General features: G+C 70.8%; 36 protein-coding genes. 12 read left to right on the forward strand and 24 right to left on the reverse strand.

Going from position 1 to position 57,056, the window contains the following annotated elements:
- The 4 genes from ACRWND_RS16090 to ACRWND_RS16105 form a co-directional block, all read right to left on the reverse strand.
- On the reverse strand, window positions 1-6,391 hold a 6,391-nt coding region (locus ACRWND_RS16090), incomplete at its 3' end, for a hypothetical protein (protein WP_431949787.1).
- 102 nt (window positions 6,392-6,493) lie between these two features.
- Window positions 6,494-10,555 carry a type VII secretion protein EccCa gene (eccCa, locus tag ACRWND_RS16095; RefSeq protein WP_431949789.1) on the reverse strand — a complete coding sequence of 1,354 codons (4,062 nt, stop codon included), beginning with the start codon at window positions 10,553-10,555 and terminating at the stop codon, window positions 6,494-6,496.
- A complete protein-coding gene (locus ACRWND_RS16100) occupies window positions 10,556-11,026 on the reverse strand; it encodes a hypothetical protein (protein WP_431949791.1) in 471 nt (156 codons plus the stop codon).
- A 1-nt stretch (window position 11,027) separates the two neighbouring features.
- Complete coding sequence (locus ACRWND_RS16105) at window positions 11,028-11,318, reverse strand: WXG100 family type VII secretion target (RefSeq protein WP_431949793.1); 291 nt, start codon at window positions 11,316-11,318, stop codon at window positions 11,028-11,030.
- A 341-nt stretch (window positions 11,319-11,659) separates the two neighbouring features.
- Here ACRWND_RS16105 and ACRWND_RS16110 point away from each other — a divergent pair, with 341 nt between their 5' ends.
- The gene (locus ACRWND_RS16110) at window positions 11,660-12,316 is read left to right on the forward strand and encodes a hypothetical protein (RefSeq protein WP_431949795.1); all 657 of its coding nucleotides are present in this window, start codon (window positions 11,660-11,662) and stop codon (window positions 12,314-12,316) included.
- Between the two features lie 38 nt (window positions 12,317-12,354).
- Here the strand turns inward: ACRWND_RS16110 and ACRWND_RS16115 are convergent, their stop codons facing one another.
- The 4 genes from ACRWND_RS16115 to ACRWND_RS16130 form a co-directional block, all read right to left on the reverse strand.
- Complete coding sequence (locus ACRWND_RS16115; RefSeq protein WP_431949797.1) at window positions 12,355-15,057, reverse strand: right-handed parallel beta-helix repeat-containing protein; 2,703 nt, start codon at window positions 15,055-15,057, stop codon at window positions 12,355-12,357.
- A gap of 19 nt (window positions 15,058-15,076) precedes the next feature.
- Window positions 15,077-16,426, reverse strand: a complete 1,350-nt coding sequence (gene eccD, locus ACRWND_RS16120; RefSeq protein ID WP_431949799.1) for a type VII secretion integral membrane protein EccD — start codon at window positions 16,424-16,426, stop codon at window positions 15,077-15,079.
- A gap of 66 nt (window positions 16,427-16,492) precedes the next feature.
- On the reverse strand, window positions 16,493-16,813 hold the full coding sequence (locus ACRWND_RS16125) for a WXG100 family type VII secretion target (protein WP_431949801.1): 321 nt from the start codon (window positions 16,811-16,813) through the stop codon (window positions 16,493-16,495).
- An 83-nt stretch (window positions 16,814-16,896) separates the two neighbouring features.
- The gene (locus ACRWND_RS16130) at window positions 16,897-17,319 is read right to left on the reverse strand and encodes a WXG100 family type VII secretion target (protein ID WP_431949803.1); all 423 of its coding nucleotides are present in this window, start codon (window positions 17,317-17,319) and stop codon (window positions 16,897-16,899) included.
- 1,850 nt (window positions 17,320-19,169) lie between these two features.
- Between ACRWND_RS16130 and ACRWND_RS16135 the strand changes: the two genes are divergently transcribed.
- From ACRWND_RS16135 to ACRWND_RS16145, 3 genes are all read left to right on the forward strand, one after another.
- Complete coding sequence (locus ACRWND_RS16135) at window positions 19,170-19,838, forward strand: ricin-type beta-trefoil lectin domain protein (RefSeq protein ID WP_431949805.1); 669 nt, start codon at window positions 19,170-19,172, stop codon at window positions 19,836-19,838.
- A gap of 278 nt (window positions 19,839-20,116) precedes the next feature.
- A complete protein-coding gene (locus tag ACRWND_RS16140; protein ID WP_431949807.1) occupies window positions 20,117-20,452 on the forward strand; it encodes a YbaB/EbfC family nucleoid-associated protein in 336 nt (111 codons plus the stop codon).
- Between the two features lie 265 nt (window positions 20,453-20,717).
- A complete protein-coding gene (locus ACRWND_RS16145; protein ID WP_431949809.1) occupies window positions 20,718-21,164 on the forward strand; it encodes a PAS domain S-box protein in 447 nt (148 codons plus the stop codon).
- A gap of 372 nt (window positions 21,165-21,536) precedes the next feature.
- On the opposite strand, the gene ACRWND_RS16150 is transcribed toward ACRWND_RS16145, so the two are convergent.
- The 3 genes from ACRWND_RS16150 to oxc form a co-directional block, all read right to left on the reverse strand.
- Window positions 21,537-25,250, reverse strand: coding sequence for a S8 family serine peptidase (locus ACRWND_RS16150; RefSeq protein ID WP_431949811.1), 3,714 nt, complete (start codon window positions 25,248-25,250; stop codon window positions 21,537-21,539).
- A gap of 770 nt (window positions 25,251-26,020) precedes the next feature.
- Window positions 26,021-27,277, reverse strand: coding sequence for a formyl-CoA transferase (frc, locus tag ACRWND_RS16155; RefSeq protein WP_431949813.1), 1,257 nt, complete (start codon window positions 27,275-27,277; stop codon window positions 26,021-26,023).
- 101 nt (window positions 27,278-27,378) lie between these two features.
- Complete coding sequence (gene oxc, locus ACRWND_RS16160) at window positions 27,379-29,130, reverse strand: oxalyl-CoA decarboxylase (RefSeq protein WP_431949815.1); 1,752 nt, start codon at window positions 29,128-29,130, stop codon at window positions 27,379-27,381.
- 258 nt (window positions 29,131-29,388) lie between these two features.
- On the opposite strand from oxc, the gene ACRWND_RS16165 reads away from it, so the two are divergent.
- Window positions 29,389-31,029, forward strand: coding sequence for a FadD7 family fatty acid--CoA ligase (locus ACRWND_RS16165; RefSeq protein ID WP_431949817.1), 1,641 nt, complete (start codon window positions 29,389-29,391; stop codon window positions 31,027-31,029).
- Here ACRWND_RS16165 and ACRWND_RS16170 read toward each other — a convergent pair.
- Complete coding sequence (locus ACRWND_RS16170; RefSeq protein ID WP_431949819.1) at window positions 31,022-31,954, reverse strand: LysR family transcriptional regulator; 933 nt, start codon at window positions 31,952-31,954, stop codon at window positions 31,022-31,024. The genes ACRWND_RS16165 and ACRWND_RS16170 overlap by 8 nt on opposite strands.
- Window positions 31,955-32,371: 417 nt before the next feature.
- Window positions 32,372-33,370, reverse strand: a complete 999-nt coding sequence (locus ACRWND_RS16175) for a 2-dehydropantoate 2-reductase (protein ID WP_431949821.1) — start codon at window positions 33,368-33,370, stop codon at window positions 32,372-32,374.
- Between the two features lie 429 nt (window positions 33,371-33,799).
- On the opposite strand from ACRWND_RS16175, the gene ACRWND_RS16180 reads away from it, so the two are divergent.
- The 3 genes from ACRWND_RS16180 to ACRWND_RS16190 all read left to right on the forward strand — a co-directional run bounded on the left by ACRWND_RS16180 (window position 33,800) and on the right by ACRWND_RS16190 (window position 37,718).
- A complete protein-coding gene (locus ACRWND_RS16180) occupies window positions 33,800-35,344 on the forward strand; it encodes a Re/Si-specific NAD(P)(+) transhydrogenase subunit alpha (protein ID WP_431949823.1) in 1,545 nt (514 codons plus the stop codon).
- 6 nt (window positions 35,345-35,350) lie between these two features.
- Window positions 35,351-36,823 (forward strand): Re/Si-specific NAD(P)(+) transhydrogenase subunit beta, encoded by a 1,473-nt coding sequence (gene pntB / locus ACRWND_RS16185; protein WP_431949825.1) that lies wholly within the window; start codon window positions 35,351-35,353, stop codon window positions 36,821-36,823.
- 199 nt (window positions 36,824-37,022) lie between these two features.
- On the forward strand, window positions 37,023-37,718 hold the full coding sequence (locus ACRWND_RS16190; protein ID WP_431949827.1) for a GntR family transcriptional regulator: 696 nt from the start codon (window positions 37,023-37,025) through the stop codon (window positions 37,716-37,718).
- Window positions 37,719-37,964: 246 nt separating this feature from the next.
- On the opposite strand, the gene ACRWND_RS16195 is transcribed toward ACRWND_RS16190, so the two are convergent.
- The 3 genes from ACRWND_RS16195 to ACRWND_RS16205 all read right to left on the reverse strand — a co-directional run bounded on the left by ACRWND_RS16195 (window position 37,965) and on the right by ACRWND_RS16205 (window position 42,826).
- A complete protein-coding gene (locus ACRWND_RS16195) occupies window positions 37,965-39,380 on the reverse strand; it encodes an OFA family MFS transporter (protein ID WP_431949829.1) in 1,416 nt (471 codons plus the stop codon).
- A gap of 1,491 nt (window positions 39,381-40,871) precedes the next feature.
- Window positions 40,872-42,536, reverse strand: coding sequence for a DEAD/DEAH box helicase (locus tag ACRWND_RS16200; RefSeq protein WP_431949831.1), 1,665 nt, complete (start codon window positions 42,534-42,536; stop codon window positions 40,872-40,874).
- Between the two features lie 86 nt (window positions 42,537-42,622).
- Entirely contained in the window at window positions 42,623-42,826 is a 204-nt protein-coding gene (locus ACRWND_RS16205) for a cold-shock protein (protein WP_319137404.1), read from the reverse strand.
- A gap of 134 nt (window positions 42,827-42,960) precedes the next feature.
- Between ACRWND_RS16205 and ACRWND_RS16210 the strand changes: the two genes are divergently transcribed.
- Entirely contained in the window at window positions 42,961-43,944 is a 984-nt protein-coding gene (locus ACRWND_RS16210) for a phytoene/squalene synthase family protein (protein ID WP_431949856.1), read from the forward strand.
- Window positions 43,941-44,957, forward strand: a complete 1,017-nt coding sequence (locus ACRWND_RS16215) for a DUF5914 domain-containing protein (RefSeq protein WP_431949834.1) — start codon at window positions 43,941-43,943, stop codon at window positions 44,955-44,957. Before ACRWND_RS16210 ends, ACRWND_RS16215 begins: the two co-directional genes overlap by 4 nt.
- Before the next feature lie 310 nt (window positions 44,958-45,267).
- On the opposite strand, the gene ACRWND_RS16220 is transcribed toward ACRWND_RS16215, so the two are convergent.
- Window positions 45,268-46,836: an FAD-dependent oxidoreductase gene (locus ACRWND_RS16220; protein ID WP_431949836.1), complete on the reverse strand. Its 1,569-nt coding sequence runs from the start codon at window positions 46,834-46,836 to the stop codon at window positions 45,268-45,270.
- Window positions 46,833-48,035, reverse strand: a complete 1,203-nt coding sequence (locus ACRWND_RS16225; RefSeq protein ID WP_431949838.1) for a lycopene cyclase family protein — start codon at window positions 48,033-48,035, stop codon at window positions 46,833-46,835. The genes ACRWND_RS16220 and ACRWND_RS16225 overlap by 4 nt, the downstream gene beginning before the upstream one ends.
- A 235-nt stretch (window positions 48,036-48,270) precedes the next feature.
- Between ACRWND_RS16225 and ACRWND_RS16230 the strand changes: the two genes are divergently transcribed.
- Window positions 48,271-48,594: a hypothetical protein gene (locus ACRWND_RS16230; RefSeq protein ID WP_431949840.1), complete on the forward strand. Its 324-nt coding sequence runs from the start codon at window positions 48,271-48,273 to the stop codon at window positions 48,592-48,594.
- 438 nt (window positions 48,595-49,032) lie between these two features.
- Here the strand turns inward: ACRWND_RS16230 and ACRWND_RS16235 are convergent, their stop codons facing one another.
- From ACRWND_RS16235 to ACRWND_RS16250, 4 genes are read right to left on the reverse strand one after another with little or no spacing between them, the layout of a single operon-like run.
- Window positions 49,033-49,245 carry a formate dehydrogenase subunit delta gene (locus tag ACRWND_RS16235; RefSeq protein WP_431949842.1) on the reverse strand — a complete coding sequence of 71 codons (213 nt, stop codon included), beginning with the start codon at window positions 49,243-49,245 and terminating at the stop codon, window positions 49,033-49,035.
- 1 nt (window position 49,246) lies between these two features.
- A complete protein-coding gene (fdhF, locus tag ACRWND_RS16240) occupies window positions 49,247-52,057 on the reverse strand; it encodes a formate dehydrogenase subunit alpha (RefSeq protein WP_431949844.1) in 2,811 nt (936 codons plus the stop codon).
- A complete protein-coding gene (locus tag ACRWND_RS16245; protein WP_431949846.1) occupies window positions 52,054-53,670 on the reverse strand; it encodes a formate dehydrogenase beta subunit in 1,617 nt (538 codons plus the stop codon). Before ACRWND_RS16245 ends, fdhF begins: the two co-directional genes overlap by 4 nt.
- The gene (locus ACRWND_RS16250) at window positions 53,664-54,122 is read right to left on the reverse strand and encodes a formate dehydrogenase subunit gamma (protein WP_431949848.1); all 459 of its coding nucleotides are present in this window, start codon (window positions 54,120-54,122) and stop codon (window positions 53,664-53,666) included. Before ACRWND_RS16250 ends, ACRWND_RS16245 begins: the two co-directional genes overlap by 7 nt.
- Window positions 54,123-54,478: 356 nt before the next feature.
- On the opposite strand from ACRWND_RS16250, the gene ACRWND_RS16255 reads away from it, so the two are divergent.
- Complete coding sequence (locus ACRWND_RS16255; protein ID WP_431949850.1) at window positions 54,479-55,168, forward strand: GntR family transcriptional regulator; 690 nt, start codon at window positions 54,479-54,481, stop codon at window positions 55,166-55,168.
- Here ACRWND_RS16255 and ACRWND_RS16260 read toward each other — a convergent pair.
- Both ACRWND_RS16260 and ACRWND_RS16265 read right to left on the reverse strand, forming a co-directional pair.
- Window positions 55,126-55,941, reverse strand: a complete 816-nt coding sequence (locus ACRWND_RS16260; RefSeq protein WP_431949852.1) for an acyl-CoA dehydrogenase family protein — start codon at window positions 55,939-55,941, stop codon at window positions 55,126-55,128. The two genes, ACRWND_RS16255 and ACRWND_RS16260, sit on opposite strands and share 43 nt — an antisense overlap.
- 240 nt (window positions 55,942-56,181) lie before the next feature.
- On the reverse strand, window positions 56,182-56,733 hold the full coding sequence (locus tag ACRWND_RS16265; RefSeq protein ID WP_431949854.1) for a beta-class carbonic anhydrase: 552 nt from the start codon (window positions 56,731-56,733) through the stop codon (window positions 56,182-56,184).
- Window positions 56,734-57,056 lie beyond the last annotated feature (323 nt).

The raw sequence follows: 57,056 nt of genomic DNA on the forward strand, positions 1-57,056 counted from the left end.
CGGCCTGCGCCCGAGGATCACTCCTGGTGTGCGCGGCCCCAAGTTCATCGGTGAGCTCCCGATCAGCCACGACCACAGCTTCCCGGGTCACCCAACCGTGCTCGACGCCCTCCCGCTCCAGCTCCCTGCTCACCCCGTCGAACAGAACGTCCTCACGAGAACGCACCCCACCCGGGGCCGGCGCGGCAGCCGGGTCGATCACGTCGCGACGCGCGTCGGCCTGCCCCATGAACTCGCTGAAGCCGTCATACATGGCGTCATCGGCACGGGTCGCTTCGATACTGAGGACCGTCTCGATCTCGGCACGGGTCAGACCGCGCAGCGCGCCCTCGGTTCCGCCTGCCTCGTCGACGGCATCGGTGAACGCCTGATCCCTCGCGAGACCCTCCTCGGGCATCAGGACTCGGCCCGAACTGGCCGAACCCTGGACGAACTCGGGGCGCTCCACGCTGCCCGTACGTTCCCGATCCTTGCCCTTGAGTGCCCTGTTGCTCTTCTTGTTCTCGATCAGCCGCCCGGCGCTCGATCCGGCCAGGGCCTCACCGTGCAGCGCATGCAGAGTGGGATCCACTCGGACGAGGAACTCGGCGATGCCCTGAACCTGCGAGTCCGGGTGCAGGTCACTGAAGTCGTCACCGAAGTGGTCCGTCAGGTCGGCTTCGGCCTCGATGACCTCCTGGTCCGTGAACTCCACCCCGGTCAACGGGCGCAGCATGTCGTTGACTTCGCGGGTCCGCTGCATCTGCTCCGTCACGCGCCGCGTGGCGGCGTCGACGCGCGTGCCGGCGGTGAGGTGCCGGTCTTCGTCGCCGAAGCGGCCCCTGAGGCCGTCAAGGAGGCCCTCCATCAGTTGTCGGCCCGAGGTACGGATTGCAAAGCGCCCGGTGTACTGGTCCCTGACCAGCCGTATCAGGGCGTTGCGACCTTCAGGGACGAAGAGCGTCGAGACAGTCGCCGACGTGTCCCCGGTCACCTGGGAGACCAGAGCGTTCAGGCTCTTTATGTCCTGGCTGAGGGCCTCGTCGACTCGCGCCCGCAAGGGCCTGGAGGCCTCGGGATCGACATGCACCGAAGTCGGCAGTTCGACCATCACCTGGACGTGGAGAGCCTTGCCGTCGCTGCCCGCGGCGCTGTCGATCAGGAAGGGGTGGTGGAGGAAGGGTCGTAGCGTCAGCTGCTCGAAGAGCTCCCACGAAACATGCCTGGTCCGACCACCGGAATGCGCCATGCTGTCGTGGACCTCGGGATCCCGGGCCCGCAATGCCTCACGCGCGGAATCACCCAGCGGTACCTCTCTCAGGAGCCCCAGATGCACACCCAACTGCTGCGCGAGTTCGTGACCCTCCGCATCCCGCCACCACGTGTACGTGCCCATCGGCACGTCGCCATCGCCCAAAGCCACCGTCAGATGGGCATCCCCACCCGTCTCGACCCGCTCCACCGTCACCTGCAACCAGTCCCGGTGGTAGCGCTTCCAGCCGTTCAACTCGCGAACGACACCCTCCCGAAGCGACTCCAACACGCCGTCGGCCTCCTCCGGCGACCTCGCACCGTCGAACGCCACCCGCACATGCAGCTCGGTCTTGGCAGCCCCGCCGACATCGAAACGCCGCACATCGAACCGCTCACCCGGCACGAACGCCGGACGTGAGTCGGCAACCACCGGCGCCACGACATGCTCCTGCGCAAGCACGCCCTCGGCAGGTTCCGGCTCCGGGGTACGGCTCGGAACGGTGCTCTCGTCGGCTGTATCGAACCGCTCACCCCGCACGAACGCCGGACGCGAGTCGGCAACCACCGGCGCCACGACATGCTCCTGCGCAAGCACGCCCTCGGCAGGTTCCGGCTCCGGGGTACGGCTCGGAACGGTGCTCTCGTCGGCTCTGACGACCGGGGGAAGATCCTTCGAGCCGGTCGACCCATGCTCGACCGGCCGGCCGGCTCCACCGGACTCGACCGCATCATCCACCACGGATTCGACATCCGCCACCCTCGACGGCACATCGGAGGGGGCGACCACGGGCGCCGGCTCCGTCTCCCGCACCGAACGCGTCCCACCGGACTCGACCGCATCGTCCAGCCCGAGGTCGGCACGCGTCGTCTTCGACGGCACCGGCTCGGTCAGGGCGAGGTCGGCCTTCCCGCCTGCGGGCTCGGCGGTTCGCCAGTCGCGGAAGGCCGGGTAGGGGTCGACGATGTCGGGATAGTAGCCGCCGTCGCGCAGATCGCCGAGGTGGGACTGGAAGGCGTCCTCGTGACGCGACTCGTGCGACAGCCAAGCGTCGCTCTTGTGCCCCGTGGGGGCGAACATCTCGTCGTACTTGACGACGCGGTCCGTGCGGAAGTCGTCGCCCAGCCTGCTGATGACGTCCTCGTGCAGTTGGAAGGACTCGGTGCTGAGCGGGTGGCCCAGGATCTCGTGGAACGCGTGCGCGGACTCACCGACCACGAACTGCAGGTCGCCCTCGTGACGGATCCGGTCGGGCAGCGTCGAACGCAGGTCGTCGCGTACATCGATCCACTGCGGAGCGGAGTCACCGGTCTTCGGGCTGTCGAACCAGCGGCGGGCCGTGGTGCGGACGGTGTCGAGGTACTCGCCGATGACGCGCTGCCGCCCGTTCTCGCCGAAGTGGGCGAGGAAGTGCTCGCCGAGGTCCGCGAAGCGGTCCTGGGCGTGCAGCGACTCCTTCGTCAGCTGGTCCCGGACGAAGCCCTCCCTCTCGAAGCGGCCGCCAATCCCGTCGATCGCACGGGCGACGATCTCGTTCCACTGCGCACGGGCCTTGTCGCCCTCGGGGAGCGTGTGAGCGTCGTTCGCCGCGTCGATGAGCAGTTGCTCGTCGGCGTCTTCGTGCCGGAAGACGACGTCGTACTGGGTGCGCAGATCTCGCTGGAAGTCCAGCCGCACCTGCTGCACGAAGTCGTCCTGCGGCTCCCCCCACATATCGGCGATGTCGTCGAACTTCTCCCCGGTCGCCACCCGGATGTCGTGCTCCCGGGTCGCGATCTTCCCGAGGTCGTCGAACACCCCGTCCAGGAGCCTTTCGATCTGCCGTCCCGTGTGCGCGGGCAGCCGGCCGCTTGTGTCGCCGTCGCGGGCGAACCCCCCGAGGATCTTGGTCAGCTGGTCGTGCTTGCCGATGTAGTACTGCTCGAGCACGTTGTAGTCATGCGTCTTGTCGCGGAAGTGGTCGCGAGGGCCGTCGTCGGATTTGTACTCGACGAATACGTCCTCCTCGGTACCGCCGACGTTCAACTTTTTCACGTCGGGACCCTGAGGAGTGTCGTCGATCCCGTAGGCCTTGGTGTCGTCCTTGACGTACGTCTGCAGGTCGTGGTCGAAGACGTACTTTGAGGTAAGACCGTCGAACTGCGGCAGATCGCCGCCCTCACCGAACCGGTTCGCCTTGTAGGCGCTCACCTGCTCCTTGAAGCGGGCGGTGAACCTCTCGATCTGGTCCGCCCGGACGAGGTACTTGTGCGCGTTGCTCTTGGCGCGGTCGACGATGCGCGTGAAGGCGTCGGAGGAAATGTGGCCCGTCCGTTCGACCTCCAACCGGAACTCACGAGTGATGTCCTTGCGCCACTGCGACTTGGCGATCCGCGCCTCGCGCCCGTCCGGCGACAAGGCCTCGCGCCGCCCGTCCGGTGACAGATGAGTACTGCCGAACAGGTTGTTCTCGACGAACGTGTCATAGCCCCTGTCCCAGGCCGTGTCGAGGTCCTGCCGGTGGAGCTCCAGGCGTGCCTCCGCATCGACGACCGCCTGGGTCTTCGCGTCGTGCTCCTGCTTGAAGGCGTTCCACTCCACAGCCCCGCCGGCGCCCTCTGGGGTAGGGGTATGTCCCGGCTGGTGGTCGGGGGTGCCGTTTCCGGCACTCGCAGCGTCGTCGCCGGCCAGGACGGCGTTGGCGTCATGACCGGGGCGGTCGCCGGGTCCGTGAGCGGTCTCGACGACTCCCGGCTGGTGGTCGGGGGTGCCGTTTCCGGCACTCGCAGCGTCGTCGCCGGCCAGGACGGCGTTGGCGTCGTGACCGGGGCGGTCGCCGGGTCCGTGAGCGGTCTCGACGGCGCGGCCGCCGTTGTGGGCGCCGGCGTCGGCACTGCTGCCGGAGCCGATGTCGTGCTGTTTGGTCACAGTCACCAGGGACGCATCCGAGGCGAGGGAGTGCGCGGCCAGGACTCCACCCCCGACCTCGTCGACGTGCACAGGCATCGCCATGTGCGCGGACGTGTCCGGCGGCCCGAGACGCGTCCCGGGACCCTCCACCGCGCCCGCGCGACTCGGGGAGGCCGACACGGTCCCCGTGTCCTGAGGCGCGTGCTGCCCTGAGGACTTACCGACACCTGTCGCCTCAACCGGGCGCCCCGCTCCCGGCAGCCGACCCCTGGGACGTTCCAGTAGATGCGCGGCGATCTCACGGGCCTGCGCCCGAGGATCACTCCGGGTGTGCGCGGGCCCAAAGGAATCGGTGAGCTGCCGATCAGCCATGACCACAGCTTCCCGGGTCACCGAACCACGCTCGACGCCCTGCTGCTGCAACTCCCTGACGACGTCATCGAACAGAGCGTCCTCACGAGAACGCGCGCCACCCGGGGCCTGCCCAGCAGCCGGGTCCGTCGCGTTGCGACGTGCGTCGGTGTGACCCATGGCTCGGGTCCCCTCGACCGGGTTGGCCGAGTCCTGGTGCGACACCTCGGGTTTCCGTCCCACCGCGCCGTTGCGCCCAGCGGTTACCGAGACCGAGCCGGCGTCATGGGCCGCTGCGCCCGGGCCACCGCCGGCAAGGTGCGCATTCGCGTTGACGTCGGCATGCAGCAGAGCGGAGCTCCCCACGCCGGGCGCGTCAAGGTGCGCCGGGAGGGCCAGGGGCTCCTCGACCAGTCCAGCCCAGCCCGACTCCCCTTCCTGTACCCAGTGTGTCCCGTTCTCGTCAATCCGGTGCTTCGTGCCCCCCGGCGTCATGTATTCCCGCGCACCACCGGTGTGCGGCGCCGTCGCCGGGGGCGCGACAACCCTTTCCCCCGGGGCGCCGTGCGGCACTGCGCTGGTCGGCGGGAGGACGTCCTGAACTCCTGGATCGGTCCTGACGATCTTGCCCCCGGCCGCCGGGGTCAGGTCCGGACCCAAGGGTTTCACCGTCACGCTGCCGGAACCGTCTCCGGCGCTGCGCGGCGGCCCGTCGAGGTTCGCGTGAGGTACCGTCACCGGGGCGGTACCGTCCTTGACGAGGTTCCGCGGCGGCCCCTCGCCCCCGACGGTGGGCTGCCTTACGCGTGCCTGGTTCGGGAGGCCGTCCGTGCCCCGCACATCACCGGGCGCCGTCCTCCCCGGCACCGCCCCGCCGGGCGCCTCGTTCGGGACACCTTCCGTGCCCCGCACACCACCGGGCGCCGTCCTCCCCGGCACCGCCCCGCCGGGCGTCTGGTTCGGGAGCCCCTGCGTGTCCCGCACACCACCGGGAGCCGGCACGTCGACGCTCCCCTTGCCGATGCTGGTCACCGGTGCGCCGGCCGTCTCGTTGATCCTGCCTGCGTTCAGCGGCGGCACGGCATTGTGCTCGATCACCGAGTTGACGGGGAACGGCGCGAGATGTGTGACGTCCGGGATCTCGACGCGGCCGGCACCGCCCAGGTTCAGGCTGGCGAGATCGGGTGTATTGACCTTCGGGGGCGTGAACACATACCTGTCCACGACACCCGCGATGGCGTTGTCGAGGGACTTACCGTTCATGAGGTGCGTCTCGACACCGCCCATCCAGCCTCCGGCCCAGACGCTGAGGCCCATGTTGAGGCCCTCGCTCTTCCAGTCCACGACGAAGGGCACTTTGGCGACGGCCGACGCCGCCGCCCCTGAAGCCACGTCGGTGCCGAGCGTCAATGCCGCATTGACCGCCGCGTCCCAGGCGAAGGCGCCTATCCGCCCGACCACGTTGGCCGCACGGGCGGCCACGCCGATCAAGGACGCAATGGCCTCGACGATCCGGCCGACAGTGGCAGTGATAGCGCCCAGGATCCCGCCGATGCCGAACGCCGCGATTCCCAGGACCGTACCGAAGATGACGGCGAGGGCTTCCACCAGGTGCGCCCTGTTGATCTGGTCGATCGTCTTCTGCAGTTCGTCCGCGTAGGCGAGGATCGCCTGCCCGAGCTGGTCGGCCACCCAGGCCGCCTCGAAGATCGAGTTGTAGACGTTGAACGGTGCCGAGGCGCCCGCGCCTTCCGAGTCCCAGACGACCTGCACGTTACGGCCGGTTTTGCCGGTCCAGGCCGTCGACAGGGACGAGACGCTGCCGTTCATCGAATCGAGGTACTCGTAGATCCTGCGGGAGTACTCGACCCACTGGTTGCCGAGGTCGCGGATGGGGCCAACGTCGAACTCTGCTGCCATGGCGGGTAGTCCTCACAGGCAGGCGGCCCCGGTGGGGGCCGCCCGGTCAACGGTTTCCGGTGGTGTTGTCTGACGGGGTGCGGGGTGGAGCCGGGTGAACGGTCAGGCTTCGGCCGTGTCGTACACCGTCTGGACGAGCGAGGGTGCGTGGCGGCGGGAGACGAGGATGCCGCGACCCGGGGGCAGGCGCCGCGCCCGCTGGTCCCCGAGGACGGTTCCCTCGCGGGGGTCGCCGGACATGATCAGGCCGCCCGACCCGAGGTCGCGTATCCGGCCGGTGACCGGGTCCGAGAGGGAACGGCCCGCTCCGCCGTTCCGTCGGGCGATCACCACGTGGAAGCCGATCTCGGCGGCCTGTGTGAGGTAGTCGCCGACCGCGGCCAGCGGTCCGCGGCCGGTCGTCCCGCCCGTCGCCACCAGGTCGTAGTCGTCCACGACCAGGTAGAGCTCGGGCCCCTCCCACCAGCCGCGTTCCTTCAGTTCCCGCGGGGTGATACCCGGGGGAGGCATGCGCTCCTTGAGCTTCTCCACCACTTGTCCGATGTACGCGGTGGCGGTGTCGGCGTCCCCGGCGCTAGCCCCGACATAGTCGTCGGGCACGGCCCCCATCAGTCCGCGCCGGTAGTCGACCACGATGAAGCGCACGTCCCAGGCCGAACGGCGCTTGGTCATGGCCCGCATCCACGAGCGGAGGAAGGAGGTCTTGCCCGAGCCCGACTCGCCGTACACGAGGAAGTGCGGCCCGTCCGCCTCCAGGTCGAGAAGCGCCGGCTGCAGGTCGAAGTCACGGATCCCGATCGGCACGGCACCCGCGGGCAGCGCCTCGGTACCGCCGGGCATGGCCTCGGTGGCCTGCTCGAGCTCCTCGGGTGCGATGACTTCGGACAGAACGCGCAACTGCGGAGCGGGAGCGCCCTTCCAGGCCGCGACCAGCTCGTCGACCACGGACTCCTGGGCCTTGGCCAGGTTGTCGGTGGACGCTGTTCCGTCCAGCCGGGGCAGTGCCGCGTGGAAGACGTGGCCGGGCTGCACCAGGCCGCGGCCGGGCATGAACGCGCGCATGCTCTTGGCCAGCGGACGTGAGATCTCGGACTCGGTGGGATCGGCGAGACGAAGTTCCATGCGGCCGGTGATGGTGTCGCGCAGATTGGCCCGCAACTCGGCCCAGCGGTTGGCGGAGAGCACCAGGTGGACGCCCACGCCCAGGCCGCGCACCGCGACATCGGGGACGATCTCGTCGGCCTCCTCCACGGCCGCGCGAAGGCCCGCCCAGTTGTCGATGACGAGCACGACGTCGGCGGCGTTGACGCCGTCGGGCAGGGCCTTCTCGTCACGGAGCCTGCGGAAGTCCACCGCGGAGTCGATCCGCAGCTCCTGGAACAGTTTCTCCCGCTCGTTCAGCAACTGCCGGACCACGGACAGGGCACGCCGGGTGCGCGGCTCGTCGTGGCGGGTCGTGATGCCGGACACATGGGGTGCCCGCTCCAACCCCATAAGGCTGCCGCCACCGAAGTCGATCCCGAGGAACTGCAGTTCGTCGGGGGTGTGGGTGAGCATCGCGCTCATCATGAGGGTACGCAGCAGCGTGCTCTTGCCGGACTGGGGCCCGCCGACCACGATCATGTTTCCCTGCTGCCCGGACAGGTCCAGCGTCATGGCGCGCTGCTCCTGGCGGCTGGGCAGGTCCACCACACCGACGGGGAAGGAGAGCCCGCCGCCCTGCGGCGCCAGCGCGGAGTGGAAGCCGCGCTCGTCGTTGCCGGCCACCGGCCCGAGCATCGAGTCGAGTTCGACCGCTGGCGGCAGTGGCGGCAGCCACACCTGGTGCACAGGATTGCCGTGCGCCTTCACCTGTGCCACGGCCACCTGCATATCGGTGCGCTGCCCCGGACGCGGCCGGGAAAGCGTCACCGACGGCTCGGTCTCGTCGGTCTCCTCGGTGACGGCGTCCTCCGCGGTGCGCAGGCCGAACGGCACGGGTTCGGGGGCGGGGCCGGCGACCGGTCTGCGCTCGTGCTCCTCTTCGTACGCGCCGCTGACATGGGCGACGCGGAAGCGCTCGTACACGGACTCGTCGACCTTCAGGTACGCGGAGCCGGGGATCGAGGGCAGCCGGTAGGCGTCCGGCGTCCCGATCACCGCGCGGCTCTCCTGGGCACTGAAGGTGCGCAAGCAGATCCGGTACGACAGGTGGGACTCCAGGCCACGCAGGCGCCCCTCGTCCAGCCGCTGGGTGGCCAGCAGCAGATGCATACCGAGGCTTCGGCCGACCCGGCCTATCTGGACGAAGAGCTCGGTGAAGTCAGGACGCTGTGCGAGAAGTTCGCCGAACTCGTCGACGACGATCATCAGGTACGGCATCGGCTCCAGGGGCCTGCCGTCCACGTCGGTGCCGCCACTCGCCTGCAGGATCTGGTACTCGCGGACCGAGTCCACGTTTCCGGCCCTGCGCAGCATCTGCTGCCGGCGCTGCTGCTCGCCCTGCAGTGCCGTGCGGACCCGGTCCACCAGCGCCAGGTCGTCCGCCAGGTTGGTGATCAGGCCCGCGACGTGGGGCAGCTCCGTGACGCCGGCGAAGGTGGCGCCGCCCTTGAAGTCGATCAGTACAAAGCTCAGGTGCTCCGGCGCATGGGTCATGGTCAGACCCGTCACGAGGGTGCGCAGCAGCTCGCTCTTGCCGGAACCGGTCGCGCCGACCACCAGCCCGTGCGGGCCTATGCCCCCCAGGGCGGACTCCTTGAGGTCCAGCACCAGCGGGGCTCCGTCGCCGGTGAAACCGATGGGCAGCCGCAGCAGCGCCTCGTCGTCGGGCTCCCGCCACAGCGCGGTGGGGTCGAACCTGCCGAGGTCGGTGACGCCGAGCATCTCGGGCAGGGCGACGGCGCGGGCGAGGACCTGCTCCTGCTCACCGGACAGCTTCAGCGGCGAGAGCGCCCTTGCCGTCTGCTCGGCGAGTTCCGGCGGGCACACGTCGGCGACCGCGTCCTCGACCGCCTGGACCAGGGCGGGGTAGCGGGTCTCCAGGGTGAGGTTGCCCTCTGCGTCCACCCGGGCGCGGGCGTCGACCCGACTGGGTTCCTCGCTCTCCTTGGTGACCACACAGACCACGTGCAGGCCGCTTTCCCCACCGGCTTCGGCCAGCAGGTCCGCCACCAGCGGCAGGCGTGCCCACTCCGCCCCCGGCCGGAAGCCGTCCAGCACCACCACGAGGTGGCGGGAGGCCCTGTTCTCGCGTCGCAGACCGAGGGCTCCGGCGCGTTCCGCCCTTTCCTCGCGGACCCGCTCCACATGCGACTGGAGCAGGTCGGCGAGGCCGTCCATGCTCTCCGCCACCATGGGGATACGGTCGGCCCGACCCGGCTGGCGGGTGTGCGGCAGCCATTTGACCCAGGACCAGGAGTGATCCCGGCCCTCGGTGAGTGCGGCGATCTGGACGTCGTCGGGCGCGTGCAGCACGGCGAGCTGCATCAGCAGGGATCCGGTGAGCTCGGCCGTGACCTCCTGCGGGCCGAGCAGGGTGAGGACGCCGGTATTGGCCAGGTCGACCCATGCCGGCTGGAGGCTGACGGCTGCGAAGTCTCCCGCCAGCCTCTCGGCCCGGCGGTGGGACTCGGGGTCGTGCTCGGTGGTGGGGTCGCCGTGCTTGCTCAGGGTGATGCGCAGGGCGGGTGCCCCGTTCCCCAGGCCGAGACGGACCTTCATGAAGTCCGGGTCGGTCGGGCGGCGTTCCCAGATCCGGCGCGGACCGGCGGTGGCGATCGCCCACAGCCGCCGGGGGCTGGGGTGGACGAAGGCGCTGACGGCGCGCTGCGTTGCCGCCGACTCGCGGGCCTGACGGCGGATGTCGGCGAGGTACTCGACGTACCGGTCGCGCTGACGGTACTGGGTGCGCCGGTTCGCGTTCCTGGACTGGGACCGGACCAGCACCATGACGCCGATGGACACGACGACGAAGCTGATGCCGAGGATGGTCATCCACGGTCTGCCGAAGGTGACCATGTACGCAGCCATGCTGACGCTGCTGAGCAGCGGCAGCAGCATGTACAACCAGGTCTGGGCCTGGTTCTGCTGGGCTTTCTGCGGCGGGGCCGCCAGTGAGATCTGCTGCTCCGGGACCGACGGGGGGAATGTCCTCGCCGGGCGGTGGAAATCCGTCCTGGTCATTTAGGCGTTCGACCTGTTCGGGTAGTCGGTGGTGATGGGGTAGTCGGGGCCGGTGTGGTCCCTTGGGAAGTTGGCGTCGTTGCTGCCGTCCATCCCGTCTCCGCCGCCACCGCCACCGCTCGCCATGCCGAGCTGGAAGTCGTTGAACGCCTGCCACAACGTATGTTCCACGTGGCTGAATCCGACGGCCGTTCCCATGACTCCCCCGGCGAGGGCGGGCAGCGCGCCCGGGGCGCCGTCCTTCTCCCCGAACATGTTCGTCATCACATTGGTCCAGCGGTTGGCGAAGTCCTGCGCCTCGTCGGCGCTCGGGGACACCCAGCCGAGCTTCAGACTGGCGACGGTGTTGTTGATCCGGCTGATCGAGTCGGCCATCTCCTTGGCAAGCGAAACCAGCGATCTGCCCTCTTCGCCGAGCGGCGCGGGATCGATCTTTATGGTACTGGCGTCGTAGTCAGCGCTGTCGGCCATGTCAGCCTCCCAAGTTATTGGTGTTGGCGCGCTCAGCGGCCACGTAGTTGTCGTATGCCGTCTGCAGACGCCCGACCATCTCGTTCAGCAGATCCTCCAGTGCACGGGAGGACGTCGTAAACCACGAGGCGGTGGTCTCGAACGTCGACGCCGCCGGGCTCTGCCAAAAGCTCTGTGCGGCGTCGAAATGACTCTGGATGCGGCCGATCAGACCGGAGACGGTCCCGCTTTCCGATCTGACGATTCCGATCGCAGCGTGCAAGTCCTGCAGTGCGACCTGGAACTCGCCCAATGACATCCGCCCCGGGCTTCCACCCCCTGCACTTTCGCGACCGCCGGCTCCACCGGACCCGGTTGTCGCATCCGCCGGGGGCGCATGGTCCGCGTCACGGCGCACCGACGGGGCATTCGCCAATCGCTCCAGTCCCTCTCGGAGCTCACCCGGCGACGTTTCCGGCATGGCCACGTTCCTTTCATGCCCGCGCCGCGGGCCAGAGATTTCCGCAGGTTTACCAGAGCCCGGAACGGGGCTGTCGGAACCGGACCCCGGTATGTCAAACTGGTATTAGTCGGCGACTGCCGGCTTGAATTTTCCACCGGCCTCGCTGCCGGGTTCCCGCACCGGAGAAGAGAATGCCCACCCCCGCCCCGAACAAGAGCCCTCTCCATTTGTCGGACGACGACGCGGACGACGACGGCATCGTCGACGATCCGGACGCCGGCAAAGACCTCACGTCTCAGGTCCCCCTCGTTCAGGTGGGCTGGAACCAGGACAACCTGCCCAGCTTCAACACCGACCACGGCGGCAACTCCAGCGGCGACGCGCCGACTGACGTGCTGCACGGCAGCGAGCCGATCCTGTTCGATGGGGGTGCCGTGCGAGCCGCCGAGAAGAACCTGCTCTCCCAGGCGGCCGGCGGCGTCGAGCAGTACGAGCAGCTGCGCACCAAGGTGCAAGCCGCGGTGCACAGCAACTTCTGGGGTCCGCCCCAGCCGGACCAGCCGATCGCCGCCTACCAGAACGGCGGCTCGGCTCCGAACCCCGGAGGAGGAGGCACGGGCCAGTCCATCGACGACCAGAACAAGGCCGACCAGCGCGTTCTCGCCGACATCGGCGAGGAGTTCGCCCAGCACATCAACCCGACGATGCAGAAGGCTCTGATGATGCAGGCCAGCGCGTTCCAGCTGCTCGGCAGTTACATCGCCATGATCAACGCCTCGGGTCAGGCCTACGCCCACACCGACCGGGCCGCCCGATTCCCCGAACCTCCGGGGTCCGTCACCAGCTGAGACAGCGCTCCGCCAGGTGTGCCTCCGGTGAGTGGCCATCAGGCCACCACCGGGGGCACATCGGACGGCATCAGCACCGTCAGGTCGTCGTCGCTGGGGGAACCAGGCAGGTCCGACACCCGCATGGCGTGCCGCTCCGTCATCTGCTGGAAGGCCTGACGGGCGGTGCGTCCGTTGCCGAAGCGCTCGGTGCGTGCGATCGAGTCGAAGTGCTCCAGCAGCACCGCCGCCGTCTCCTCGGGAATCCGGTACTCGTGCTGGGACGCCTGGTACTCCACGATCCGCACCAGATCCGATGACGTGTAGTCGTCGAAGCTCAGGGTGCGGGTGAACCGGGAGGCGAGGCCCGGGTTCGAGTCGATCAGACGCTCCATGTCCTCCGGATATCCGGCCGCGATGACCACCACGTCGTCGCGGTGGTCCTCCATCAGCTTCACCAGGGTGGAGACGGCCTCGAGCCCGAAGTCGTTGCTCTGCCCCACCGGCACCAGCGAGTAAGCCTCGTCGATGAACAACACGCCGCCCAACGCCTGTCGGAAGACCGCGGTGGTTCTCGGGGCGGTGTGGCCCACGTACTCGCCCACCAGGGCGCTGCGGTCGGCCTCGACCAGATGCCCGCTGGCCAGCAGCCCCAGAGCGGCGAGGAGCTGGCCGTACAGGCGGGCCACCGTCGTCTTGCCGGTACCGGGGTTGCCGGCGAATATGAGGTGCCGGCTCAGCGGGGGCGGCTGCAGACCCGCCTCCTGACGCCGCTTGACCATCTGCATCAGCTTGGCCATGGCGGCCACTTCGCGCTTGACGCTCTCCAGGCCGACCAAACGGTCCAGCTCTGCGAGGAGTTCGGGCAGCCGGTCCTCGCCGACGGACTCCTGGAGGCTGACCCCGGCCTTCCTCGCCGCGGCGGCGCGCGCTCCGGGTGCGCCGGTCACGACGGCCGTCTGCCCCTCGTCCTCCGTCGGCATGGAGGCGACCTTGACGTTGCTGCTGCGGCACTGCTCGAAGCGGGCGGCCGCGTCATCCGCCTGGGACAGGTCCTCGTCCGTGTCGTGCACCAGGCAGCGGCGCAGCACGGTGGATGCCTTGGCGCCCACGTACACGGCGGGAAAGCCGGTGGCGGATACCGCGCAGTCCTCCAGCAGGCCTTCGGCGCCGTCGCCCGCGTACACCCCGTTCTTCTGAGTGCCGGCTATGGTCACCGACCGCACCCGCGGGCGGGCCCCGGTCCAGATCACCAGTCCGCTGCCCTTGGTGTCGGAGATCGCCAGATCCTCGATCACGGCCTCGGTCCCGTCGTCGAGGAAGACCCCCGCGGAGCCTGAGCCGTCGACCCGGCCGCCGCGCACCACCGCACCGGTGGCGGCGGCGATCTCGATGCCCGTCTTGGCGGACCGGGACACCTCGCAGTCCTCCAGCAGGGGGCGGTGCCTGGTCTCCAGCCTGACGCCGGTCTCCGCCTCGTTGATCACACAGCGGCGCAGCACCGCGTCGGCGTCCTTGATGTCCACGCCCGTCATCCGCGCCCGCTCGACATGGACGTCCTCGGCGAGGACGTCCGCCCCGCCCTCGGCCCGCAGGGCGTGCTGCGCGCTGTCCCGTAGCGTGCAGGAGCGCAGTTCCACGCGGGCGTTGCCGCCGACGTAGAGGGAGGTGTACGCGGTGGTGGAGATCTCGCAGTCCGTGAGGCCCACGGTGCAACTGTCCGAGGCGTGCACACCGTTGGCGCCGGTACGGGCGACGGTGCTGCCCCGGACGAACAGCTGAGCGCTTTCCACGGCGCCGAGCGCGGTCCCGGGCAGGTCCACCACCCGGGTCCGGTCGAGTTCGACCCTGCTGGTTCCCGCGGCGATCACCCCGGCTCCGCCCGTCTCCCGGATGTGGCAGTCCTGGAGCCAGAACTCGGCGGTGCCGGACACGACCACGCCGTCCCCGGCGGTACCGAAGACCTCGCACTTCTCCAGCCGGATCCGCATCTCCTCGCGGCCGGCGGCTGCCGCCTGGTCGGTTCCGGCCCCCGGAGTGGGTGCGGTCACGCCCGGTGCGTCGGTCACCCTTACCCCCTGAGCCTTGCTGTCGTGCAGGCGGCAGCCGCGCAGCAGCGGACGTGCCGGGGTCTGCACCACCACCGCGGCGTCACCGGTGTGCCGCACCGTGCAGTCGTCGAAGACGCCCTGGGACTCCCCGGTCAGCACCAGACCGCATCCGCTGACCCGCTCCACGACGGTGCGGCGCACCTCCACGGTGGCGGCATCGCTGAGGGTCAGGCCATGACCGGAGATCGACCGGATCGTGCAGTCCTCGGCGAGGACACTTGCCGTGCCGGTGGCGTGGAGGCCGGCGCCGAGGGCCTCCACGACGGTGCACGAGCGCAGTTCCGCGGCGGCGTCCCGGATGACCTCGATGCGGCCCCGGGACACCTCGCAGTTCTCCAGCACCGCCCGACCAGCGCTGACCAGCACCGCCGGACCGCTCTCGGGGACGCCCTCGATCGTCAGATCCCGGAGCGTGGGCGCGCCGCCGTTCACACTCACGGCGGGACCGTGTGTGGCTGCGATGCTGACGGTACCCTGACCCTTCTCCGCGACGATCGTGAGATCGCGGTCCAGGACCAGTGACTCTCTGTAGACACCGGGCTGGACGTGGATCACCGCGCCGTCCTCGGCCGCCCTGACAGCGGCCGTGACGGTGCGGTAGACGCCCCACCCACGCTCCGCCACGCGCAGGACGTTCCGCTTCACTGCCACGCTCCGCTCCCCTGTACCGTCACGGTGTCTGACCGGGGTTCAGCAGCGAGACGTACACGCCGAAGACGCCCACTGCCAGCGGCACAGACGCCAGCAGGAAGAGCCCGCCGAGCGGGTCGATCCACGCCGCACGCTCGTCGGAGCGGTCGGCGCGCAAGGCCCGGCTCAGGCCGATCAGCAGCGCGACCGCGGCCACGGCGACCAGGGCGAAGGGACCGGTCGCGACCGGTGCCCCGAAGGCTCCCGGGGCGTGTATCAAGGTGGCCACCAGGCCGGTCGTTCCCGCGGTCACCACCGGCACCACCGCCACCGCAATGGTCAGCCGGCCCGCTCGCAGGACCATGGCCAGGCCGAGGCAGCCGGCCAGGGCGACGGCGAACGGCTGGTCCGAGGTGCCCAGGATCACCAGGCACGCGGCGGACACCAACGACGCCAGCGAGTTCAGCCCGACGAGCAGCCGCTGGCCGCGGCGTACCAGGTGCAGCACATCGGCCTCGTCGCCGTATGCCTCCGGTCGGCCGATGTGCGCATCGGCCAGCACCGAGGTGTGCCCGGCGACCTTGGGTGCGACGGCGAGGACCACCATCATGGCGACACCGACCACCGCGGACGCCTCCAGCAGCGAGGCGCCGAGGAGGCGCAGGCACACCGTGAGCAGCAGGGCCAAGGCGCTGATCGCCACGACCATCAGCGTCGTCGCGTGACGGATCGCCAAGACCGCGGCCAGCGATCCGATCAGGGCGCCTCCGCTCAGCGCCAGGAGCACAGAGGTCGTGCCGGCGGCCGCCGGCTGCAGCGAGGCCGCGGCCACGGCGACCAGCGGCACCGCGGAGTACGCCATGACCAGCCGCAGTCCCAGCGGCAGCGACCAGCCCTGCCGGGTGGAGTGCCAAGCCAGCAGGGCCAGCACGGAGGCACCGGCGATCGCCCCGGCCCCGGTGGCCGGCAGCGCCCGGCCGGTCCAGGTCAGCGTCGCGAAAGCCGCGACGAGGCACAGGACACCGAGGACCAGGGTGGTGAAGGCCCGCGACCGCCAGCCCCACGCGGTGGCCGCACCGTCGAGCTGCTCGACCGTCTCCTCCAGGTCCGTGACCACGGGCTCGTCGAACTCTCCCGCGGCCATGTCCTTCAGGTACAGGGTCGCGCCGTCGACCACACCGCACTCCCGCAGGGAGGTCTCCGGCGGGAACGGCGGGGTGCCGGGCATGGCGAGCGACCACACCGGCGGAAAGGTGTCGTCGAACTCCACCTGCCCCACAAGGTCGAGCAGGGCCGGGGTGTACTCGGCGATGGCCGCGTCCGCGGGCACTGCGAGGTCCACCCGCCGCCGGGTTCCCACCACGGTCACGTGGCAGCGTTCGTTCTCCACTGGTGCTTCCTTGTCACACGTAGGGCCATATCGGGCGTGCGGCCGCGCGGTCCGCTGTAGCCCGGGTCAGGCCATAAACGTCTTGAGGTTGGCTTCCTCGGTGCCGTGGTAGTTGTCCCAGTTCACCTTCATCGCGGCGGCGATCTCGCCGAGCACCCCGCCCTCCGCCTCGGAGCCGAAGAGACCTGTGGCTGCCTGGTCCCACTCGTACATACGGGCCTGATATTCGGTCGCGGACTGTGCCTGCCATGCGTCGATCAGCGTCTGCAGGTTCTGCTTGAGCCGGCTCAGCTCGCCCATGATCTCTGCCGCCCGTGAGTTGAGGTAGGCGCCGCTCCCCTCCAGGTCCCTGCCGACACGGATAACTGCACCTTCGATATTGGTCATGCCAATTCCTTCGACGAGATGAGTAGGCAAGATGTGTGGGGGTGACGACGTCCGAACCGCTGCGGCGGCAGGCGGCAACTGGGTTAGGCCAGCCGCGCCGGTGGGAGCTGGATGTTGGTCAGGTTCGACACGTTCGACTGCTCGGAGTCTTCGGCGTTGGCGGCGGCGGTGGTCAGGCCGCCCGCGATGCCGAGGAGCGCGTCCCTCAGTTGCATCGCGTGGTAGTCCCATTCCAGCATGAGTTGCTGGAACGTGGTCGCGGCGATACCGCCCCAGGAGGCTTCGAGGCCGACGACGTAGTTCTTCAGATCTCGGAGATCCTGCTGGACCAGCGCTTCGGTATCACGGATGTTTTGCGCCTTGGCACGGAGCTCCGACGGCTCCATGTTGTAAAGAACGCCGTCCGAGCCCTGGAAACTGGTGCCCGCACCGACATCTTGGGCCATGTTGTCCGCCTTCCTGAACTGTTCCGCCGCAGGCCGATACCCGGCGTATCGGTCCAGCATGAAGGGCTCAGGGCAGCCCGACCGGACACAGAACCGACGCGGAGCAATGCCAGGACCTGCGGATCGCCCGACGGGCGCCTGTTGGATTGAACCAGGCGCAAGCGCCTCCCCTCTGGCTCGCCGGGGATCATGGCACGGAGGTTCATGGCGTTGGCGCGGGTTTTCTGGAGGAGGGTGCCGCCCGGGACCACGCCTGGTGACCAATCGTGTGGCGTTCGGGTGGGATGGCCGAGCCGGCCGAGCGTTGACGTGCATACGCCCGTACCCGCACCCGGCTGCCGCGGAGACGGGTGCGGGCGCGGCCGGGCCGACCGCCGCGGGCAGCGGTCAGGCATGTGCGTACATTGCACTGGTTGGGTGCGGTTTCGTCCGGTCGCACCCACACGCGTCCCGGCCGCATCGCCGACGGGACCGCCACAAGACCTCCGCCCACCGCCACAGCCCTCAGAAACCCGTGGACACTGATACCAAACGGCATATATCGAACGGGACACTGGAACGAGGGCGCCAACTCCATGAACCTGCGGGCCACGGGAGGGAAAGACGCATGGACACCGGCGTAGCCTGACGCGCGCCGATCCTCTTCGAACGGCGGTCGCACGGTGCGTACGGATTCGAGCGGTCCCGGCACCGCGCCGAGGCGGACGAGTCGGCGGTAAGCAGATGCGAGGAATCCCCTTACAGCGCGCGGCTACGGCGAGGAACTCCGGTGTCAGCTCGGACCGGACGTCACCGTGAGTCCGTCTGCGGGCGACGAGCCGTCACAGAATCTGGTCCAGGGAGCAAACAGCACGTGGCAGCACACAGAAGACGAGCCCTCTTCGGGATCGCCGGAGGCGCCATAGGCGGTGCGTCGCTCTGCGACCGGGCGGGGCTGCCGGTCGGCGAGGGAAATGATGCCTGGCCACGGGGGATGCGCGGGCACGGTTCAGCGGTGGCGCGCCTCGACCTCAGGGGCGCCTCGTCGCCCCGGGTCATCGAGCTGACGCCGATCGGGGACGCGCACAGCTCGCCTCCACCCACTACGCGGCCGCGGCACGGGCGCCTCTTGTGCCACGAGCGGATCATGCCGGTGACCGCACTCAAGGTGGCGGCGGACCCGAAGGCGAGGGCTTGATGCGTCCCCTCGTCGCCATGCCACCGCGGGCGCTCACCCGGCGAGACACGAAGTCGAGGACGGCGCCCTGGGAGGCCGCCGCCGGCATGACGTTCAGGAACCACGCGGGGACGGGCACGTCCGCGACGAACCGCGCGGCTGCGGGCTGACAAGCGGGATCGGGGTCGGCCCTCCATCCTGCTCGGCAGGCCGCCCCCAGGTCACCGCCGCCGCGCTGCCCCGCCCAACCCGACGATGTGCTGCGTTGCGCTCCACGCCGTCAGGCCGTCGCATCGGCGCCCTGTCGGCGGTTACCTCATGCGCATCCCCCGACGTGGGATCGCGCAGTCCGACTTCCCCTGCACACCCATACTTCTAGGACACGGGAGACGAAGTGCCGCCCCAGCCCAAGCCACAGGACTCACACCCGGACGGAGCGTCCTCGCGCTTCGTCACCGCGTTCACCCGGCGCACGACACAGCTTCGCGAGGGCGGGAATCCGGGATCACGGCCGTGGACGTGGATCATCGGCGGCGCCGGTCTCACCGTGTGTGTGCTCCTGATCGTGTTCGCGGTGGCGAAAATGTCGTCCGGCTCCGGCACCGAGGACAGCGCGAAGGCCGGGCAGACCGCCCCCGTGTCGTCCTCCCCCTCGGGCGGTTCACACGGCGCGGCCGACCCTGCCCACTCGGGCCGGCCGGGCCATCCGGGCGAGCCGGGAAAGCGCACTCCGGGGAAGCCCCCTGTACCGGGCATGTCGGGGAAGCCCGTCGACTCCGGGCAGCCGAACAACGGCCTTGCCTCGAACCGTGACGGCGGTGGGTCGAACTCGCCCGACGGCGGCGTGATCAACCCGTCTGGCTCCAACACCCCCGACGGCTCCACAGCGCATCGCTCAGCATCCGGCACCACCAGCGGATCGGGTTCCACCGGCGGATCGGGTTCCACCGGCGGATCCGGCTCCACCGGCGGATCCGGTGGCACGACGACTCAGCAGAACACGTCGCAGCAGCACACGATCACCTCGTACGGGGGTGTTCTGGTCTACAGCCATGACAGCGGCCGCTGCATCACCGCCAGCGGATCCCAATACACCAAGGCCCAGGACGGCACGCGGCTGGAGATCCGGGACTGCGTCGGCGGTTCGTGGCAGCAGATCGACTTCCGCTCCGACGGCACCGCCCGGATGTTCGGACTCTGTATGGACGTCGCCGGTGCCTCGCAGGCCGACGGCACCCCGATCCAGCTCGCCAACTGCAACGGCGGCTGGGCGCAGAGGTTCAAGCTCAACAGCGCCCACGACCTGGTGAACACCCAGGTCGGTATGTGCGTGGACGTCACCGACATGCGCACCGCCAACGGGACCAAGCTCCAGTTGTGGAGCTGCGAGGGCACGGACAACCAGAAGTGGAGCAAGGGATGAAGCGGCCTGACGGCCGGTGACCCGGGGCCCGGCGCTGTCCGTCGCGAACTGCCGCTTCGCGTCGAACCCGTCGAACCCGTCCTTCGGGCGGGGTCGGCGGGTTCGCGGACCGCACCGGGCTTCTGGCCGTTCGGTCCACCGCACCGCTCGCCAGAGCCTCAGGCCCTCCTCCTGTTCGCCCGCACGTGAACGCGAACGACCATGGCGCCGCGCGCCGCACAACCTCCCGCGCCTCCTCGACCCGGCAGGCGCAGCCCCCACGCGAAAGGAACCGCAATATGGAATCCGCCGGCGGACTCGACATACAGAGGCTCCTGAACACCGCTACGCGGATGAAGCAGGACCTGCTCCGGGCCCAGGAGGAACTCCGCACGGCGACCGTCCAGGGATCAGCGGGCGGCGGCGCGGTGCGGGCGACGGTCAACGGCAAGGGCGAGCTGCAGAAACTGGTGATCTCGCCGGCCATTGCCGACCCGGACAATGCGCATGCTCTGGCCGCGATGGTCGTCTCCGCCGTGCGGGATGCCCAGCACGCCCTCGCGGCCCGCAGCGAAGAGCGACTTCTTCCCGTGCTCGACGCGCTGGACAGGGATGTGCAGGACCTCTCCGGCTGAAAGCGCGGCAGCCCGCGGGGTGTGGCCGGTGACGTGACGGCGACGCGGCCCGCTGCCGCGCGTACCGCTGCGGCACCGGTCGGCTCGCAGCCCGACCGGACGGCGGAGCTGCGGTTTCCGCATGGCCGCCGGCCATTCCGGTCGAGGTGATGCGCCGCGATGGCCGTTGCCCGCTCCGGGGCCGTTGCCGATCTCATGGCCATGACACGTGGCGACTGTATGCTATCTGCTGCATACACCTGCCCGCCCGAAGGCCGGAGGAGACATGGACGACCTGGACCCCGAGGTAGTGCTGGGCATGGCGGCCCAGGCGCCCGACGGCGTGGTCATCATCGACCGCGAAGGACTCATCCGTTACTGGAACCACGGTGCGGAGCGGATCTTCGGATACTCGTCGGTCGAAGTGGACGGCCGCAGCCTGGACCTGATCATTCCCGAACGGCACCAGCAGCGTCACTGGGACGGTTTCGAGAAGTCCATGGCCACCGGGACCACCAAGTACGGGGACGACGACCTCCTGACCGTGCCCGCGGTGGGCGCCGACGGCCGGAAACTGTCGATCGAGTTCAGCGTGGTGCTGCTGAACGACGCGGAGGGGCGACCAGGTTACGTCGGCGCTGTCATCCGGGACGTCACCGAGCGGCGCGCCAAGGAGAAGGAGCTGTACCGCCAGGTGGCGGCCGCCAAGACGGATCGAGTGGCGACGACCTGACGGGGCGTCACCCATCGATGGGGCGGCGTCCCTGATGCGGCGCAGAAGGTCTCCGCTCCTCAGTTCCTGCGGGGTCGCGGCGGCACGTGCGGCCTGGCCGGTCTTCTGGACGTCGAGGCTGATGACGTCGTAGACGGTTTTCCGGGGTTCACGACGGCCGGACTGCTGGGGTCGCCGGTGGACGCGGAGGAGGGGCCTCTGGCTGGAGACGACCCCCGGCCATGGGCCGGGTCTGCCGTGGCGGCCGGTGCGGGCGAGTGCGGCGAGAGGGCGGTGGCTTGACGGACGCGGGTGGCGCCGGTCGGCGAAACGGCGGCCGGTGTCCTCACCTTGGAGGGTGGGGGCGCCGGCCGCCGGTCGGTTGATGCGGTGTTACTTCAGGCCGAAGGCCCGGGTGACGGTCTGGGTGATGCCGCCGCCGTTGTGCTGCTTGGCGGTGACGCGGAGGGAGACGTCACCCGCGCGGGCGGGCGCGTGGAGCTGTGTCCGCCAGGTTCCCTTGGTCTGCTTGAGGTCCTGGGGCTGCCAGGTGGCGCCGTCGTCGTAGGAGACCTCGAGCTTGACCGAGGAGACCGCGTCCTTGGCGGCGTCACTGCCGAGGACGACGGGCTTGACGATGACGTCCGAGGTGCGCTTGGCCCGCCCGTCGAGGTCGACGGCCGTGTCGTAGTCGAGCTGGACCAGGGGGATGGCCTCGTTGTCGGCTGTGCCGGACCAGAAGCTCCACTCGGTGTGCGTGGTCGTCGAGTAGGGGGTGTGGTCGGTGTTCCCCTGCGTGTCGACCACGAGCCGGTAGGGAAGCCTCTCCGGGACGAGGTCACCCACCCCGAAGTCGGCAGTCGGGATGCCGCCCCACAGCTTCCTGTCGCCCTGGTAAAGGGCGATGTCTCGTGTCGCCTGGTAGTCAGTGCCGCTGTGGGCGGAACCTCCGTCGCCGAAGCCCGAGACCGTTCCGGCGATGGCGTTTCCGTATCGGTGGGGAAGCTCGGCATCGACCATACGCGGCCGGATGAGGGGGCCCTGCCAGTGCTCGCTCTGCACGCTGTTCGGCCGGTAGCCGACGATGTCGGTCCAGGTCGACAAGCCGTCCTGGTCGCCCACGTATTGCTGCCATTTCACGCCGTCGCCGGCGGACACCCAGTCGGTGCGCGTCCCCGGTGCGACCGGCTCCTTCGGGAACGGCGGCACGCGGCTCATCCCGGGGCCGGTGAGGTAGGGGTAGGCGGCAGGCCAGTACTCGTACGCTGGACTGTCCTCGCGGCTCTCCCGGATCTGCTGGCCGGTGCCCGTAGGGGCGAAGACGTTGTCGATGCGGGCGAGGCTGCCGGGGTCGGTGGCGGCGGAGGGGTCGTCCGGGATGCCTCCCTGGTGGTAGTCGGCCAAGTCGTACAGGTACTGCGGCGAGGGGTGGGCCTCGACCTTGAGCTTGGTCTTGCCCGGGGACGCGATCTTCTTGATCAGGGCTTCGCCCTCGTCGACGGTGAGCGAGGCGACGGGGAGGAGCCCGGTGGTGCGGTTGTCCGGTTCGCCGTACCACTCGCTCCGGCGGCCGTCGGCGTTGTTGACGACGAGGAGCATCGCCGCTCCGGCGGCGCGGGCGGCGGCGACCCGGTCGGCCGGGGTCACCCAGGCGTCGGCGCGGACGACCACGGCCTTGCCGCGGGCGGACAGGCCCGCGTAGTCGGCGGACTTGCCGGTGCCGGCGAAGACGGCCTCGACGTTGGAGGTGCCGTCTGCGAACGGAGCGGAGCCCGGCTGCACGAGGACGGTCTGGTCGAGGCTGTGCCCGGTGTAGCTGATCTTGAGCGGGGTCTGCTTGGCGCGGATGCGGGTGGTGAAGACGAAGCTGCCCTTCTTCACCTTGTTCTTGGTCGGGAGCGCCCACATGCTGTCGTACTCGGGCGAGACCATGATGACGTCGTGCAGCGCCTGAGCGTCGCTCGGGGTGGGTTGCGACGAGGTGAAGGAGCGGTAGAGGTCGATCCGGCTGGTGGTCACGACCGAAGGCTTGGGCGTGTCCACCTTGACCTCGCGGATGCCCGACGCGTCCAGGACCACGTCGTGGTCGGCCGTGAGGTCGACCTCGGGCGCGGTCAGGACGGCGTAGCCCAGGGAGTGCGGGCCGTTGCGGCCTTCGACGTCCATGGTGGACACGAGGGTGTAGGAGCCGGGCGCCCAGCGGCTGGTGAGCTGACCGTCTGGGACATACATCGAGGTGGTCTGCCCGTCGGCGCCGGTGATCTCGACCTCGCCGCTCACCGGCTTGCCGGCCTTGTCCTTCAGGTGGACCGTCAGGTCGTACTTCTCGGACTCGACCGACATGCCGACGGCCGTGTGCACGGCGACCGAAGAGGAGCGCGCGGTGACCTGGCCGGCGTACTGGCCGGGCGCGAGGCCCTTCGGGTTCGCGACGACCTCGACCGTCGCGGTGCCGCGGGCCGGGACCGTGACGCGGTCGGCGGCCAGGGTGAACACCCCCGCGGACGCGGCACCGGGGTCGACCGCGAGCCGCAACGTGACGGCCTTGTCCGTGGTGTTGGTGTAGGTGATCTTCCGCTTGACCGGCTCGCGCTTCTGGTCCTCGCTCCAGCGCACCAGCCCCGCGTCCACCGACCCGGTCGCGATGACCTGGTCCTTCACATAGGCGGCGGCCACGTCCAGACGGCCGGAACCCGCCTCATAGGGCGTATAGGCCGGCGTCAGCGCGCTGGTGCTCATCAGCGCGTCCTTGATCTGCCGCGCCGTCCACTCCGGGTGCTTCTGCGCCAGCAGCACCGCCGCACCGGCGACGTGCGGCGCCGCCATCGACGTACCGCTCTCCGTACGGTAGAAGCCTTCGGCGCCCTTCACCTGTTGCGAGCTGGCCGCCAGGATGTCGACACCCGGCGCCGTCACGTCAGGCTTCATCGCGTCGTCGCCCAACCGCGGGCCGACGGCGGAGTTCCAGGCAAGGACGTCGGAGGAGTCCACCGAACCGACCGTGAGCGCGGCGTCCGCGGTACCCGGGGCAGTCACGGAGTAGGGGTTCTGGCCTGTGTTGCCCGCGGCGATGACGAACAGCGCGCCCGTCTCGGCGGTCAGCGTGTTCACCGCCTGGCTGACCGGATCGTCCTGGGTGTGCCGAAACGGCGAGCCCAGGCTCATGTTGATCACCTTGGCGTGCTCGGTCCGCGCCGCCCACTCCATGCCCGCGATGATGTCCGAGTCGAACCCGGCGCTGTCGTTGTTCAGGACCTTGCCCACGATCAGGTCCGCGCCGGGGGCGACACCCTGCTCCTTCCCGCCGGAGGCCGCGCCGGTCCCGGCGACGGTGGAGGCGGTGTGGGTGCCATGGCCGTTGCGGTCGACGACCTCCTGGCCCTCGACAAAACTGCGCGACGCCACCACGCGACCGGCCAGGTCGGGGTGGGTGAAGTCCACTCCGGTGTCCAGTACGGCGACCCGGACGCCCGCGCCCGTGCCACCCGCCTTCCACGCCTCAGGCGTGCCGATCTGCGCGTTGCTCTCCGCCATGGTCCCCTGCGCCTTGGCGTCGAGCCACACCTCCTCGACACCCGCGGCGAACGCGGGGAGACTCTCATCAGCCGTCTGCTTGGCCGACCGCACGGCGTCCTGCCCGGCGGTGTCGGTGAGCGCCGACCAGAAGGTCGCGGCCATCGATCGCTGCGCCTTGACGGCGGCCCCGTTGATGGACGGCAGGTCCAAGGTGGCCTTCGCCCCGGGCAACGCCTTGCCGGACGGCAGCGCGCCCCCGGCGGCACCACTCTTGCGAGCGGTCGTACCGCTCCTGCCGGCGACCGCGTCATCGGACTGGGTGACGATCAGCGGCAGCGTACCGGTGTGGGCGTCATCATAGCCTTGGGCAACCAATTGGGTGACGTTGAACAGCTGCCTGTCCAGCCGGCCGGTCGCGATGTAGGGCATCGCCTCATCGGGATACACATACGTGTCGCCCTTCTCGACGGCCACCCGCACGGAACCCCTGGCACCCGGCGCACGCTCGATGTCGTCGATCGACACCGCTCCGCCGGGCCCCTGAGACATCTTCACCTTGTCGCCGGTGACCAGCGTCACCGAGACCGGCACGGGCTTCGCGCTCCCCTGCCCGGCAGGAGCGGCATCCGAGAACGGGGAAGGTGTGGCGCTGTACGCCGCCGAAGAAGCCATCAGGCCGGCGACGAGGGCTCCGGCAAGGGGCGCTGTAAATCTTCGGGCAAATGGAACTTTCAAAGGACCCTCCATGGTCAGCGATCGAACGAATTTGAACATCAAGCGCCATGCTCTGTAAAGCTATTGAATATCCAGTCTGCGCACGCTATTTTATGTGTTTCTTTGCGCGCATCTGATCAACCGTCACCTCTGCATCGCCTGCGAGGCTTTGAAGGGCGTCGATGGGGGTCATGGATCGCCGCACACGGAGGCGGGTATTCCGGCAAGCCACCACATCGCGGTAACTGTTCCGATATCTCCGGCCCAGATCACATGGACGAAACGTCGCCGTCTCACCGGCTTCATACAATCCCTTTGCCATGAAGTGCTGATGACAACGCACGCACCGGCAGCGTGTCGAGAGATGCCCCGGCGCGGGGGCCTCCGCGAGACGACAAGCCGGCCTCGGGGAATTCCTTCCGTCTGGGCCGCCCCCCATGCCGACGACGCCGTGCTTCCGCGCGGGTACTGCCCGACGACAGAGCCGGGCATCGGTCGGGGTCTCCGTCGTACCGAAACGGGGCGGAGACGCGGACGGAGACGGAGACACGGACGGAGACGGAGACACGGACGGAAGCGGACACACGGGTGCCCCGCGCGTGACGCTCGCGCGGGGCACCCGTGGGGCTGTGCGGGCCGAGGCCGGGTCAGACGATGATCTGCTTCTCCCGCAGAGCCGAGATCTCGTTCGCGTCGTACCCCAGGTCCGCCAGGACCTCGCTGCCGTGCTCGCCGAGCAGCGGGGCGCCCTTGATCTCCGGCTTGAAGTTGGAGAACTTGATCGGGCTGCCGACGGTCAGGTAGGTGCCGCGGCCCTTCTGCTCGACCTCGACGATGGTGCCGCTCCTGCGCATGTCGGGGTCCTCGGCGAGCTCCTTCATGCTGAGGACGGGCGCGCAGGGCACCTCCCACTTGCGCAGGATGTCGACCGCCTCGTACTTGGTCTTGTCGGCCAGCCACTTCTCGATCTCGCCGAAGATCTCGAAGATGTGCGACTGGCGCGCCTTGGCGGTGGTGTACTCCGGGTCGTCGACCCACTCAGGGTGGCCGATGGCCTCGGCCGTGCGCTTCCAGTTCTGCTCCTGGATCGTGAAGTAGATGTAGGCGTTGGGGTCGGTCTCCCAGCCCTTGCACTTCAGGATCCAGCCCGGCTGGCCGCCGCCGCCGGCGTTGCCGCCGCGCGGCACCGCGTCGCCGAACTCGCCGTTCGGGTACTGCGGGTACTCCTCCAGGTAGCCGACCTTCTCCAGGCGCTGCTGGTCGCGGAGCTTGACCCGGGTGAGGTTGAGGACGGCGTCCTGCATCGAGACGGAGACCTTCTGGCCCACGCCCGTCTTGTCGCGGTGGATGATCGCCGTCAGCAGGCCGATCATCAGGTGCATGCCGGTGTTGCTGTCGCCGAGGGCGGAGCCGCTGATGGTCGGCGGGCCGTCCCAGAAGCCCGTGGTGGACGCGGCGCCGCCGGCGGCCTGGGCGACGTTCTCGTACACCTTCAGGTCGTTCCAGGACGACTCCTCGTTGAAGCCCTTGACCGAGCCGAAGATCAGGCGCGGGTTGAGCTCGTGGATGTGGTCCCAGCCCAGGCCCATGCGGTCCATGGCGCCCGGCGCGAAGTTCTCGACGAGGATGTCGGCCTCGCGGATCAGCTTCTCCATGACCTCCTTGCCCTCGGGGGTCTTGGTGTTGATCGCCAGCGAACGCTTGTTGCTGTTCAGCATCGTGAAGTACAGCGCGTCGAGGTCCGGGTCGTCCCGGAGCTGGTTGCGCGTGACGTCGCCGCCCTGGGGACGCTCGACCTTGATGACGTCGGCGCCGAACCAGGCGAGCATCTGGGTGCACGCGGGACCGGCCTGGACCCCGGTGAAGTCGATCACCTTGATCCCGGCGAGCGGCTTTTCACTCATCTTCGCTTCCTTCGTGTCTGTGCGCGGGTGTGCGGTGCTGGAGAACGGTGCTTCGGGGGACGGGACCTGGCCCCCGCGGGGCGGTCACCGCGGTCACTGGGTCACTTCTTGGCCGGCACGATGTTGCCGACGGTGATCCCCTTGGGGTTGAGGTGGGAGATGTGGCCGCTCTCGGTGCCGGCCGAGGGGTCGATCACGCAGTCGATGAGGGCCGGGCCGCCCGAGGCGAGCGCCTCGGTGAGGGCGGCGGCGACCTCGGCGGGCGTGGTCGCCCGGTAGCCCTTGCCGCCGAACGCCTCGAACATCACGTCGTGGCGGGCCGCGGACATCAGCGTGGTCGGCGACGGGGCGTCGTCGTAGGGGTTGACGTCGTCGCCGCGGTAGACACCGCCGTTGTTCATGATGACGGTGACCACGGGCAGCTTGTAACGGCAGATCGTCTCGATCTCCATCCCGCTGAAGCCGAACGCGCTGTCCCCCTCGACGGCCACCACGGGCGCCCCGCTCTCGACGGCGGCCGCGATCGCGTAGCCCATGCCGATGCCCATGACGCCCCAGGTGCCGCTGTCGAGGCGGTGCCGCGGCACATGCATGTCGATCACGTTGCGCGCGATGTCCAGGGCGTTGGCGCCCTCGTTGACGAGGTAGGTCTCGGGGTGCTCGTGGATGACGTCGCGTACGGCCTTCAGGGCGCCCATGAACTGCATCGGGTGCGGGTCGGCCTTGAGGCGCTCGGCCATCTTGGCGACGTTCTGCGCCGAGCGCGCGGCCAGTTCCTCGCGCCAGGCGGCGGGGGTGGCGATCCGGCCCGGCTTGCTGCGCTCGTTGAGCGCCTCGACGACCGACTCGATGTCGCCGACGAGCGGCGCGGCGATGGGCTGGTTGCTGTCCATCTCCTTCGCCTCGATGTCGACCTGGATGAACGTGGCGTCGGGGTTCCACTGCGGTGCCTCGCCGTGGTTCAGCAGCCAGTTCAGGCGGGCGCCGACCAGCATGACGACGTCGGCCTTCTTCAGCGCCAGCGAGCGAGCGGTGGCCGCCGACTGCGGGTGGTTGTCGGGCAGCAGGCCCTTCGCCATGGACATCGGGACATAGGGGATGCCGGTGGATTCCACGAACTCGCGGATCTGCGCGTCCGCCTGGGCGTACGCCGCGCCCTTGCCGAGGACGATCAGCGGCCGCTGCGCGCCGGCCAGCAGCTCGATCGCCCGGTCCACGGCCTCGGGGGCGGGCAGCTGGCGCGGCGCCGGGTCGACGAGGCGGCTCAGGGTCTTCGCGCCCTCCTCGGCGTCCATGATGGAGCCGAGCACCGCGGCGGGGATGTCGAGGTAGACACCGCCGGGGCGCCCGGAGACGGCGGTGCGCAGGGCGCGCGCGATGCCGCGGCCGATGTCCTCGACCCGGCTGACGCGGTAGGCGGCCTTGCAGAACGGCTGCGCGGCGGCGAGCTGGTCCATCTCCTCGTAGTCGCCCTGCTTGAGGTCGACGAGGTGGCGCTCGCTGGAGCCGGAGATCTGCACCATCGGGAAGCAGTTGGTGGTGGCGTTGGCGAGCGCGACCAGTCCGTTGAGGAAGCCCGGGGCCGACACCGTCAGGCAGATGCCGGGCTTCTTGGTGAGGTAGCCCGCCGCGGCCGCGGCGTGTCCCGCGTTGCTCTCGTGGCGGAAGCCGATGTAGCGGATGCCCTGCGCCTGGGCGAGCCGTGCCAGATCGGTGATCGGGATGCCGACCACGCCGTAGATGGTGTCGACGTCGTTCATCTTCAGCGCGTCGACGACCAGGTGGTACCCGTCGGTGAGCTCGGCCGGCGCGTCGGCGTTCGCCACGGTCTCCAGTGGTGAGGGGGCGGTCATGGTCCGAGGTCCTCCTTGGGCAAGTCATGCGTGCGGCTGCTTCTCCCACCATCCGCAGCGCGCTCCCCCGCGTCCAAGACCTATCGGCGACCAGCCGATAGACAGCGTTTATCGACGCACGCCACAGGGCTCTTGAGGTGGGTTGATAGACCTTCGCTATCGAGCGTTCGGCAGCGCGTATTGGACGGGCGCGCAACGCCCCGCGCAGTCTCGCTGGGGACGGTTCATCAGACATCCCCGGCGCGAGGAGGTGCGGCCATGGCCGTTCCGGCCGCTGCATCCGTGCGCGACCCCGACCCGTACCGGCCTCCCGAGATCAGCGGGCTGACCGATCTCCTGGACGCCCATGCGCGTGGGCGTCCGTGCCGGACGGCGCTGATCGCCGGGCCCGACCGCGCGCGCATCTCCTACCGCGCCCTGGACGAGCTGGCCGCCGCCGTGGCCGCGCGCCTGACCGCCGCGGGGCTGCGCCCCGGGGACCCGGTCGGCCTCGTCAGCGCCAACACCGTCGAGTTCGTGGTGGCGTTGCTGGGCGGGGCGCGGGCCGGGCTGGTGGTCGCCCCGGTGGACCCGGCGCTGCCCGGGCCGCGGCTGACGGGCCGGCTGGAAGCGCTGGGCGTACGGGCCGTCCTGCTGGGGCCGGTCGCCGCCGGCGCCCCGGCGACGTCCGTGGGGCCCGGTGTCCCGGCGTGGACGCTGCGGGTGGACCTCTCCGGCCCGGCGACGGCCGTGCTGGAGACGGGCGCCCCGGCGTCGGAGACGCCGGCGCTCGCGCGGGGCGCGGCGGCCGAACTCACCACGCGGGACGCCCTGGTGCTGTTCACCGCGGGGACGAGCGACCGGGCGAAGATGGTGCCGCTGACGCACGGCAACGTGGCCGCTTCCGTGCGCGAGGTCTGCGCCGCGTACGAGCTCGGTCCGGGTGACGCCACGGTCGCGGTGATGCCCTTCTTCCACGGGCACGGGCTGTTCGCCGCGCTGCTGTCCACGCTGGCGAGCGGTGGCCGTGTGCTGCTGCCCGCGCGGGGGCGGTTCTCGGCACGCGCCTTCTGGGACGACATGCGGGCGGCGGACGCGACGTGGTTCACCGCGGTGCCGACCGTCCACGAGATCCTCCTGGAGCGGGCGGCGACGGACCTGGCGGACGCGCGGCTGCCGCCGCTGCGGTTCCTGCGCAGCTCCAGCGCGCCGCTGAACACGGCCACCCAGCGGGCGCTCGAACGCACCCTGGGCGCGCCGCTGCTGTCGGCGTACGGCATGACGGAGTCCGCGCACCAGGCGACGAGCGAGCCGCTGCCGCAGCACGGGCCGCTGAAGCAGGGCTCGGCCGGCCGGCCGGCCGGCGTGGATCTGCGGGTCCTGGACGCGGACGGGAAGCCGTGCCCGCCCGGCGTGGAGGGCGAGGTGTGGGTGCACGGTCCGCAAATGGCCCGCGGCTACCTCGGCAACCCGGGCGAGACCGCGCACGGCTTCGCCGACGGCTGGTTCCGCACGGGCGACCTGGGCTCGCTCGACGAGGACGGCCACCTGTTCCTCACCGGGCGCCTGAAGAACCTCATCAACCGCGGGGGCGAGAAGATCTCGCCCGAGTACGTGGAGGACGTCCTCGCCGGATGCCCGGGGGTCGCCGAGGCCGCGGTGTTCGCCGTGCCCGACGCGACGTACGGGCAGCGGGTCGGGGCGGCCGTGGTGCGCTCCGGCGCCGAGGCGCCCGGGGCCGAGCTGCCCGGGGCCGAGGAGATGCGGCGGTACTGCCGCGGCCGCCTGGCGCCCTTCGAGGTCCCCGACCGGATCGTGATCGTCGGCTCGCTGCCGCACACGGTGAAGGGAGGGCTGGACCGGGCAGCCGTGGAGCTGCTGTACGCGCGGGAGGACCCCGAGTGGCCCGGGCTCATCTGACGCGGTGCTCGGCCGGCAGCGGCTGGTCGAAGAACTCGTCGAGCGACAGCCCGGCGGCGGCGTTCATGAACGCCCGCGCCGCGACGGACCCCGGTGTCGCCGCGTGGATCGCGACGGAGACCTTGGCCCTGGCGTCCGGGTCGACCAGGCGCACGGCCCGCATCCTGCCGAGCGGCGGCATGGCCCGCAGCCAGGTGTGCGGGACGATGCTCGCGCACGCGCCGGCGCCCACGCTGGCGTAGAGGGCGGCCACCGAGTCCGTCTCGACCTGCGGGGTGACCACGACGCCGCTCTCGGCGAAGGCGTCGTCGATGACCTGGCGGATCCTCATGTCGGGGGTCAGCAGCGCGAGGGGCATGGTGGCCGCTTCGGCCCACCTCATGGTGTCGGTGTGCGGCAGCAGCTGGTCGCTGGAGGCGAGGAGCATGTACCGCTCCTCGTACAGCGGCATCATCTGCAGGTTCTCACGGTCGTGCGGCGCGAAGTGCGCGATCGCGGCGTCCAGCTCGAACGCGAGGAGCTGGCGGTGGAGTTCGGTGGTCGACAGCCGGGAGCGGACCTGGACCTTGGCCAGCGGGTGCGCGGCGCAGAACGCGGCGACGGGCAGGACGAGGGTGGTGGACGCGGTGGGTTCGGTGCCCAGCCTCAGGGTGCCGGTGATACCGGACTGGACGGCGGCCACCTCGGCCTTGAAGGCCTCCTGCTCGGCGAGGATCCGCTTGGCCCAGACCACCAGGCGTTCCCCCTCGGGGGTCAGGCCCTGGTAGTTGTGCCCGCGGTTGATCAGCGTGACGTTCAGCTCCCGCTCGAGCTTGGCTATCGCCGCGGACAGCGCGGGCTGCGAGACGTAGCAGGATTCCGCCGCCCGGGCGAAGTGCCGCTCCCTGGCGACCGCGACGAAGTACTCCAGCTGACGGAACAGCATGAACGACTCCTCTCTGCCTGGGGCCGCGGCCGCGCGCCGGCACGTCCTGCTGGAGTCGCAACGCCGCCGGGGCCGCGGGCCGGAACCCCCCGGGGGGTGACGAGCGTCCCCGGCAGGTCGGCGGCGGACGAGCTGGTTGCGGTGTGACCGGGCAAAGCCTACCGAGCCGGGTCGCGGCCCTCGTTCGTGCCCGCGAAGCCGGTGCGGGCGCCCGTCCGGGGCCCGGTCCCGCCGCCCACGGCGGGACCGGGCCCCGGAGGTGCTGCGGTGCGGACGCCCGGCGGTGGGCCGGCGGCCCGCGTGTGGTGCGGAATCGGGTGTCGCGGGACGGTCTCGTGTCACGGGACCGGTGGCAGGGTTGGCGCCACGCGTCGGTCGTCGGACCGGCGGTCGGGTGCGGGGCGGTGCGGCTACCGGCTACCGCGGGGTGCCGCCGTTCTCCTGGGCCGCGGTGACGCTGCGCGACAGCAGGTCGGTCGCGGCGTGCACCGCCCGCAGGTTGGGGGCCTCCGCGCCGGTGATGTCGGCCATCTCCACGACGGCCGTGACGATGGCGTCGAGTTCCAGCTGCTTGCCGGACTCGAGGTCCTGGAGCATCGAGGTCTTGTGGTGTCCCACCCCCTCGGCGCCCCGAAGCCGCTTCTCGATCGAGATGTCGGGGGTGCTGCCGACCCTGGCGGCGATGTCGAGCGTCTCCTCCATGAGATGGGTGACCAGCCGCCTGGTGGGCGGGTGCTTGCAGATCTCGACCATGGTCGCCCGGGTGAGCGCGCTGATCGGGTTGAACGCGACATTGCCCATCAGCTTGATCCAGATGTCGTCGCGCAGGTTCGGCTCCACCGGGCACTTGAGGCCGCCGGCGATCATCGCCTCGCTCAGCTGCGCGCACCGGTCGGAGACGCCGCCTCCCGGCTCGCCGATGGAGAACCGGGTGCCCTCCAGGTGCCGGATGACGCCCGGGGCCTCGATGACCGTGGCGGGGTAGACGACGCAGCCGATGGCGCGTTCCGGCGCCAGCACCTCGCTGGTGGCGCCACCGGGGTCCACCGCCTCGATGCGCCGCCCCTCGTAGGGGCCGGCCAGCTTGTGGAAGTACCACCACGGGATGCCGTTCTGACCGGCCACCACCGCGGTGTCGTCACCGAGCAGCGGTGCGATCAGCGGTCCCGAGGTCGCGTAGGAGTGTGCCTTCAGGCCCAGGAAGACGTAGTCGACGGGGCCGATCTCCTTGGGGTCGTCCGTGGCGTGGGGCCTGGCCACGAAGTCCCCGCGCGGGCTGTTCACCCGGACTCCGTGCGCCTGTATCGCCTGAAGATGCTCACCCCGGGCGATCAGGTGGACGTCGGCGCCACCACGGTGCAGTGCCGCGCCCACATAAGCGCCGATCGCACCGGCTCCGAGGACTGCGATTTTCACGGCGACTCCTCTCCGTTCGAAGGGGGAATGGATACTGTATGCAGTACTCTCTTGGGATGTACAGTCCCGCCACGGGAAGTCGCGCGCCCGGAAGCGGACAGCACGAACGTGGACCGCCGGCAGCCCCGCACACGGGTTGCGGCCGGCGCCCGGGCACGGGCCACCGCCGCGGTCGGACCGATGAACCGGGTCACACGAGCCCCGAACAGGTTGACGGAGCACCAAGCAGGGGAACGCTTCGCCGCACACGCGTCCCCGGCCCGCACGGCCGCACGGCCGCGCCGGGAGACAGGAGGCCGGGAGCTCGCACGCGGACGACCGCTCGGCCGGCCGCGGCGTCGTCTCGGAAGCGATGTCGGCCGGAAGCCATGCCGACCGGAGCCGACGGGAAGCGACGGGAAGCGACGGATGTCGACGAGAAGGAGAGCGATGTCGGATTCACCCCCTCAGCAGATCGGTGTCGTCACCGAGTCCACCGCCGGAGAGACGCGGGTGGCGGCCACGCCGGACAGCGTCCGCCAGCTGCTCGGCCTCGGCTACGAGGTCGTCGTCGAACCGGGGGCCGGCGCAGCCTCCGGCTTCCCCGACGAGGCCTACGCGGAAGCGGGCGCGCGGATCGGCGACGCCTGGCAGGCGGACGTGCTCCTCAAGGTCAACGCCCCCTCGCCGGAGGAGATCGAGAAGCTGCGCGACGGAACGACCCTCATCGGGCTGATCGGCCCGGCGCACAACCCCGAACTCGTCGAGGCGCTGTCGGCGCGGCCGATCACCGTCCTGGCCCTGGACGCCGTCCCGCGCATCTCCCGGGCCCAGTCGATGGACGTGCTCAGCTCGATGGCGAACATCGCCGGCTACCGCGCCGTGATCGAGGCGGCCCATGTCTTCGGGCGCTTCTTCACCGGACAGGTCACCGCCGCGGGCAAGGTGCCCCCCGCCAAGGTCCTGGTGGCCGGCGCGGGCGTGGCGGGGCTCGCCGCGATCGGCGCGGCCGGCAGCCTCGGCGCGGTGGTGCGGGCCACCGACCCCCGGGCCGAGGTCGCCGACCAGGTCCGCTCGCTGGGCGGGGAGTTCCTCGCCGTCGAGGTGGAGCAGCAGGCGAGCGGCGACGGCTACGCCAAGGCGACCTCCGAGGAGTACGACCGGCGCGCCGCGGAGATCTACAGCGAGCAGGCCAGGGACGTCGACATCATCATCACCACCGCGCTGATCCCCGGCCGCCCGGCCCCCCGGCTGATCACGGCGGCCGACGTGGCGTCGATGAAGCCCGGCAGCGTCATCGTCGACATGGCCGCCGCGCAGGGCGGCAACGTCGAGGGCACGGTCAGCGGGAAGGCGATCGTCACCGGCAACGACGTGACGATCATCGGGTACACCGACCTCGCGGGCCGGCTGCCCGCGCAGGCCTCGCAGTTGTACGGGACCAACCTCGTCAACCTGCTGAAGCTGCTGACGCCAGGCAAGGACGGCCTGCTGACCCTGGACTTCGACGACGTCGTGCAGCGGTCGGTCACGGTGGTGCGGGAGGGCGAGAAGACGTGGCCGCCGCCGCCCGTCAAGGTCTCGGCGGCGCCCTCCGGGCAGGAGCCGGCGCCGGTGGCCGCCGCGCCGAAGGCGAAGGAGCGCCGTCTGCCACCGGCCGCCCGCTACGGCATGATCGCCGCCGGCATCCTGGCGATGTTCCTGCTGATCGCCTTCTCCCCGGCGCAACTCGTCGGGAACTTCACCGTGTTCGCCCTCGCCGTCGTCATCGGCTACTACGTGATCGGCAAGGTCCATCACGCCCTGCACACCCCGCTGATGTCGGTGACCAACGCCATCTCGGGGATCGTGGTGGTCGGTGCGCTGCTGCAGATCGGCCACGCCGGTCCGGCCGTCACCGTGATGTCGGTCGTGGCGATCATGCTGACCACCGTGAACATCTTCGGAGGATTCGCCGTCACCCGCCGCATGCTCGGCATGTTCTCGAAGGGCTGAGGATCGATGAACGCAACCACGGCCGCACAGGCCGCCGACATCGTCGCCGCGCTGCTGTTCATCTTCAGCCTGGCCGGACTCTCGCAGCACCGCACCTCCCGCGCCGGAGTGGCGTACGGCATCGGCGGCATGGCGCTGGCGCTGGTCGCCACCGTCATCGCCGCCGCCCAGCACATCTCCGGTACCGCCGTCGTGCTGATCGTCGCCGCCACGGCCGTCGGCGGGGCGGTCGGCCTGTGGCGGGCGCGCCGGGTGGAGATGACCCAGATGCCCGAGCTCATCGCCGTCCTGCACAGCCTGGTCGGCCTGGCCGCGGTGCTGGTCGGATGGAACAGCTACTACGAGGTGGAGGCGCTCGGCGCCGCGCAGACCCGCGTCGCCGGCGACCTGCTCGGCGTCCACCACGCCGAGGTGTTCATCGGCATCTTCATCGGCGCGGTGACCTTCACCGGCTCCATCGTCGCCTTCCTGAAGCTGTCGGCGCGGATCAAGTCCCGTCCGCTGACGCTGCCGGGGAAGAACGTGCTCAACGTGGGGGCGCTGGCCGCGTTCGCGGCCCTGACCGTGTGGTTCACCGTCAGCCCGCACCTGGGCCTGATGATCGCGGTCACCGCCCTGGCCCTCGCGCTCGGCTGGCACCTGGTCGTCTCGATCGGCGGCGGTGACATGCCGGTCGTCGTCTCGATGCTCAACAGCTACTCTGGCTGGGCCGCGGCCGCCGCCGGCTTCCTGCTCGACAACAACCTGCTCATCGTCACCGGCGCGCTGGTCGGCTCCTCCGGCGCCTACCTGTCGTACATCATGTGCAGGGCGATGAACCGGTCCTTCCTCTCGGTGATCGCCGGGGGCTTCGGCGTCGAGGCGGGGTCAGGCGGCGGCGAGGAGCAGGGCGAGCACCGCGAGACGACCGCGGAGGAGACGGCCGAACTCCTGGAGAACGCCACATCGGTGATCATCACGCCCGGATACGGCATGGCGGTGGCGCAGGCGCAGCACCCGGTGGCGGAGCTGACGCAGGCGCTGCGGCGGCGCGGGGTGCGGGTGCGCTTCGGCGTCCACCCGGTGGCCGGCCGGCTGCCCGGGCACATGAACGTGCTGCTCGCCGAGGCCAGGGTGCCGTACGACGTCGTGCTCGAGATGGACGAGATCAACGACGACTTCGGCGGCACCACGGTGGTGCTCGTCATCGGGGCCAACGACACCGTCAACCCGGCCGCGCTGGAGGACCCGTCGAGCCCCATCGCCGGCATGCCGGTGCTGCGCGTGTGGGAGGCGGAGAACGTCGTCGTCTTCAAGCGGTCCATGTCCTCGGGGTACGCGGGAGTGCAGAACCCGCTGTTCTTCCGGGAGAACAGCCGCATGCTCTTCGGCGACGCCAAGGAGAGCGTGGAGGCCATCCTGCGCTCGCTGAGCACGCCGGAACCCGGCTCCACCGCGGCCCGCGGCCTGCGAACCGACCAGCAGCCCGCCCCGGCCTGAGCTCCCCTCACCCACGGCGGTGGGGCGGGGAGGCACGGCCTCCCCGCCCCACCCGCTGTGCGCCGGTGCACGCGCCGTCACCTCCCGCGCGCCGTCGTCCCGCCGTTCCGCACCAGCCAGTCCCGCGCACCACGTCTGGTTGCATACCAAAATCTGTATTCTTGGCATTGTGCAAAGAACTCAGCCGACAGGGGGGCTCATGCGCGAGACACATACCGCTGCGGCCATCGTCCGGGTCGCCAGGCCGGCGCCACTGCGCCAGGCCGTCTACGAGGCCCTGATCGACCTGATCGTGGGCGGCGCCCTCCGGCCGGGGCAGCACCTGGTCGAGGGCGAACTCGCCGACCACCTCGGCGTCAGCCGCCAGCCGGTGCGCGAGGCCCTGCAACGGCTGCAGACCGACGGCTGGGTCGACCTGCGCCCCGCGCAGGGCGCCTTCGTCCACTCCCCCACACAGGAGGAGGCCACCCAGCTGCTCAGCGTCCGCGCCGTGCTGGAGACCCACTCCGCGTACGGCGCCGCGCTGCACGCCACGGACGCGGACGTGGCAAGGCTCTGGGAGCTGCAGGAGGCCGGCATCGCCGCCCTGGCGGCGGACGACGCCCTCGGCATCGTCGAGGCCAACGCCGTCCTGCACGGCTTCATCACCGAACTGTCCCGCAACCAGGTCCTCGCGGAGCTGATCCTGCAGGTCGACCGGCGGGTGCGCTGGTACTACACGCCCATCGCCCGGCCTCGCGGCCGGGACGCCTGGAACGAGCACGCGGCCATCATCGAGGCGATCGCCCTGGGCGACGCGGGGCGTTCCGAGGAGCTGATGCGCCGCCACACCCGCAACACCACCGACTTCTACTGCCGCCAGATCGCCGCCGCCGTCGACGCCGGGCGGGCCTGAGGTCCGCCGCGGGGAGCGCCGGCGGTCCGGGCGCGGACGCACCTGGACCGCCGTCTCGAGGGAGGGGACGGGCCCTCGCCGTCGCGTGAGGACGGGCGGGGCCGGTCGGAGCAGGGAGCGCACCCCACCGACCGGCCCCGCCTCCGTGACGCGGGCACCCGGACCGGGGCTGCCGCCGCCCCGGTCCGGGCCGCTTCGCCCGCGCACGATCGAGAGGGCTCCTCGCGGAGCCCGCCGGCACGACCGTCAGGTGGTCGCCTCGGCATGGACGGCGGCAGGGCCGTCCGCCCGCCGCAGCGGACGTCCGTCGCCGCTCCGGCGGGGGGCGCCGGGCTGCCGGAGGAAGACGGTGATCAGAGCCGAGAGGAAGGCGATGCCCCCGGCCAGGCAGTAGGCGCCGGTGTAGCCCCAGGAGGCGACCACGCCGGCGGCCAGACCACCGCCGCCGACACCGCCGACCAGCTTGGCGCTGTAGACCAGGCCGTAGTTCTGGGCGTTGTTGTTCTCACCGAAGTAGTCCGGGGTGAGCGCGGCGAACAGCGGGTAGAACGCGCCGCCGCCGAATCCGTTGAGGAACGCGAAGAAGAGGAACAGGGGTTCGTTGTGCGCCTGGCCCGACCACAGCACGCCGAACTGCGCCAGCCCCGCCACCACCAGGACGATGCCCAGCGTCTGGCGCCGTCCCAGGTAGTCCGACAGCCAGCCCACGACGGCCCGGCCCACCCCGTTGACCACGGCGAGCACACCCGCCGAGGAGGCAGCCACCAGCGGGCCGAAGCCGAGGCTCTTGGCGAACGGTACCTGGAAGTTGATGCCGAACAGCGACACACCGCCGATGCAGACCAGGGCGAACCACATCAGGGGCAGCTGGCCGGTCCTGATCGCCTCCATCGGGGTGAACTGCCCCTTGGCGGGCGGGTTCTTGGCCAGACGCCTGGCCACCCGCCGCGCGTCCTCGGTCACGCCCCGGTTCAGGGGGTCGACATCGTGCGGCCACCAGCTCTTGGGCGGGTCCCGGAAGAACATGCCGCAGAAGGCGACGACCAGCACCATGCCCAGCGCGATCAGGTCGAGGACCATCCGGTAGTTGGAGGGATGGAACCAGTAGTTGAAGACGAAGATGAGCGGGAGCGTCCCGTAGGCGAAGCCGCCGTTCACGAAGCCGGTGCGGGCGCCCTTGTTGTCCGGGTACCACTTGCCGACCATGTTGATGCAGGTCGCGTACACCAGCCCGGCGCCCGTGCCGCCCAGCACGGAGTAACCGGCCATCACCAGGTACGGGTTCCCGAGGTGCGAGAGCGCCAGGAAGCCCAGACCGGAGAAAACCGCTCCGGCGAGCATCGCCGTCCTGGCCGGCAGCACCCCGGTCTCCCGCAGACGGCCCGCGGGGAACGCGACGCCCGCCTGGAAGACCGCCCAGATGCTGGCGATCCAGAACGACTCCGTGAGGGTCCATCCGTGGGCGTGCTCGAGCACCGCCTCCGCGGAGCTGTAACCGTACTCGTAGACGCTGACGCCCATCATCGAGATCCAGGGCAGCCAGACCATCCAGGCCCGGGGCCTGCCGAGAAGGGAGCGGTCGGTCTCCCCGATCCGGTAGACACGGCCGTTCGCGTCGCTGACCTCCCGGAACCCGGGAGCCACGTGCGGTGTTGCTGACATCGGTGCCTTCCCTTGCGTGAAAAGAACCTGGCGTGCGCCCCCTGGGCCTTTCTCTTCATGCGGAGGGGTGGAGCGGACCATCCCTGCGGCTCGGCCCGGCATGACCGGGCCCGGTGGTACGACGTCCGGGCAACTGCGGCCCGGGGCGGCAACCCGGACCGTGACAGCGCGCAGGCGGGTGACACGGTGGTACGACGTGGTACGAACCCCGGGGCACGGTCGAGCAGACCAGTGCCCGAGGGTGTCGAGCGGGACATTCAGCTGGTCAGCGCGATTCTCCATACTGGAGATTGCATACGGTATGGACCTGCGAATCGGGGTGTCCAGGGGAGGTCGGCAAGATTGACCAGTGCATTACCAAGGGCGGGAGCCCGTACCACGCCCCTTTGGACGGCGAACTCCCGCCGGGATGAAGCGCGTTGCCCCAGGTCATATGCGTAACCGCGGTGTCACGCCGATTGGTTGCCTGGGGCATCTGATGCCGCCTCACCGCAGCGCTCACCCAACGCGGGTAAAAGACTGGTAAGGCGGGCGCCGCGCCCTGCCGGAGGGCGGCCAGGTCCCGCGCGAAACGTCCGCGGGCGGCCCAGCCGCCCCGCGAACGCCCGCTCCGCGCTCAGACCGACCTCCGCACCACCGGCGGCGGGGACCGCTCCGCCAGTGCCGACGGCCGGGCGACGGGCGGCCCGGACGGGTCCGGGCTCGCCTCCGGGGCACCATGGACCTCCACTCCACCGAGGGGATCGCGCGCTCCAGCACGAACCACTCGTCGGGCCGCCCGTGGAGGCGGGCCGCCGCCGGGCCTCGGCCGAACCGAGAACGCCCGCGCACCGGCCCGGACAGGCCGCCGCCGCGCCTCGGCCGCCGGGATCTCCACCGTGGCATCCGCCCCGAGCGGCCGCGCGAGCGCGCCGCGTACGGCCGCCGTCCGGGGATCGGGTTCGCCGGGACGGCCGTGCCCGACCCGGGCGGGCAGGGCTTCCGGGGAGTCAGAGGCGTGGAAGGACAGCCGCCCGCGGCGGGTCGGCGGCGCAGGGCGGTCCCTTCGAACCGCGCTGTCGGCAGCGGCACCGGGCCGCACGCGGAGAGGATGACCCTCCGTGGCCCGGCCGGGGGCACAGTCGGCGAGCACGTCGCGCCGGGGCGGAGGCTGTGACGCCGCGTCAGCGGCACGTGGAGCAGAGGCGTGGAAAGACAGCCGCCCGCGGCGGGTCGGCGGCGCAGGGCGGTCCCTTCGAACCGCGCTGTCGGCAGCGGCACCGGGCCGCACGCGGAGAGGATGACCCTCCGTGGCCCGGCCGGGGGCACAGTCGGCGAGCACGTCGCGCCGGGGCGGAGGCTGTGACACTGCGTCAGCGGCACGTGGAGCGGATGCGGTCGATCACGCCCCTGCCGCGGTTCTGGGTGACGTCGTCGAGCCCTGGCGTCTCCCGGTAGGGATGAGCGCCCGGCGCGGCACGCGCCCGGCGCTCATCCAGCGTCCTCGCCGGGTCAGCCCGCGGGGTTGCGGCGGCCGCCCCGGCGGCCCTCGCCGCCGCCCGCGGGCCGCCGACCGGAGCCGCGGGTCCCCGCGCCGGCGCCGTTTCCGGTGGCCGCGCCTGCCGCCCCACGGCCGCCCGAGGCACCCCCGCTGCCGCCCGTCGCCGGGCGCGAACCCGCCCGGCGGGGGGCGCCGCCGGCCGCCGTGGAGGTCCCGGCCGCGGAACGGCGGTCCGTACCCCTGCCGCCGTTTCCGGCCGCGGCGCCCGTCGGCGCGGCCCCCGCAGCGCCGCCGCGACGCCGCCGGGCGGTCCGCCCGCCGTTGCCCGCGCCGTCCCTCCGGTCCTCGCGGGCCGCCCGCGGCGCGGCCGCAGGCTGCGGGACCTCGATGGTGACGGCGACACCGGACGGCTCACGCGCCCCGGTGAGGGTGCTCAGTTCCGGGGCGCTCGAGGTGATGCGCGCCGTCCGGGGACGGATCCCCGCGTCCGACATCAGCCGGGTGACGTCCCGCTTCTGCTCGGGCAGGACCAGCGTGACCACCCGGCCGGAGCCGCCGGCGCGGGCCGTACGGCCGCCGCGGTGGAGGTAGTCCTTGTGGTCGGTGGGGGGATCGACGTTCACGACGAGGTCGAGGTCGTCGATGTGTATGCCGCGGGCCGCGACGTTCGTGGCGACCAGCGCCGTCACCTGGCCGCTCTTGAACTGCTCCAGGGTGCGGTTGCGCTGCGGCTGGGAGCGGCCGCCGTGCAGTGCCGCCGCCCGGACCCCGACGGCCAGCAGCCGCTTGGCGAGCCGGTCGGCGGACCGCTTGGTGTCGAGGAAGAGGATGACCCGTCCGTCACGGGCCGCGATGCGGGTGGTGACGGCCTTCTTGTCGGTCTCGTCCAGGACGTGGAGCACATGGTGCTCCATGGTGGTCACCGCCCCCGCGGACGGGTCCACGGAGTGCACCACCGGGTCGGTCAGGAACCGCTGGACCAGGCGGTCGATGTTGCCGTCCAAGGTCGCCGAGAAGAGCATCCGCTGCCCGTCCGGCCGCACCCGCTCGATCAGCCGGGTGATCTGCGGCAGGAAGCCCATGTCGGTCATCTGGTCGGCTTCGTCCAGCACCGTGATGCCGACGCTGCCGAGCACGCAGTCGCCCTGCTGCACCAGGTCGTTCAGCCGTCCGGGGGTGGCCACCAGCACCTCGACGCCGCGCCGGAGCGTGGCCGCCTGCTTCGCCATCGACAGCCCGCCGACCACGGTGGCCATGCGGAGGTTCACCGCCGTCGCGTACGGGGTCAGCGCGTCCGTCACCTGCTGCGCGAGTTCGCGGGTCGGCACCAGCACGAGGCCGAGGGGAGCCTTGGGCTCGGCGCGCAGTCCGGCCGTGCGGGCCAGCAGCGCCAGTCCGAAGGCGAGGGTCTTGCCCGAGCCCGTGCGGCCCCGGCCCAGCAGGTCGCGCCCGGCGAGCGAGTTCGGCAGCGTGGCGGCCTGGATGGGGAACGGGGTGGTGACGCCCTGCGCGGTGAGGGTCTTCAGCAGTCCCGCCGGCATGTCGAGAGCCGCGAAGTCCTCGACGGCGGGAAGTGCGGGTGTCGTGCTTTCCGGCAGCCGGAACTCCCTCGGCGACGCCGTGGAAGGTGCCGACGGCGACACGCGCCGATTCGTTTTCTGGGGCCTGCGTGACATGCGGTTCTTGGCCTTCCTGGAGCAGCGCAAACCGGGGTCCGCACCGTGACGGTGCGGACCCCGGTGAGCAGGTACGCGTCCGGCGATCAGGCGGGGACGATGTTCTCCGCCTGCGGGCCCTTCTGGCCCTGCGTGACGTCGAAGGTGACCCGCTGGCCCTCCAGGAGCTCACGGAAGCCCTGGGTGGCGATGTTCGAGTAGTGGGCGAAGACGTCGGGGCCGCCGCCGTCCTGCTCGATGAAGCCGAAACCCTTTTCGGCGTTGAACCACTTCACGGTTCCCTGTGCCATGACATTCTCCTTCTGTAGGCAGAGGGCCCATCCGGAGATGCCGGAGAACAAATAATGCGCCTGCGGGGAAAGAATTCCGTCAGGCGCACATAGGTCTTATGGGTACCACAACTGCAACCCGGTCACGGTAGCACATCGGGAGCCGACCCCGCGTTCGGGGGCGGGCCGCCGCCCACGGCCGACGCTGGCCCCAGGCGCCCACGGGCCAGCACGGAAGGACGTACTTCCTCGCCACCCGCCTGCTCACCCCGGACCGGCGACCCTTCGTGCACGCCCTGTACGGCTTCGCCCGCTGGGCCGACGACATCGTCGACGACGACCCCGGAGCCACCGCCCTCGCCGACCGGCGGCGAGCACTCACCGAGCTGGAAGCCGTGATGCTCGACGCCCTGCGCACCGGCGACGCCGAACATCCCGTCATCACCGCGCTCGCGGACACGGTCCGCCGGTACCGGCTCGACCACGCGCTGTTCACCGACTTCATGGCGTCCATGCGCATGGACCTGACCGTGACCGACTACCCCGCCTACGACGACCTCGCCCGCTACATGCACGGCTCGGCCGCGGTCATCGGACTCCAGGTCCTGCCCGTCCTCGGCACCGTCAGCTCCCGCGAAGAGGCGGAACCCGCCGCGGCCGCCCTCGGTGTGGCCTTCCAGCTCACCAACTTCCTGCGCGACGTCGGGGAGGACCTCGACAGGGGCCGCGTCTACATCCCGGGCGACATCCTGGCCGCCCACGGAGCCGACCACCGGTTGCTGACCTGGTGCCGCCGGCGCGGCACCACCGACCCACGTGTCCGCGCCGCCCTGCGCGAGACCGCCGCGCTCACACGTCGTGTGTACCGGCAGGCCGCCACCGGCATACCTCTGCTCGCCCCCGTCTCCCGCCCCTGCGTCCACACCGCGCTGGCGCTCTACCAGCGCATCCTCGACGAGATCGAGGCGGCCGAATACCCCGTGCTCCACCGGCGCGTGACCGTGCCCCGCGCCCGGCGAGCCCGTGAAGCCGCCCGTGGCCTGCTCGCCGTCGCCTCGAGCCGCATCGTGCACCGTGCCCGTCCGCACGAGGTGCCGTCCGGGGCTGCCTCCGACACACCCTGGGAGTCGACCGCATGAAACGTGCACTACGGTCCCTCAACCCCCTGACCCGCCTCTCCGGCGGCCGGTGGGAGGATCAGCGGCCGACCTGGCGCGAGGCGAGACCAAGCGTGATCGCGTCCGCGCTGAAACGAGCGGAGGCTCGCCCGTCCGGGAACTGGTACGTCGCCGCGGCCAGTGGCGAAGTCGGCAACCGCCGCATCACGGCCCGGACAGTGGCGGGACTCGAGATCGTCCTGTGGCGGGACACCGAGGGGCAGGTCCACTCCGCCCCCGGCGCCTGCCCCCATCTGGGCGCCCCGCTGTGCGACAGCTTCCTACGGGACGGCACCATCGTCTGCCACTGGCACGGGCTCGCGCTCAAGCCCTCCGGCTTCCCGGGCTGGACGCCCTACCCCGCCCACGACGACGGACTGCTGGTGTGGATCCGCTTGGACGCCGTCGGCGCCGAAACCCCGACACCGGCTCCCCGCGTACCTCAGCGCCCCGCTCTGAACGAGTCGCTTGCAACCGTCATGACGGTCGTCGGCCGCTGCGAGCCCGAGGACGTCGTCGCCAATCGGCTGGACCCATGGCACGGCGCATGGTTCCACCCCTACTCCTTCGCGGACCTCACCGTGCCCCACGCGCCGGACGCCACTGTCGAGGGCACGGCGGACCCGGCCGCCGACCGCTTCCTGGTCGGCGTCGCCTTCCGCCTCCGGGGACGCCTGGGAGTTCCCGTGCGAGCCGAGTTCACCGCGCCCGGGCCCCGCACCGTCCTGATGCGGATCATCTCGGGAGAGGGCGTCACCAGCGTCGTCGAGACCCACGCCACTCCCCTCGGCGAAGACGGCCGCGGGCAGCCCCGCACAGCTGTGATCGAAGCCGTCGTCGCGTACTCGCAGCGCCCAGGATTCGCCGCCGCGCGTCGGGCCGCCCCGCTGCTTCGGCCGCTGCTGCGGCGCACCGCCGCCCGCCTGTGGAGGGACGACCTGGCCTATGCCGAGCGCCGCTACGAGCTCCGGCGTCAGGGCCGGTTCCCCGGCTGAGCGGCGTCCCGTGTCAGCGGCTCGTCGGGAGGAGTCAGGTTGATCGGCGTAGGACGCGGCGAGGGCGAGCCGTCGCATGGGTGGGTCTGTCCGAGCACTGGCAGTCCCTCGCGACGGGCGACGTGCGGGACACGCCGCGCTGCCGCCGCCTTGCCTCGCCTGCTCTGCGTCTGGGCCGGTCGCGGGCCGATGACTCGTACGGTGACCGTCCCGTGGTGGCCCCGCCTTCGGCAGTCCAGGCTCAGGACATCCGCGAAGACGTCCTCGCACTCGGCCGATACGGGGCGCCCATGTATTGATCGGTACGGATTCAGCTCAATCGGGCCAGGGACCGCATGAAGCGGTTACGGCCGGCCGGGGGCACGGACCACAGGGGATGGCCGCGTACCCCCCATGTCGCCAAAAGCGCGTTGGCCGCCTGCATGCCCGTAGTGGCAGCGCGTTCCATCAAGGCCACCGGTACCGCGGTGCGCACCAGGTCTCCGGCGAGCACAAGACGGGGGTGGCCGGTGAGCACAGTAGGCCGGTCATGGTAGCTGCCGACGGAGAACAGCGGGCAGTCCTGCTGCCATTCGTGGCGAGCGTCGACCACTGTCGCGTCAGCGCATTCGGGATAGATCCGAGCCAGTTCGCGGAGCATCGTATCCTCGATGCCGGCCCGGTCGGCGGTCGCGTCGACGGCATAGGCATGGAGCTCCACGACCGAACCACCGGTTGCCTTCGCCCAGCGCGCCGCGTCGCCCTCCCAGAGGTTCAGGACGCTGACATTGTCGACGGGGCCGAAGCCGCTGGTGCCGAGGAAGCCCGGGCGGTCGGGGTGCACGGGGCGGTCCAGCCAGTAGCGCGAGACCAGGAAGGGCGGCGCCTGCCGAAGGCGTTCGATACCCGCGCGCCAACTGCCACCCCCGAGGTTCGGCGATCCCCCCACCAGCGCCTGCAGTCCAGCGCTGTCCAAAGCGAGGACCACGGCGTCGTAATGGTCTTCTTCGAGGGCATCCGGCGAAACGGTGGCAGAACGGGTCACACGGAAGCCGTCGGCGTGAGGTGCTACGGACAAGACCGTGGTTCCGGTGTTGATGGTGGCGCCGAGCGCGGACAGATGTCCGGCCAACGGGTTCCACAGCGCCTGCGGGTAGGCCTCGCAGGGAACGTCGAACAGCAGCCCCTCGGAGGATCCCAGAAAGTAGATGTGAAACATCAGCACGAGCTCAGCGGCGGAGAGTTGTCTCGGGTCGGCGAAGAAACTGCGGGAGAACACCTCGAACGCCAGGTCGCGGGCCTGCTCCGGGAATCGGATGCGATCCAGGAAGTCCGCCGCACTGACCTTGTCGAGCTGCTCGTACACGTCCGGGACACGCACGTCCAACAGGGGAAGGGCGGCCCTCGGATTCATCCCGGACAGGCCCGCCCAGCCGAAGCTGGGGCTGCGGGCGACAAAACCCAGCACACTCCACGGGGGCGTTCGCGGCACCTTGCGGAAGCTGTCGCGGGCACCGGTGCTGCGCTGGAGCGGATAGTCGGCCAGCGGTCGCAGCACACCCAGGCCGGGGTCGACCCGGCGCAGCAGTCCGCGCAGGTTGTAATACTGGCGAAAGAAGGCGTGAAAGCCCCGGCTCATCGTGGTCGTCGATCCATCGGCCAAAGTGGTCCGCCATCCAGCGGCCCGGCCGCCGAGCACTTCTTCCCGTTCGAGCAGGTCGACGCGCACGCCCCGTTCGGACAGTCCGGTTGCTGCCGCGAGCCCGGCGATGCCCCCACCGACCACGGCCACACGTGGCGCGGGTGCCGGAACGCTGTCGCGGCCGGCCTTGGCCGGCCACAGGGCGGCCCTGCGGTCGAGGCCGTGACGGATCGGCCGGTACGGCCGGCTCTCGCTCATGTGGTGGCCCTTCGTCGAGGGATCAGGGGGAGTTCGAGGAGCGAGCGCAGCATCGCGGGCACTGGAGTGCTCAGGCCGATGCGCCACTCGTCGCGCGGGGTTGACGTGCCGTCCAGGAAACGCAGCACGCGGTCCGGAGGATTGCGCCGGAACAAGTCTTCGAAGAACGCCGGCCCCGCCCGGCCGGTCGCGAGCGCTCGCAGCATGACGGCGTCCATGAGCCGATGCCTGGCCGCGTGCGCCTGCGGAGGCTCCGGAATCCGGCCGGCGCGCCAGGCGGCCGCGATTGCGGCCGACTGCCGCTGAATGGCGGCGAAGGCATACCCTGTCGAAGGGCGAGTCGCGCCGCCGGCCACACCGATCCGGAACACGTGTTCGCCGTCGCGGCGCGGGAAGTCCCCGTCTGTCATCGGGATCACCCCCTGTTCGATTCCGGTGACGTGAAAGCCTCCCAACGGAAGGCTGCTGTCCAGATACGCCTCCAGTGCCGCGTCGTAAGTCGACTCCGGCAGCGGTGCGTCGGAGAACTCCGTGTACTCGACCAGCGCCTCACGCGGGGAGAAGGGCAGCACATATGCGAAGGAGAGCCCGCGCTCGGGCTGTCGGGTGCGGAAGTCCATGAGGTCTGCCACGTCCGGCTCGAAACGCTCCTCGCGTGTGGTGACGAACCACCCCCGAAAGTGCTGGAGGAGCGTGGTCCGGGCGGCGGGCATCGCCTGCGGCGGTCGAGAGTCGAAGACCCAGCGGGCACTCAGTCGTATCGGGCGCCCCGATGAGTCCGAAGCGGAGACGTCGGCACCACCACAGGTGTCTCGTACACCGGTGACGGTCGCTTCCACCATCCGAACACAGGGCCTGTTGGCGAGCGCGCCGCCCACCTCCCGCAGGAAGTCGACCGAACGGATCATCTTGTAGGCGCGCTGGGAAGGAACCAGCATCCGCCTCCCGTCACGCGTCGTGATCCGCAGACGATTCCAGCGGGCGGTGACGAGGGAGTCGTCGTACTCACCCGGCTCGCTCTCCCAGAAGCACCACGTGCGGTCGGGCGAGCGCACAAGCGATTCCCGCGGAGGCTCGACGATGATCACCGAGGGCGGCGCGTGATCATCCGGCTTTGCCGACGCTGTCAGTCGACGAGCCAGCGACAATCCCGCAGCACCCGCTCCGACGATGAGGACGTCGGCAGCGGCGTCGGTCACGGATCCTCCCAGACGGTAGTGGTCAATGGAATCGTGATCACTGCTCCTTCCGCCGCCGGGGGCAGACCGGATGCACCCCACACGTCGTACTCGCCCTCCGGGTTCCCGGGCCGAGCGGCACATCGACACGCTCATGAGGCGCCCGACCTTGGATTCCACTGTCCGCATACCGGTGCATCCGAGGGCAGCCGCCACGCCGAATAAGAGACGATGTTCCCTGCCTGAGGTGGGAGCCTTGGACGACACAGGTGAGGCCGATGTCCAGCCCGCGCGCCCCAGCCCTGCGCTCGGGCGAGCGGCGGTGGACCACCTGCGATCGGCGACGCTCGCCGACCTCGCGTCGGGAGAGGCCTCAGCCGAGGAAACCCGCGCGGCCGGTGACCATCTGCGGCAGTGCGGCGACTGCCGTGAGGACCTGCGGACACTGCGTCGGCTGGTCCGTACCGCGCGCTGCGGTGCCGTGGAGGTCCTGCCACCGCCCCCGGACCGCGTCTGGCGGGCCATCTCCGAACGACTGCACGAGGGGTCGGCACCCCCCGGCGACCGGCCACCCGCGTGACCTGTCGATGCGCGACGACAGGGCGGCGACAAGGCGACGACCGATTGGGTAGGCGTGCTGCGAGGCCGTTCCTGCCTGGTGCTACGCGCCCGCCGACGGCAACGGCTGATGTCGGCGCGGCGGCGTTGCAGAGCGCACAGGCCTCGGCGGACGTGAGCGCGTCGGCGAACGCTTGCTTCTCGCTAGGGAGCACCACGGCTCACGCTCCATGACGACCGCTGCCGAGCCCGCGGGAAGGCCCACGCCCAAGCCCCTCCTCCGCCTCGCCCGCCACCGCGTCAGCGGCGTGTTCGCCGGGCTCAGCGACGGCACCTCCTGCCAACCCCGCACCCACGGCTCGCTCGACGAAGTACAGAGAGGCGCCCCCGGCGCCCGGAAGCCCGGCCGGCCCGGGCCAGCCGGGCCCACCCGGGCCGGCCGGGGCTTCCGGGTGTGTCGTCAGCGCAGCAGTTTCACCGCCTCGACGACCAAGGGGTGCAGTCCGCCCGACCCCTCGTCGACGCAAGCGAAGAGCCGGCTGCGCATGCGCGGGTCCCAGAACCGGCCGATGTGGCCGGCGACGGCCTCCGCCGCCCGGTCGCCCGGCAGGTGGGCGAGGTTGGCCGCGATGTCGTTGGCCATCCGGCGCTCCGCCGGCACTGCGTCGGACATCTCAGTCCACCACCGTCAGCAGCTCGTCCTGCTCCTCGCGCCCGGCCCGCCGCGGGCGGGCGAGCCCCACCTGGACGGCGGTCACCTTGTACTCCGGGCAGTTGGTCGCCCAGTCGGAGTTCTCCGTGGTCACCACGTTGGCGCCGGTCACCGGGTGGTGGAAGGTGGTGTAGACGACCCCGGGCGGCATGCGGTCGGAGATCTCGGCCTTCAGCGTCGTCTCCCCGACCCGGCTCGCCAGCGTCACCATGTCGCCGTCCACGATGCCGCGGACCTCGGCGTCGTGGGGGTGCAGCTCCAGCACGTCCTCCGGGTGCCAGGCGACGTTGGCGGTACGGCGGGTCTGGGCCCCGACGTTGTACTGGCTGAGGATCCGTCCCGTGGTCAGGATCAGCGGGAAGCGCCGGGTGCTGCGCTCGGCGGTCGGCACGAAGGTCGTGACGACGAACTTGCCCTTGCCCCGCACGAACTCGTCCACGTGCATGACGGGCGTGCCCTCGGGCGCCTGCTCGTTGCACGGCCACTGGACGCTGCCCAGCTTGTCCAGCAGCTGGAAGGAGACACCGGTGAAGGTCGGCGTGACCTGGGCGATCTCGTCCATGATCTGACCGGGGTGGTCATAGGACATCGGGTGGCCCATGGCGGTGGCGATCTCGGAGACGATCTGCCACTCGTGCTTGCCCGTCTTCGGCTTCATCACCGCGCGCACCCGGTTGATGCGGCGCTCGGCGTTGGTGAAGGTGCCGTCCTTCTCCAGGAAGGACGCGCCCGGCAGGAAGACGTGGGCGAACTTCGCCGTCTCGTTGAGGAACAGGTCCTGCACGACGACCAGTTCCATGGCCTCGAGCGCCGCGGTGACGTGCCTGAGGTTGGGGTCGGACTGGGCGATGTCCTCGCCGTGGACGAACAGGCCGCGGAAGGACCCGTCGATCGCCGCGTCGAACATGTTCGGGATGCGCAGCCCGGGCTCGGCGAGAAGGGTGCCGCCCCACAGGTTCTCGAAGACGGTGCGCACGGCGTCGTCGGAGACGTGCCGGTAGCCGGGCAGCTCGTGCGGGAACGAGCCCATGTCGCAGGAGCCCTGCACGTTGTTCTGCCCGCGCAGCGGGTTGACCCCGACGCCGTCGCGGCCGATGTTGCCGCAGGCCATGGCGAGGTTGGCCATGCCCATCACCATCGTGGAGCCCTGGCTGTGCTCGGTGACGCCGAGGCCGTAGTAGATCGCGCCGTTCGGCGCCTGCGCGTACAGCCGGGCGGCGGCGCGCAGTTCCTCGGCCGGCACGCCGGTGATCTCCTCCGTGGCCTCCGGGCTGTTCTCCGGGCGGGCGATGAACTGCGCCCACTCGTCGAAGTCCTCGCACCGCTCGTCCACGAAGGCCCGGTCGACCAGGCCCTCGGTGACGACCACGTGCGCCATGGCGTTCACGACGGCGACGTTGGTGCTGGGCCGCAGCTGGAGGTGGTGCTCCGCCTCGATGTGCGGGGAGCGGACCAGGTCGATGCGGCGCGGGTCGACGACGATGAGCTTGGCGCCCTCGCGCAGCCTGCGCTTCATCCGGGAGGCGAACACCGGGTGGCCGTCCGTGGGGTTGGCCCCGATCACCATGATGACGTCGGCCTCGGCGACGGACCGGAAGTCCTGCGTGCCGGCGGACTCGCCGAAGGTCTGCTTGAGTCCGTACCCCGTCGGGGAGTGGCAGACCCGGGCGCAGGTGTCGACGTTGTTGTTGCCGAAGGCGGCGCGCACCATCTTCTGGACGACGTAGACCTCTTCGTTGGTGCACCGCGAGGAGGTGATCGCGCCGATCGCGCCCGATCCGAAATGGTCCTGGAGCTCGCGCATCCGCCGGGCGACCGTGCCGATGGCCTCGTCCCACTCGACCTCGCGCCAGGGATCGGTGATCTTCTCCCGCAGCATGGGCTTCAGCACCCGGTCGGGGTGGCTGGCGTAGCCGAAGGCGAAGCGGCCCTTGACGCAGGAGTGGCCCTCGTTGGCGCCGCCGTCCTTGTACGGCACCATCCGCACGAGTTCGTCACCGCGCAGCTCGGCCTTGAAGGAGCAGCCGACCCCGCAGTACGCGCAGGTGGTGACCACCGAGCGGGTGGGCATGCCGAGCTCGACGACCGACTTCTCCTGCAGCGTCGAGGTGGGGCAGGCCTGCACGCACGCGCCGCAGGAGACGCACTCGGAGTCCATGAAGGACTCGCCGGCGCCCGGCGAGACCTTGGAGTCGAAGCCGCGCCCCTCGATGGTGAGCGCGAAGGTGCCCTGGACCTCGCCGCAGGCGCGGACGCAGCGGGAGCAGACGATGCACTTGGACGCGTCGAAGTCGAAGTAGGGGTTGGAGGTGTCCTTCTCGGCGGCGAGGTGGTTCTCGCCCTCGTAGCCGAAGCGGACCTGCCGCAGCCCGACCACGCCGGCCATGTCCTGCAGTTCGCAGTCGCCGTTGGCCGGGCAGGTGAGGCAGTCCAGCGGGTGGTCGGAGATGTAGAGCTCCATGACGCCCTGGCGGAGCTTGGCCACCTTGGGCGTCTGGGTGCTCACCTTCATCCCGTCCGCCACCGGTGTGGTGCAGGAGGCCGGGGTCCCCCGCCGGCCGTCGATCTCCACCACGCACAGCCGGCAGGAGCCGAACGGCTCGAGGCTGTCGGTGGCGCAGAGCTTGGGGATGTCGATGCCGGCGAGCGCGGCGGCGCGCATCACCGACGTGCCCTCGGGCACGGTCACCGGCAGCCCGTCCACCTCCACCGACACCGTCGCCGGTCCGGGTCGCTCCGGTGTCCCGAAGTCGGGTTCCTTGAGGAGTGTCATGCCGTGCCCTCCGTCCTGCCTCCATGGGCGTGCGTGCGGGGGATCGCCCGGCCGGGGTCGCGGGCGAGGAAGTCGTCGGGGAAGTGGGCTATGGCGCTGCGCACGGGCATCGGGGTGAGCCCGCCCATCGCGCACAGGGAGCCGTCGGTCATCAGCTCGCACAGGTCCTCGAGCAGGGCCAGGTTCTCGTCCCGCCGCTCACCGGCCACGATCTTGTCGATCGTCTCGACGCCGCGGACCGAGCCCACCCGGCAGGGAGTGCACTTGCCGCAGGACTCCTCGGCGCAGAACTCCATCGCGAACCGGGCCTGGGCGGCCATGTCGACGGTCTCGTCGAACACGACGACGCCGCCGTGTCCCAGCATCGCGCCGGCCTCGGCGAAGGCCTCGTACTCCATCGGCAGGTCGAACATCGTGGTCGGCAGGTAGGCGCCGAGCGGGCCGCCCACCTGCACCGTGCGGACCGGCCGCCCGGACAGGGTCCCGCCGCCGTACTCCTCGACCAGTTCGCGCAGGGTGACGCCGAAGGCGGTCTCCACGATGCCGCCGCGGGCGATGTTCCCGCCGAGCTGGAACACCTGGGTGCCGCGCGAGCGCTCCACGCCGAGTTCCTGGTAAGCCTTCGCTCCCTCGGCGAGGATGACCGGCACCGTGGCGAGGGTGAGGACGTTGTTGACGACCGTCGGCTTGCCGAACAGGCCCTCGATCGCGGGGATGGGCGGCTTGGCGCGGACGGTGCCGCGCTTGCCCTCCAGGCTCTCCAGCATGGAGGTCTCCTCGCCGCAGATGTACGCGCCGGCGCCGACGCGTACGTGCAGCTCGAAGTCGAGCGGGGAGCCGAGAACGCCCTTGCCGAGCCACCCCTGCTCGCGCGCGATCTCGATCGCCGCGCGCATCGTGGCCACCGCGTCGGGGTACTCGGAACGGATGTAGAGGTAGCCCTCGCGCGCGCCGACGGCGTGTGCGGCGATCGTCATGCCCTCGATGAGCATGAAGGGGTCGCCCTCCATGACCATGCGGTCGGCGAAGGTGCCGCTGTCGCCCTCGTCGGCGTTGCAGCACACGAACTTGAGGTCGTCGACGCAGTCCAGGACGGTCTTCCACTTGATGCCGGCCGGGAACCCGGCGCCGCCGCGGCCGCGCAGACCGGAGTCGGTGACCTCGGTGACGACGTCCGCTGGGGCCATGCCGAGGGCGGTGCGCAGTCCGGCCAGGCCGCCGTGGGCCAGGTAGTCCTCCGGCGAGAGGGGGTCGGTCACCCCCATGCGGGAGAAGGTGACGCGTGTCTGGCGGACCAGCCAGGGCAGTTCGTCGACGACGCCGAGGCGCAGCGGGTGGTCGCCGCCCTCCAGCATCCCCGCGGCCAGCAGCCCCTCGACGTCCGAGGGGGTCACCGGCCCGTATCCGATGCGGCCGGCCGGGGTGACCACCTCGACCAGCGGCTCCAGCCACAGCATGCCGCGCGAGCCGTTGCGCACCACCGCGACGGGCGCCCCCCGCTCCGCCGCGGCGCTCCGCAGCGCGTCCGCCACCTCGTCAGCGCCGACCGATCTGGCCGCCGAGTCACGCGGGACGTAGACCGTCACCGTGGAGTCGGAAGAGTCCTTCAACATGCGACCGTCCCCTTGAGGATGGAGCCCAACCGGGCCGTGTCCACTCGTCCGTACAACCGCCCGTCGACCTCGACCGCCGGGCCCAGGGCGCAGTTGCCGAGGCAGAAGACCTGCTCGAGGGTGACCGAGCCGTCCGGGCTCGTCTCCCCCGGCGCCAGTCCCGCCTCCCGCGCGTAGCCCACCAGCGCGTCGGCGCCGAGGGCCTGGCAGGCCTCGGCACGGCAGATGCGCACCGTCGACCGTCCCGCCGGCTCGCGGCGGAAGTCGTGGTAGAAGGTCACCACTCCGTGGACGTCAGCTCTGGAGAGGTTGAACTCGTCGGCGAGCACTGGTATCGCCTCTTCGGGTACGCACCCCAACTCGGCCTGCAGCGCGTGCAGGACCGGCAGCAGCGCACCGCGCTGATCCCGATGATCAGCCACAACCGTCCGGACCACGTCTTCGACCGTCATGTCACTCCCGCCGATCGTCATTGACCACTCCGCCTTCGCCAGGTCAGGGAGTTCCGGCGCGGGATCGTCACAGAACCGCTTCGCCTTCCCGACGGGGCCGGCAGTACACCGCGACGATACCGCATACAAACTTCTGCATACAGAATGCCGAGGCCAAGACTTTTCCCCAACACCCTGCACATGGCCGCAGGTTGCCCGTCCTGCCGTGTCGCGCCGTGTCCGCATGGTGCCGCAGCAGAAGGCATGCTGCATACCAAAACCTGTATACTGAAGCCTCCCGCCGCCGACGACCCCTCACGGCGGCCGCCAGTACGGAGCCGTCGACCCAACAGGCTCGGCGGCAGAACGGGGGAAGCATGCGCGAGGCCCTGACGGCCGCGGCGACCCACCGGGTCGCCCGTCCCGCACCGCTGCGCCAGGCCGTGTACGACGCCCTCATCGAACTCGTCATCAGCGGCTCCCTGACGCCCGGTCAGCACCTGGTCGAGGCCGAACTCGCCGAGCACCTCGACGTCTCCCGCCAGCCGGTGCGCGAGGCCCTGCAGCGGCTGCAGACCGACGGGTGGGTGGACCTGCGTCCGGCCCAGGGCGCCTTCGTCCACTCCCCCACCGAGGAGGAGGCCGCCCAGCTGCTCGGCGTCCGCTCGGTGCTGGAGACGTACTCGGCCCGGCTCGCCGCAGAGAACGCCAAGCCCGAGGACGTCGACCGCCTCTGGGAGCTGCAGGAGGAAGGTGAGGCGGCGCTCGCCGCGGGCGAGGTGGAGCGCCTGGTCGCGGCCAACACGGCGCTGCACTCCTGCATCACGTCCATCGCCGCCAACGCCGTGCTGGCGGAGCTCATCTCGCAGGTGAGCCGGAAGGTGCGGTGGTACTACACCCCCATCGCCAAGCCCCGCGGCAAGGACGCCTGGAAGGAGCACGCCCAGCTCATCAGGGCCATTGCCAAGGGCGACGCCGAGCGCGCCGGCGAGATCATGCGCAAGCACACCGAGCGCACCGGCGACTACCGCAAGGCGGTCGCGGCGGAGGCCGCGGCGCTGAACTGAACCGCTCCGTCCGCGGCCGCCGTGACCGGTCGTCCTGTGGCCGCGGGGGCCTCCGCCGCGACCGCCACGGAAGGGTGCACGGCCGCTGCGCCCACGGCGTCCCGCAGTGCGCACAGCCACGGCAGCACCGTGCGCAGCACGATGTCGCCGCCCACGCCGTCCTCCCCCAGCATCGCGTCGGCGGGGACGAGGACCGGGTCGGCGAGCACCGTCGCGGTGGCGCTGCCCTGCGGACCTGTGCCGTCCGGCCGAGCGGGGACGAAGAGGTCGGACGCGTGCGCCGGCACCAGCCACAGGGTCAGCCCGTCCGCGGTGTCGAGCGGCAGCGACGACCAGACGTAGCTGTCGGCCTCCCCCGCCGCGACCACCTCGCGCTTGCGGGCGCGCAGGGCCACCACCTCACCCGAGCGGGAGACCGACGCCCCGACGGCGCCGTCCGCGGCACCCGCACGGTCCGCCAGGGCGAGGCTGCTGAGGTGGCGTCCGACGGCGATCTCACCGCGCACCCAGGGGCTGCCGCACGCCTCGATCACGGCGACGGCAGCGTAGTGGGACTGCAGCACGGCCGCGGTCGCCGGGCAGGCCCCGGCGACCCGTGCGACGACCTCGGCGGCCTCGTCCACGCCCCGGCCACCGCCGCCAAGGTCGGCGGAGACGGTCAGCCCGAGCAGTCCGGCCTCGCCCAGGGCGGTCACCGAGCCGCGCGGAAACCTCCCCTCCCGGCCGGTCCGCTCGGCACGGGGTGCGATGACGTCGCTCAGGACACGGGGCAAGGCGTTGCGGTACGACACGAGGTGACCCCCTCGGGGAACGGTTGCTGATCTGCCCTCAGGCAGCGGACGTGGGCACGACGGCGGACGGGGCGGCCGCACACGCCGAGGCGTGCTCGCCGGCCGCCCCGCCACCCGTACGCGCGGACCAGCCGCCGGGAGCAGCCGTCCCGCGTCTCCCGGCGGATTTGCCGTCCGCCGGTCCGCGCGCGGGTCTCGGGGGGCGTCGCCGCCCCGGGTGGCTCAGGGCCGCGGGTCGATCTCCCGCAGGAGCCCTGTCGCGACATCGAACACAAAGCCCCGTACGTCGTCGGTGTGGGGCAGGAAGGGAGAGGTGCGCACCCGCCGCATCGACTGCCGGACGTCCTGGTCGACGTCCTGGAAGGCCTCCACCGCCCACGCGGGACGCTGGCCGACCTCCATCTCGAGCTCGTGCCGGAAGCCCTCGGTGAGGGTCTGCAGACCGCAGCCGGTGTGGTGGATCAGCACCACGCTGCGGGTCCCGAGGGCGCGCTGGCTGATGGTCAGGGAGCGGACGGTGTCGTCGGTGACCACGCCGCCGGCGTTGCGGATGGTGTGGCAGTCGCCCAGTTCCAGACCGAGGGCGGCGTGCAGGTCGATCCGGGCGTCCATGCAGGCGACCACGGCCACCTGCAGCACGGGCCGGGCGCCCATGCCGGGGTCGGTGAACCCCGCGGCGTACTTGCGGTTGGACTCCACGAGGCGGTCGGTGACCGTCTGCTCGCCCGGGGTGCCGCCACCGGGCTGCAGGGACCCGTACGTTGACGTCGACATGGCTGTGGTGCGCTCCTTTTCTGGTGCGGCCGCCACGTGCTCGAAGCGTTCACGGAAGCGGCCGGTTCGGGGTGGACCACGGCGGCCGCCGCCGATCACGCGCCGTCCCGCCGGTCGATAGACGGGGTGAATCAACGCAGGCCGGACGGGAGGGCGCAGCGGCCCCGGTACGGCGGAGGGATCCGCCGGGGGGACGGGTCGCGCACCTGGCGCCGCCCCTACGGCGGAAGGTCGCACCGCCGGGTCGTCCCGCTGCCTGCGGGACGGCGCGCGTGGTCCGCGGTCATGGTCAGATCACTCCCTGCGCCTTGAGCCCCGCCAGT

It is taken from the genome of Actinacidiphila sp. bgisy167 (assembly GCF_965342175.1).
Lineage (GTDB): Bacteria > Actinomycetota > Actinomycetes > Streptomycetales > Streptomycetaceae > Actinacidiphila.

Bases quoted from the DNA above. Each gene is read 5' to 3' on its own strand.
- ACRWND_RS16215 (WP_431949834.1), top strand. From the start codon at position 43,941: ATGAAACGTGCACTACGGTCCCTCAACCCCCTGACCCGCCTCTCCGGC.
- ACRWND_RS16180 (WP_431949823.1), top strand. From the start codon at position 33,800: ATGTCGGATTCACCCCCTCAGCAGATCGGTGTCGTCACCGAGTCCACC.
- ACRWND_RS16110 (WP_431949795.1), top strand. From the start codon at position 11,660: ATGCCCACCCCCGCCCCGAACAAGAGCCCTCTCCATTTGTCGGACGAC.
- ACRWND_RS16125 (WP_431949801.1), bottom strand. From the start codon at position 16,813: ATGACCAATATCGAAGGTGCAGTTATCCGTGTCGGCAGGGACCTGGAG.
- frc (WP_431949813.1), bottom strand. From the start codon at position 27,277: ATGAGTGAAAAGCCGCTCGCCGGGATCAAGGTGATCGACTTCACCGGG.
- ACRWND_RS16200 (WP_431949831.1), bottom strand. From the start codon at position 42,536: ATGTCACGCAGGCCCCAGAAAACGAATCGGCGCGTGTCGCCGTCGGCA.
- ACRWND_RS16245 (WP_431949846.1), bottom strand. From the start codon at position 53,670: ATGTTGAAGGACTCTTCCGACTCCACGGTGACGGTCTACGTCCCGCGT.
- ACRWND_RS16100 (WP_431949791.1), bottom strand. From the start codon at position 11,026: ATGGCCGACAGCGCTGACTACGACGCCAGTACCATAAAGATCGATCCC.
- ACRWND_RS16170 (WP_431949819.1), bottom strand. From the start codon at position 31,954: ATGCTGTTCCGTCAGCTGGAGTACTTCGTCGCGGTCGCCAGGGAGCGG.
- ACRWND_RS16145 (WP_431949809.1), top strand. From the start codon at position 20,718: ATGGACGACCTGGACCCCGAGGTAGTGCTGGGCATGGCGGCCCAGGCG.
- eccCa (WP_431949789.1), bottom strand. From the start codon at position 10,555: ATGACCAGGACGGATTTCCACCGCCCGGCGAGGACATTCCCCCCGTCG.
- ACRWND_RS16190 (WP_431949827.1), top strand. From the start codon at position 37,023: ATGCGCGAGACACATACCGCTGCGGCCATCGTCCGGGTCGCCAGGCCG.
- ACRWND_RS16130 (WP_431949803.1), bottom strand. From the start codon at position 17,319: ATGCTGGACCGATACGCCGGGTATCGGCCTGCGGCGGAACAGTTCAGG.
- ACRWND_RS16135 (WP_431949805.1), top strand. From the start codon at position 19,170: ATGTCGGGGAAGCCCGTCGACTCCGGGCAGCCGAACAACGGCCTTGCC.
- ACRWND_RS16255 (WP_431949850.1), top strand. From the start codon at position 54,479: ATGCGCGAGGCCCTGACGGCCGCGGCGACCCACCGGGTCGCCCGTCCC.
- ACRWND_RS16220 (WP_431949836.1), bottom strand. From the start codon at position 46,836: ATGAGCGAGAGCCGGCCGTACCGGCCGATCCGTCACGGCCTCGACCGC.
- ACRWND_RS16140 (WP_431949807.1), top strand. From the start codon at position 20,117: ATGGAATCCGCCGGCGGACTCGACATACAGAGGCTCCTGAACACCGCT.
- ACRWND_RS16265 (WP_431949854.1), bottom strand. From the start codon at position 56,733: ATGTCGACGTCAACGTACGGGTCCCTGCAGCCCGGTGGCGGCACCCCG.
- pntB (WP_431949825.1), top strand. From the start codon at position 35,351: ATGAACGCAACCACGGCCGCACAGGCCGCCGACATCGTCGCCGCGCTG.
- ACRWND_RS16205 (WP_319137404.1), bottom strand. From the start codon at position 42,826: ATGGCACAGGGAACCGTGAAGTGGTTCAACGCCGAAAAGGGTTTCGGC.
- ACRWND_RS16250 (WP_431949848.1), bottom strand. From the start codon at position 54,122: ATGACGGTCGAAGACGTGGTCCGGACGGTTGTGGCTGATCATCGGGAT.
- ACRWND_RS16235 (WP_431949842.1), bottom strand. From the start codon at position 49,245: ATGTCCGACGCAGTGCCGGCGGAGCGCCGGATGGCCAACGACATCGCG.
- fdhF (WP_431949844.1), bottom strand. From the start codon at position 52,057: ATGACACTCCTCAAGGAACCCGACTTCGGGACACCGGAGCGACCCGGA.
- ACRWND_RS16165 (WP_431949817.1), top strand. From the start codon at position 29,389: ATGGCCGTTCCGGCCGCTGCATCCGTGCGCGACCCCGACCCGTACCGG.
- oxc (WP_431949815.1), bottom strand. From the start codon at position 29,130: ATGACCGCCCCCTCACCACTGGAGACCGTGGCGAACGCCGACGCGCCG.
- ACRWND_RS16195 (WP_431949829.1), bottom strand. From the start codon at position 39,380: ATGTCAGCAACACCGCACGTGGCTCCCGGGTTCCGGGAGGTCAGCGAC.